Origin of the sequence: Kitasatospora sp. NPDC056531, assembly GCF_042794375.1 — a bacterium.
Taxonomy (GTDB): Bacteria; Actinomycetota; Actinomycetes; order Streptomycetales; family Streptomycetaceae; genus Kitasatospora.
Window position 1 is genome coordinate 65,597 of record NZ_JBHTTU010000013.1, and the last position, 55,306, is coordinate 120,902.

Annotated in this window: 56 protein-coding genes (1 of these 56 only partly in view); 34 read left to right on the forward strand and 22 right to left on the reverse strand. The window is 72.1% G+C overall.

Annotated elements, in window-relative coordinates:
- Positions 1–181: 181 nt before the first annotated feature.
- The 3 genes from ACFQ87_RS15165 to ACFQ87_RS15175 form a co-directional block, all read right to left on the reverse strand.
- Positions 182–583: a DUF6086 family protein gene (locus ACFQ87_RS15165; protein ID WP_380611197.1), complete on the reverse strand. Its 402-nt coding sequence runs from the start codon at positions 581–583 to the stop codon at positions 182–184.
- A gap of 55 nt (positions 584–638) precedes the next feature.
- The gene (locus ACFQ87_RS15170; RefSeq protein WP_380611198.1) at positions 639–1,643 is read right to left on the reverse strand and encodes a phosphotransferase; all 1,005 of its coding nucleotides are present in this window, start codon (positions 1,641–1,643) and stop codon (positions 639–641) included.
- A gap of 570 nt (positions 1,644–2,213) precedes the next feature.
- Positions 2,214–2,687 (reverse strand): DIP1984 family protein, encoded by a 474-nt coding sequence (locus tag ACFQ87_RS15175; protein ID WP_380611199.1) that lies wholly within the window; start codon positions 2,685–2,687, stop codon positions 2,214–2,216.
- Positions 2,688–3,053: 366 nt separating this feature from the next.
- On the opposite strand from ACFQ87_RS15175, the gene ACFQ87_RS15180 reads away from it, so the two are divergent.
- Positions 3,054–3,281, forward strand: a complete 228-nt coding sequence (locus ACFQ87_RS15180) for a hypothetical protein (protein WP_380611200.1) — start codon at positions 3,054–3,056, stop codon at positions 3,279–3,281.
- 67 nt (positions 3,282–3,348) lie between these two features.
- Here the strand turns inward: ACFQ87_RS15180 and ACFQ87_RS15185 are convergent, their stop codons facing one another.
- Complete coding sequence (locus ACFQ87_RS15185) at positions 3,349–3,543, reverse strand: DUF397 domain-containing protein (protein ID WP_380611201.1); 195 nt, start codon at positions 3,541–3,543, stop codon at positions 3,349–3,351.
- Positions 3,544–3,545: 2 nt separating this feature from the next.
- The gene (locus tag ACFQ87_RS15190) at positions 3,546–4,415 is read right to left on the reverse strand and encodes a helix-turn-helix domain-containing protein (RefSeq protein WP_380611202.1); all 870 of its coding nucleotides are present in this window, start codon (positions 4,413–4,415) and stop codon (positions 3,546–3,548) included.
- A 146-nt stretch (positions 4,416–4,561) separates the two neighbouring features.
- Between ACFQ87_RS15190 and ACFQ87_RS15195 the strand changes: the two genes are divergently transcribed.
- The 3 genes from ACFQ87_RS15195 (at position 4,562) to ACFQ87_RS15205 (ending at position 5,776) form a co-directional block, all read left to right on the forward strand.
- Positions 4,562–4,936, forward strand: a complete 375-nt coding sequence (locus tag ACFQ87_RS15195; RefSeq protein WP_380611203.1) for an ATP-binding protein — start codon at positions 4,562–4,564, stop codon at positions 4,934–4,936.
- A complete protein-coding gene (locus ACFQ87_RS15200; RefSeq protein ID WP_380611204.1) occupies positions 4,933–5,178 on the forward strand; it encodes a hypothetical protein in 246 nt (81 codons plus the stop codon). Before ACFQ87_RS15195 ends, ACFQ87_RS15200 begins: the two co-directional genes overlap by 4 nt.
- A gap of 103 nt (positions 5,179–5,281) precedes the next feature.
- Entirely contained in the window at positions 5,282–5,776 is a 495-nt protein-coding gene (locus ACFQ87_RS15205) for a hypothetical protein (RefSeq protein ID WP_380611205.1), read from the forward strand.
- Here the strand turns inward: ACFQ87_RS15205 and ACFQ87_RS15210 are convergent.
- Entirely contained in the window at positions 5,722–6,381 is a 660-nt protein-coding gene (locus ACFQ87_RS15210) for an NIPSNAP family protein (RefSeq protein WP_380611206.1), read from the reverse strand. The two genes, ACFQ87_RS15205 and ACFQ87_RS15210, sit on opposite strands and share 55 nt — an antisense overlap.
- Positions 6,378–6,854, reverse strand: a complete 477-nt coding sequence (locus ACFQ87_RS15215) for a hypothetical protein (RefSeq protein WP_380611207.1) — start codon at positions 6,852–6,854, stop codon at positions 6,378–6,380. The genes ACFQ87_RS15210 and ACFQ87_RS15215 overlap by 4 nt, the downstream gene beginning before the upstream one ends.
- 56 nt (positions 6,855–6,910) lie before the next feature.
- Between ACFQ87_RS15215 and ACFQ87_RS15220 the strand changes: the two genes are divergently transcribed.
- Positions 6,911–7,828 carry a helix-turn-helix transcriptional regulator gene (locus ACFQ87_RS15220; RefSeq protein WP_380611208.1) on the forward strand — a complete coding sequence of 306 codons (918 nt, stop codon included), beginning with the start codon at positions 6,911–6,913 and terminating at the stop codon, positions 7,826–7,828.
- 3 nt (positions 7,829–7,831) lie between these two features.
- Here the strand turns inward: ACFQ87_RS15220 and ACFQ87_RS15225 are convergent, their stop codons facing one another.
- Positions 7,832–8,029 carry a DUF397 domain-containing protein gene (locus tag ACFQ87_RS15225; protein ID WP_380611209.1) on the reverse strand — a complete coding sequence of 66 codons (198 nt, stop codon included), beginning with the start codon at positions 8,027–8,029 and terminating at the stop codon, positions 7,832–7,834.
- 198 nt (positions 8,030–8,227) lie between these two features.
- Between ACFQ87_RS15225 and ACFQ87_RS15230 the strand changes: the two genes are divergently transcribed.
- The 3 genes from ACFQ87_RS15230 to ACFQ87_RS15240 all read left to right on the forward strand — a co-directional run bounded on the left by ACFQ87_RS15230 (position 8,228) and on the right by ACFQ87_RS15240 (position 14,707).
- Positions 8,228–9,571, forward strand: coding sequence for a TIR-like protein FxsC (locus ACFQ87_RS15230; RefSeq protein ID WP_380611210.1), 1,344 nt, complete (start codon positions 8,228–8,230; stop codon positions 9,569–9,571).
- Between the two features lie 132 nt (positions 9,572–9,703).
- Positions 9,704–13,711, forward strand: coding sequence for an FxSxx-COOH system tetratricopeptide repeat protein (fxsT, locus tag ACFQ87_RS15235; protein WP_380611211.1), 4,008 nt, complete (start codon positions 9,704–9,706; stop codon positions 13,709–13,711).
- Positions 13,712–13,741: 30 nt separating this feature from the next.
- The gene (locus ACFQ87_RS15240) at positions 13,742–14,707 is read left to right on the forward strand and encodes a 2-hydroxyacid dehydrogenase (protein WP_380611212.1); all 966 of its coding nucleotides are present in this window, start codon (positions 13,742–13,744) and stop codon (positions 14,705–14,707) included.
- Positions 14,708–14,722: 15 nt separating this feature from the next.
- Here the strand turns inward: ACFQ87_RS15240 and ACFQ87_RS15245 are convergent, their stop codons facing one another.
- From ACFQ87_RS15245 to ACFQ87_RS15255, 3 genes are all read right to left on the reverse strand, one after another.
- On the reverse strand, positions 14,723–15,577 hold the full coding sequence (locus ACFQ87_RS15245; RefSeq protein WP_380611267.1) for an alpha/beta fold hydrolase: 855 nt from the start codon (positions 15,575–15,577) through the stop codon (positions 14,723–14,725).
- Between the two features lie 22 nt (positions 15,578–15,599).
- Entirely contained in the window at positions 15,600–16,508 is a 909-nt protein-coding gene (locus ACFQ87_RS15250; protein ID WP_380611214.1) for a DUF4231 domain-containing protein, read from the reverse strand.
- A gap of 207 nt (positions 16,509–16,715) precedes the next feature.
- Positions 16,716–17,480 (reverse strand): sugar isomerase domain-containing protein, encoded by a 765-nt coding sequence (locus ACFQ87_RS15255; protein ID WP_380611215.1) that lies wholly within the window; start codon positions 17,478–17,480, stop codon positions 16,716–16,718.
- A gap of 221 nt (positions 17,481–17,701) precedes the next feature.
- Between ACFQ87_RS15255 and ACFQ87_RS15260 the strand changes: the two genes are divergently transcribed.
- Positions 17,702–18,394 (forward strand): metal-dependent transcriptional regulator, encoded by a 693-nt coding sequence (locus ACFQ87_RS15260; RefSeq protein ID WP_380611216.1) that lies wholly within the window; start codon positions 17,702–17,704, stop codon positions 18,392–18,394.
- A 436-nt stretch (positions 18,395–18,830) separates the two neighbouring features.
- Here ACFQ87_RS15260 and ACFQ87_RS15265 read toward each other — a convergent pair whose 3' ends face one another.
- A complete protein-coding gene (locus ACFQ87_RS15265; RefSeq protein WP_380611217.1) occupies positions 18,831–19,535 on the reverse strand; it encodes a bifunctional DNA primase/polymerase in 705 nt (234 codons plus the stop codon).
- Positions 19,536–19,841: 306 nt separating this feature from the next.
- Here ACFQ87_RS15265 and ACFQ87_RS15270 point away from each other — a divergent pair, with 306 nt between their 5' ends.
- Together ACFQ87_RS15270 and ACFQ87_RS15275 are read left to right on the forward strand one after the other, a co-directional pair.
- Positions 19,842–21,218 carry a transcriptional regulator gene (locus ACFQ87_RS15270; RefSeq protein WP_380611218.1) on the forward strand — a complete coding sequence of 459 codons (1,377 nt, stop codon included), beginning with the start codon at positions 19,842–19,844 and terminating at the stop codon, positions 21,216–21,218.
- 204 nt (positions 21,219–21,422) lie between these two features.
- On the forward strand, positions 21,423–22,625 hold the full coding sequence (locus ACFQ87_RS15275; protein ID WP_380611219.1) for a hypothetical protein: 1,203 nt from the start codon (positions 21,423–21,425) through the stop codon (positions 22,623–22,625).
- Between the two features lie 141 nt (positions 22,626–22,766).
- Here the strand turns inward: ACFQ87_RS15275 and ACFQ87_RS15280 are convergent, their stop codons facing one another.
- A complete protein-coding gene (locus ACFQ87_RS15280) occupies positions 22,767–24,068 on the reverse strand; it encodes an ABC transporter substrate-binding protein (RefSeq protein ID WP_380611221.1) in 1,302 nt (433 codons plus the stop codon).
- A gap of 173 nt (positions 24,069–24,241) precedes the next feature.
- Between ACFQ87_RS15280 and ACFQ87_RS15285 the strand changes: the two genes are divergently transcribed.
- Both ACFQ87_RS15285 and purU read left to right on the forward strand, forming a co-directional pair.
- Entirely contained in the window at positions 24,242–24,757 is a 516-nt protein-coding gene (locus ACFQ87_RS15285; protein WP_380611222.1) for a hypothetical protein, read from the forward strand.
- A 113-nt stretch (positions 24,758–24,870) separates the two neighbouring features.
- A complete protein-coding gene (gene purU, locus ACFQ87_RS15290) occupies positions 24,871–25,737 on the forward strand; it encodes a formyltetrahydrofolate deformylase (RefSeq protein ID WP_380611223.1) in 867 nt (288 codons plus the stop codon).
- Positions 25,738–25,760: 23 nt separating this feature from the next.
- Here the strand turns inward: purU and ACFQ87_RS15295 are convergent, their stop codons facing one another.
- Together ACFQ87_RS15295 and ACFQ87_RS15300 are read right to left on the reverse strand one after the other, a co-directional pair.
- Positions 25,761–26,984, reverse strand: coding sequence for a zf-HC2 domain-containing protein (locus tag ACFQ87_RS15295; RefSeq protein WP_380611224.1), 1,224 nt, complete (start codon positions 26,982–26,984; stop codon positions 25,761–25,763).
- Complete coding sequence (locus ACFQ87_RS15300; RefSeq protein ID WP_380611225.1) at positions 26,981–27,550, reverse strand: sigma-70 family RNA polymerase sigma factor; 570 nt, start codon at positions 27,548–27,550, stop codon at positions 26,981–26,983. The genes ACFQ87_RS15295 and ACFQ87_RS15300 overlap by 4 nt, the downstream gene beginning before the upstream one ends.
- A 611-nt stretch (positions 27,551–28,161) precedes the next feature.
- On the opposite strand from ACFQ87_RS15300, the gene ACFQ87_RS15305 reads away from it, so the two are divergent.
- A complete protein-coding gene (locus tag ACFQ87_RS15305) occupies positions 28,162–28,626 on the forward strand; it encodes an ATP-binding protein (protein WP_380611226.1) in 465 nt (154 codons plus the stop codon).
- 391 nt (positions 28,627–29,017) lie between these two features.
- Here the strand turns inward: ACFQ87_RS15305 and ACFQ87_RS15310 are convergent, their stop codons facing one another.
- On the reverse strand, positions 29,018–30,019 hold the full coding sequence (locus ACFQ87_RS15310; RefSeq protein ID WP_380611227.1) for a GlxA family transcriptional regulator: 1,002 nt from the start codon (positions 30,017–30,019) through the stop codon (positions 29,018–29,020).
- Positions 30,020–30,142: 123 nt separating this feature from the next.
- Here ACFQ87_RS15310 and ACFQ87_RS15315 point away from each other — a divergent pair, with 123 nt between their 5' ends.
- The 4 genes from ACFQ87_RS15315 to ACFQ87_RS15330 all read left to right on the forward strand — a co-directional run bounded on the left by ACFQ87_RS15315 (position 30,143) and on the right by ACFQ87_RS15330 (position 33,727).
- Positions 30,143–31,474: an MFS transporter gene (locus ACFQ87_RS15315; protein WP_380611228.1), complete on the forward strand. Its 1,332-nt coding sequence runs from the start codon at positions 30,143–30,145 to the stop codon at positions 31,472–31,474.
- A gap of 60 nt (positions 31,475–31,534) precedes the next feature.
- Positions 31,535–32,062 (forward strand): GNAT family N-acetyltransferase, encoded by a 528-nt coding sequence (locus ACFQ87_RS15320; RefSeq protein ID WP_380611229.1) that lies wholly within the window; start codon positions 31,535–31,537, stop codon positions 32,060–32,062.
- A 148-nt stretch (positions 32,063–32,210) separates the two neighbouring features.
- Positions 32,211–32,555, forward strand: coding sequence for a DUF4229 domain-containing protein (locus ACFQ87_RS15325; RefSeq protein ID WP_380611230.1), 345 nt, complete (start codon positions 32,211–32,213; stop codon positions 32,553–32,555).
- A 167-nt stretch (positions 32,556–32,722) separates the two neighbouring features.
- A complete protein-coding gene (locus tag ACFQ87_RS15330; protein ID WP_380611231.1) occupies positions 32,723–33,727 on the forward strand; it encodes a LacI family DNA-binding transcriptional regulator in 1,005 nt (334 codons plus the stop codon).
- A gap of 146 nt (positions 33,728–33,873) precedes the next feature.
- Here the strand turns inward: ACFQ87_RS15330 and ACFQ87_RS15335 are convergent, their stop codons facing one another.
- Positions 33,874–35,082 carry an MFS transporter gene (locus ACFQ87_RS15335; RefSeq protein ID WP_380611233.1) on the reverse strand — a complete coding sequence of 403 codons (1,209 nt, stop codon included), beginning with the start codon at positions 35,080–35,082 and terminating at the stop codon, positions 33,874–33,876.
- A gap of 448 nt (positions 35,083–35,530) precedes the next feature.
- Here ACFQ87_RS15335 and ACFQ87_RS15340 point away from each other — a divergent pair, with 448 nt between their 5' ends.
- Complete coding sequence (locus ACFQ87_RS15340; protein WP_380611235.1) at positions 35,531–36,880, forward strand: dicarboxylate/amino acid:cation symporter; 1,350 nt, start codon at positions 35,531–35,533, stop codon at positions 36,878–36,880.
- Between the two features lie 216 nt (positions 36,881–37,096).
- Here ACFQ87_RS15340 and ACFQ87_RS15345 read toward each other — a convergent pair whose 3' ends face one another.
- Positions 37,097–37,300 (reverse strand): cold-shock protein, encoded by a 204-nt coding sequence (locus ACFQ87_RS15345; protein ID WP_188301247.1) that lies wholly within the window; start codon positions 37,298–37,300, stop codon positions 37,097–37,099.
- 375 nt (positions 37,301–37,675) lie between these two features.
- On the opposite strand from ACFQ87_RS15345, the gene ACFQ87_RS15350 reads away from it, so the two are divergent.
- The 7 genes from ACFQ87_RS15350 to ACFQ87_RS15380 all read left to right on the forward strand — a co-directional run bounded on the left by ACFQ87_RS15350 (position 37,676) and on the right by ACFQ87_RS15380 (position 45,512).
- A complete protein-coding gene (locus tag ACFQ87_RS15350; RefSeq protein ID WP_380611236.1) occupies positions 37,676–38,578 on the forward strand; it encodes a menaquinone biosynthetic enzyme MqnA/MqnD family protein in 903 nt (300 codons plus the stop codon).
- Between the two features lie 213 nt (positions 38,579–38,791).
- The gene (locus tag ACFQ87_RS15355; RefSeq protein ID WP_380611237.1) at positions 38,792–40,492 is read left to right on the forward strand and encodes a serine/threonine-protein kinase; all 1,701 of its coding nucleotides are present in this window, start codon (positions 38,792–38,794) and stop codon (positions 40,490–40,492) included.
- A gap of 73 nt (positions 40,493–40,565) precedes the next feature.
- Positions 40,566–41,786: a cyclic dehypoxanthinyl futalosine synthase gene (gene mqnC / locus ACFQ87_RS15360; RefSeq protein ID WP_380611238.1), complete on the forward strand. Its 1,221-nt coding sequence runs from the start codon at positions 40,566–40,568 to the stop codon at positions 41,784–41,786.
- A gap of 10 nt (positions 41,787–41,796) precedes the next feature.
- The gene (locus ACFQ87_RS15365) at positions 41,797–42,468 is read left to right on the forward strand and encodes a hypothetical protein (RefSeq protein WP_380611239.1); all 672 of its coding nucleotides are present in this window, start codon (positions 41,797–41,799) and stop codon (positions 42,466–42,468) included.
- A 272-nt stretch (positions 42,469–42,740) separates the two neighbouring features.
- Positions 42,741–43,328, forward strand: a complete 588-nt coding sequence (locus tag ACFQ87_RS15370) for a hypothetical protein (protein ID WP_380611240.1) — start codon at positions 42,741–42,743, stop codon at positions 43,326–43,328.
- A gap of 67 nt (positions 43,329–43,395) precedes the next feature.
- Positions 43,396–44,091 (forward strand): demethylmenaquinone methyltransferase, encoded by a 696-nt coding sequence (locus tag ACFQ87_RS15375; protein ID WP_380611241.1) that lies wholly within the window; start codon positions 43,396–43,398, stop codon positions 44,089–44,091.
- Between the two features lie 131 nt (positions 44,092–44,222).
- A complete protein-coding gene (locus ACFQ87_RS15380) occupies positions 44,223–45,512 on the forward strand; it encodes a geranylgeranyl reductase family protein (protein ID WP_380611269.1) in 1,290 nt (429 codons plus the stop codon).
- Here ACFQ87_RS15380 and ACFQ87_RS15385 read toward each other — a convergent pair.
- The 3 genes from ACFQ87_RS15385 to ACFQ87_RS15395 form a co-directional block, all read right to left on the reverse strand.
- Positions 45,509–45,976, reverse strand: coding sequence for a MazG-like family protein (locus tag ACFQ87_RS15385; protein ID WP_380611242.1), 468 nt, complete (start codon positions 45,974–45,976; stop codon positions 45,509–45,511). The genes ACFQ87_RS15380 and ACFQ87_RS15385 overlap by 4 nt on opposite strands.
- 73 nt (positions 45,977–46,049) lie before the next feature.
- Positions 46,050–46,763, reverse strand: a complete 714-nt coding sequence (locus ACFQ87_RS15390; RefSeq protein ID WP_380611243.1) for a peptidylprolyl isomerase — start codon at positions 46,761–46,763, stop codon at positions 46,050–46,052.
- 84 nt (positions 46,764–46,847) lie between these two features.
- A complete protein-coding gene (locus ACFQ87_RS15395; protein WP_380611244.1) occupies positions 46,848–47,498 on the reverse strand; it encodes a TetR/AcrR family transcriptional regulator in 651 nt (216 codons plus the stop codon).
- 94 nt (positions 47,499–47,592) lie between these two features.
- Between ACFQ87_RS15395 and ACFQ87_RS15400 the strand changes: the two genes are divergently transcribed.
- Both ACFQ87_RS15400 and ACFQ87_RS15405 read left to right on the forward strand, forming a co-directional pair.
- Entirely contained in the window at positions 47,593–48,258 is a 666-nt protein-coding gene (locus tag ACFQ87_RS15400; protein ID WP_380611245.1) for a CatB-related O-acetyltransferase, read from the forward strand.
- A 193-nt stretch (positions 48,259–48,451) separates the two neighbouring features.
- Positions 48,452–49,327 carry a DMT family transporter gene (locus ACFQ87_RS15405; RefSeq protein WP_380611246.1) on the forward strand — a complete coding sequence of 292 codons (876 nt, stop codon included), beginning with the start codon at positions 48,452–48,454 and terminating at the stop codon, positions 49,325–49,327.
- A gap of 12 nt (positions 49,328–49,339) precedes the next feature.
- Here ACFQ87_RS15405 and ACFQ87_RS15410 read toward each other — a convergent pair whose 3' ends face one another.
- Complete coding sequence (locus ACFQ87_RS15410) at positions 49,340–49,915, reverse strand: hypothetical protein (protein ID WP_380611247.1); 576 nt, start codon at positions 49,913–49,915, stop codon at positions 49,340–49,342.
- Between the two features lie 200 nt (positions 49,916–50,115).
- On the opposite strand from ACFQ87_RS15410, the gene ACFQ87_RS15415 reads away from it, so the two are divergent.
- The 6 genes from ACFQ87_RS15415 to ACFQ87_RS15440 all read left to right on the forward strand — a co-directional run.
- On the forward strand, positions 50,116–51,195 hold the full coding sequence (locus ACFQ87_RS15415) for a sensor histidine kinase (RefSeq protein ID WP_380611248.1): 1,080 nt from the start codon (positions 50,116–50,118) through the stop codon (positions 51,193–51,195).
- Between the two features lie 108 nt (positions 51,196–51,303).
- Positions 51,304–51,930, forward strand: a complete 627-nt coding sequence (locus tag ACFQ87_RS15420) for a response regulator (RefSeq protein ID WP_380611270.1) — start codon at positions 51,304–51,306, stop codon at positions 51,928–51,930.
- Positions 51,931–52,776: 846 nt separating this feature from the next.
- Positions 52,777–53,136: an NADH-quinone oxidoreductase subunit A gene (locus ACFQ87_RS15425; protein ID WP_030060100.1), complete on the forward strand. Its 360-nt coding sequence runs from the start codon at positions 52,777–52,779 to the stop codon at positions 53,134–53,136.
- Positions 53,137–53,247: 111 nt separating this feature from the next.
- The gene (locus tag ACFQ87_RS15430) at positions 53,248–53,802 is read left to right on the forward strand and encodes an NADH-quinone oxidoreductase subunit B family protein (RefSeq protein ID WP_031079294.1); all 555 of its coding nucleotides are present in this window, start codon (positions 53,248–53,250) and stop codon (positions 53,800–53,802) included.
- Positions 53,799–54,512, forward strand: a complete 714-nt coding sequence (locus ACFQ87_RS15435) for an NADH-quinone oxidoreductase subunit C (RefSeq protein WP_380611249.1) — start codon at positions 53,799–53,801, stop codon at positions 54,510–54,512. The genes ACFQ87_RS15430 and ACFQ87_RS15435 overlap by 4 nt, the downstream gene beginning before the upstream one ends.
- Positions 54,512–55,306, forward strand: the 5' portion of a protein-coding gene (locus ACFQ87_RS15440; protein ID WP_380611250.1) for an NADH-quinone oxidoreductase subunit D. Its footprint extends 570 nt past the window's final position; only the first 795 of its 1,365 coding nucleotides appear in the window; its start codon is at positions 54,512–54,514; the stop codon falls past the right edge of the window. The genes ACFQ87_RS15435 and ACFQ87_RS15440 overlap by 1 nt, the downstream gene beginning before the upstream one ends.

Genomic DNA, 55,306 nt, shown 5'->3' on the forward strand with positions numbered 1-55,306 from the left:
CAAGAGTGGAGGGGGGGGGGACAGGCCGGGCCCCCCCCCCCCCCCCCCCCCCCCCCCCGGTGGTTTTTTGGTGGACCCTCCCTTTCCTCCTCCCCCCCCCCTTTTTCCCCCCCTTTTTTCTTTTCGCCCCCCCAGAAGCGACGACGTTCCTTCGAGCCCTTGGACGCCGCTTCCTCTCCGGTCAGCGCGCCATGAAGGCGGCCAGTTCATCGGCCTTCTCGCGCAGGCGGCTCGCCCGAACACGCTCGGCGTCCCGGATCCCGTCGCCGAGGACGGTCCGTGGCGCTTCCCAGCACACCTCGACTCCTGCGCGCTCCGCGAGGACCGACATGGTGATGACGAATCCTTCGGTGAGGGTCCGCATGACGGCGTGGTGGGTTGATCGGTGCCGGGTCAGCAGGGCGTTGACGAAGATTTCGAGGGCCGCCGCGTCGACCTGGCACTCGTCCGCTTCCATGGGGCCGATGCCAGACGGAACGCCGAGCTCCTCCTCGAAGACTGCCACCTGTCGCAGGAACAGCCGGGACGCGCCGTTGGACGGGTTCCATAGTGTCTTGCCGCCCAAGTCGTAGTACTGACTCACTCGGTGTCTCCCCCCTCGGCCTCGGTTCGAGCCTAGGTGATCGATTCCAAGGGGTTCAGCGGTCGTCTGCGGGCAGGAAGGCAAGCGCCTGTTGGAGGTTGTACTCGGCGATCCCCATCATGGCGTCGCGGTCTGGGAAGTCGCCGTCGAGGAGCCGAAGCGGTCCGGCGACGAGCGAGAGGCGCATCGCCAGCGTGTAGAAGTCCAGGCGCTGCTCGTCGAGGCCACCGCTGTTCAACCACCGGTAGTGCTCGCCGAAACGGATTCGCAGGAACGCGTGCTCCCACTCGACGTCGAAGAACATCAGGCCCTCAATGTCGATGAGGACCGGATCCCCGTGCTGGTCCACCAGAACGTGGTCCGGTCCGAGTTCCCCGTGGACGAGCCCGTACTCAGTGCGTGGGCGCACTGTGGCAGCCAGCCGGCGAACCACGTCTTCCAAGCGGTCGGCGGCACGTGCCATCCGCGCGTCGCGCGAGGAGGCTTCGGCGAGGTCTTCGAGTGCGCGGTCGAGGACGACCTGCTCACACGAGCGGCCTCGGGAGATGCCGCCGTCGTCGATCAGGGCGACCTTGCCGAAGCTCGGCCGCGTGTGCCGCCGCATCACGCCGAGTGCCTCGGCGAGCTGTGCCAGGGCCGCTTCCACGCTGTGCGGGTCCCGGCGGAGCAGGGTTTCCAGATTCTCGCCGGGTACGTCCTCGACCACAGCGATGTCTGCCGGGTAGTGGCTCCTGCTCCGATCGGTCAGATGGATCCGGGGCGTGCGGATCCCGAGGGCGTCCAGGTGCCTGTTGGCGGCCTCGAACAGATCGATGCCAGAGGCGGGCGAGAACGGGTCCGAATGCTTCTCGGCGTCATCGCCCTGCGCGCCGGGCCAGTAGTTCTCGGCGTGGTCCCAGATGTAGACGATCGCGGTGGAGTCACCGTCGAAGGTGAGGCGGTATACGCCCTTCTTGCTGCCGCCTCGGAGCCGTGACACTCCGATGAGGTGATGTTCGGCTCCCAGAGCCGCGCGCACCACTCCCGCCAGATGATCACGTGTGACAACCTTGCGTGCCACGTCCGCAACCTGCCTCACCCACGTATCGACTGCGCAGCCTCTCGGCCGGAGGAGGGCGAGGAACTGCCCCTCTGACGCACCACCGCATAGTTGATCGATTTTAGGTGATGCCTGCGCGCATAGGAGGAGGGAGTCCAACGTCGGTTGTCCTGTGCCACCAGACCTTGACCGTGTGCCACTGAACTTTGACCACGGCACGGTTTGTGTCACTGAAGATTGACCGCCCAGGTCTGCGCCCTGGAGGACCGTCTGGCGGAAGGGTGCCACGACGGCTCCAGACGGCGCTTCTTGAGTGGCTCTGGGGTGGAGTAGATGCGAGGGCCGTGCTGGTCGCACGGCCCTCGCACCGGGTGTGGGGCGCCCCGTTCCCGCCCTCGTCGTCCGGATCTGCACATGGTAGTGAGCTGTGCGGTGTGACCTGTCACCTGTACGCGGTGCTGAGCTGCACTGTTGGTGAGGAATCGAACCCCTGCGTTGCTCTTCACGCACCAAGGGCCGGATAAACCGCCGACCCGCGGTGTGTGCACGCCTCCGTGACGACTACCTGCTTCCCACACCCAGCTTGTGGGGTCAGTCCTCGATCAGGTCAATCTCCCAGTTGGCGCGCTGGATCAGGGTGTCCACCTCGCGGATCTCCTTGGCCAGGACGTCCGCCTGGGCGTGGAGCTCGGCGACCGGCAGGGCGGAGAGGATCCTGAGTTCGGACCGCAACTGCCGTACGGCTCCGCGCTGGTCGCGCCCGGACGCGGCGTCGGCAGCCGCGGTAGTCACCGAGTGGCGCAGCCGCAGGACGTCCCGGCGGGCGAGGGCGTCGGTAAGGGTGCCGCCGCCCTCGATGAGCGCGGTGGAGTTGGTCCGGTTGATCTGACGGATCAGCCGCTCCAGCTCGTCCAGCACCTCTCCGGCCTGGGCCAGGACTTCCGCCGCGTTCTCGGCCGGTTCCTCGCCCTCCTGGTAGCGGGCGCTGCCGACGACGCGCGCTCGCAACTGCTCCACCCGCCGCACCGCAGCCGCGCGCTGGGCGAGCGCTTCAGCCAGTTTCACCGCGTCATCACCTTTACGTCTTACTGATCGTCCGGTAAGTATGCACGTCGGTGCCTGACAGCGCGGTTCGCGGGGTGGGGCCGGCCGGACTGACCCGGCGGGCGCCGGGTGGGTTCATGGAACGACCATCACGGGTCCGGTGAGACCAGCCAGATCCAATGAGACCGGGAAGTCCTGACCTGGGCGGTCAATCTTTGATGACACAAACCGCTCTCCGTCAACCTTCGGTGGCAATCGGTCAAGGTCCGGTGGCACGGGACATCGGTGTCGCTTCCGGGAGGAACGTCGAGGGCGCACCTTCCGGAATGATCCCGTGATGGTCATCGAGTAGGCCGACCTTGCAGCGTCGGTCGGGAAGGTGCGCCCGTGCTCGCGGTAGCCAATGCCGACGGTTCGACGCGAGACGGCTCCCTGCTGGACGAGATCGTCCGCGAGGGCGCCCGACGCACCGCTCGCCCCCTCCAGGTCGGACCGACTCTGCACGTCGACACGACCCGCCCGGTCGACATGCAGGCCGTCATCGCCTGGATCCAGAAACCCGAGCACCGCAGTCACACTGACCACGGCCTGGGAAGCTCAGTGCACAGGTCTTGACGATTACTCCCTCTGAGGAAATGGGGCCGGGCCTGCGCGGGGAGCGCAGGCCGGCCGGAGCGGGGCGTCAGGCGGTGAAGTGGTCGAATTCGCCGGCCTTGGCGCCGTTGATCCAGGCGTTGAGCTTGGTGCGGGTGGTGGTGACGATGTGGGTGGGGTCGTCGGACTCGCGGATGTAGACCAGCTCACCATCGGAAGCGATTTCGAGGCAGTTGGTGTTGGTGCCGCTGAAGCTCGACTTCTGCCAGTTGAGCTGTTCCATGCTTACCTTCCTTGTACTGCGTACCGAATGTGCTGAAGCAAGCCCCATGAGTCGCGAGATGCAGGCGAGGGTTCGGATGCACTCGCCGACAGGGGTGGGAGCGCCAAGCCCTTGAGTCGTTCGAACTGCCGCCGGAACGAGGCTACTGCTTCGGGCTCGCCGAGGAACGGTGAGCCCTGGGGTTGTTCCATCACGACGGTGTCCAGCTTGGAGTGCCGGCCGTGAAGCAGCATGAACGGGGTGTCGGAGTCGGCGAAGACGGTGCAGTCGAACGGCAGGATCTGGATGGTGATGTGAGGCAGCCTGCCGACCTCGATCAGGTGGTTCAACTGGTCGCGCATGATGGTCGGTCCGCCGTACATCGTTCGTAGTGCTGCCTCGTGGATCACAGCATGGAATGGCGTTTCGTTCTCGGCATCCAGGATTCGTTGCCGCGACTGCCGGAACTCGACGGTCTTTTCTGAGTAGTCGAGGATGACCTCGCTGTAGGCCTTGGTCTGGAGCAAGCCAGGGATCAGTAGCGTCTCGTAGGTGTCCAGACTGGTGGCGCTGTGCTCGAACTCGGCGAGATCGAGGGCTGATGTTGGAACGTGGTGTCGGTAGTCAGTCCACCAGCCCTTGCCGTTGCCCTGGCTCATGGCGAGCAGACCTGCTCGGTACTCGGGATCGTTGGCGTGGCAGGCGTCGAGCCAGAGGGCCAAGCGCTCAGGATTGATACCAAGCCTGCCCGACTCGGTGTGGCTGACAGCAGGTCCTTTCATGCCGATCCGCTCGCCGAGTTCCGGCAAGGACAGGCCTGCACTGTTGCGGAGGCGCCGCAGTTCATCGCCAAGTCGGTGCTGGCGCTCACTGATTACGGTCCTGAATCCCACGCACATGCCCTTCTCGTGCAGCAGTTCGGCCGATTGAGCGGCCGCCTACCGACAGTGTAGGTCCAAGTGCGGAGAGTGTTGCAGGATTGTAGTGTTCTGACCTACAGTCAAATCACCAACCTCTTTGCACCGCTGGGAGAATCCCCATGTGTGACCCCAAGCTCAACTCCCCCTCCCTCACCGTCTCCCGCGAGGCGTTGCGCGACGCCATGGAGCGCGCCGGGTACCGCGACCCCGTGATCGCGGATGCCGAACTCGCGCTCGTGGAGCTGATCGTGAACGCATGGCGGCACGGGCTGACCGCCTCGCCCGTCGTCGTGGTCGAGATCGTCGCCGGTACCACGCGTGTCACCGTCGCCGACCGCAGCTCGACGCTGCCCCAGCAGCAGAAGCCGGACTCGCTCGCCGAGTCCGGCCGGGGGCTCCAGTTGGTCGAGGGGCTCACCCACCGCTGGGGCGCGGAGCCGCAGAAGCTGGGCAAGCGGGTCTGGTTCGAGCTGGAGTTGGGCGGCGCGGCGTGAACGCCCTCCACCCCATCCACCCTGCCGATCCGGCGATCCACTACCTCACCGGCCCGCAGATCACCGAGCTGATTGTGGAACTGCGGACCGAGGGGCGCGAGTTCGGGATCTTGTGGCCGTCCGCCAAGCCTGGCGAGACCATCCTCAACGGCCGGGTCCTCGTCAACCTCGGCAACGTTCCTGCCAGTACCGTGATCAACCTGCTCGCGCTGCTCCGCGGGTTCAAGCGCCACCGGAGCTGATCGCGACACTCAGGGATAGGTGCCAACTGTGGCACGCGGGCCCCGTCCGTGGAACGGGGCCCGCGCCGTCCTCGATGTCCGTCCCTGTCCTTACGATCACGGCATGTCTGGCGCCTTCACCGTCCTGTGGACCCAAGAGACGTGCCGTGACCTGCGCAAAGCGGGCCGCGAGGGTGAGCGGCCGACGGTCGCCTACAGCGGGGTGCACCAGTCGCTGCCCGCCTGGTCGGGCGCCCGCGCCGGGGACGAGGTGTACGCGCTGCACGTCAACCGTGGGGAGGTGTTCGTGGTGAGCCGGATGCGGGTGGTCGATCTCGAACGGGGTGACTGCTGCCGTTCCGGCCACGACGAGTGGTGGATGCTCGGCGTCGGAGGCTGTGGCGCCACGGAGGTGCACGTGGACGGGACGCCCGTGCGCTTCGACCTCCCGATACCCGGCGAGCTCCTCGAACGGCTTACCTGGCGCAATCGCCGGAACCAGACCCGTGGCCTGAAGTATGTGGTGGACGGCCGCCTCGAACGCGCGGTCAGCCTCCAGGGCTTCTATCGGCTGACCCCTGAATCGGCCGACGAGCTCGCGGAGCTCGTCGGCCGTTGAGAGTTCAGATGCGCAGGAAGTCGGTCCGGCCGACTTCCTGCGCAATGCAGGCCTACCCCCGTTACGGGTTCCAGCCGGAGGTGCTGGTGCGACCAGGGCGGCGGCTCGGCCGGGCCGAACCACACGCGGACGTCCTCGCCGGTGCGGACGGGGAGTTGGGGAAAGTCGTTCTCAGCGTGTTCGGTGCGGTGCAGGGCATGGCTGGGCCCCAAATGGCGGGCGGCGTAGGTGTCGAAGGCGGCCGTGTCGGCGGGATGGCAGACGGTGGCGAGCACCTCGCGGGTGCCCGGCGCCGGCGCGAAGCCGGGGCCGCGCAGGAGCAGGACGTCGTCGCTGTCGACCATGGTGGCGTTGGCCGCGTCGCGGTGTTCCCGCCAGACCGGCCCGCCGTAGAAGGCCTCCAGTGCGCGGCGGCGCTCGGCCATGGAGGGGAAGGTGCGCAGCCAGACGAAGCGGTCCGGGTCGTCCAGGTCGCGGAACCGGCCGCCGACGGTGATGCCCACCGCCTGCTGGCCGGTTACGAACTCGCGCTCGAACAGCTCGATCAGCGTCTCGCGGGCGCCGGGGTGCAGGGTGTATTGGCGCAGTTCGACGACGAGGCTCATGCGCTGAGCCCGTCGAAGGCCGGGCCGGTGCGGGTGAGGTCCATCGTCCAGTTGAGTTCCCAGCTGCGACCCCCGTCGGCCGAGAACTCCTGCTCCCAGCGGGCGCTGTCCGGACCGAGGCGGTACCAGGTGAAGTGCACCCGGATCGGGCGGCCGTCGTAGCTGTCCTCGCCGTGGAAGTCGCCACGGTCACCGGTGAAACCGCCGATCACCGGAGGGTCGAGCCGTCCCGTCCGACTGTCGGACCAGTAGATCGACCACTGCTCGGTCGCGCGGTCGAACAGCCGCAGGGTCGCGCCCCGGCGGCCGAGGGTGGGGAAGACGATCTCGTCGATGTTGCCCGCACCCCCGAACAGCGGCCGGATCACCGAGTGGCCGGGGAACTCCTCCCAGCTGCCGCCGCCGGCGAGCGGTGCGGTGAGGCGGCGGTTGGCCACGTCCCAGGAGCCGTGCAGGAAGTCGAAGTCGTTCATGGGGCGGAGGCTAAGACCGCTCCACTGACATCTGCTGTCAGTAGATACTGGGCGGCATGCGCGCGAGCCGACTGGTCAACCTGCTCCTGCTGCTCCAGAACCGTGGCCGGATGACCGCCCAGCAGCTGGCCGAGGAGCTGGAGGTCTCCGTCCGCACGGTCTACCGGGACGCCGAGGCGCTCGCCGCCGCCGGCATCCCGCTGTACGGCGAGGCCGGGCACGCGGGGGGCTACCGGCTGGTCGACGGCTACCGCACGCGCCTCACCGGGCTGACGGTCGACGAGGCTCAGGCCGCGTTCCTCGCCGCGCTCCCGGGCACCGCCGCCGAACTCGGCCTGGGCGAGGCGCTCGCCACCGCCCAGCTCAAGCTGAGGGCCGCTCTCCCGGCCGAACTGCGCGAGCACGCCGGACGGATTCAGGAGCGCTTCCTGCTCGACGCCCCCGGCTGGTACGGCGAGGCGGACGACACTCCGCACCTGGCGGCCGTCGCCGCAGCGGTGTGGGCGCGCCGGGCGGTGGTCCTGCGCTATCGGCGCTGGCGGGCGCCGGAGGAGATCGAGCGGCGGGTCGAGCCGTACGGGCTGGTGCTCAAGGCCGGTCGCTGGTACCTGGTCGCCGCCGGGACGTCCGGGACGCGCACCTACCGGGTCGACCAGGTGATCGAACTGGGTGAGCTGGAGGAGGAGTTCGTCGTTCCGGACAACTTCGACCTGGCCGCGTACTGGAGGGCGTACCTGGAGGACTTTCGCGCCCGGCTGCACACGGGGGAGGCGCTGGTACGGCTCACCCCGGAGGGCGCCCGCCGCCTCGGGGTCGCTCCCGCAAAGGAGGCCCGGGTGCCCATCGAGTCGATCGAGCACGCCCACGGGGAGTTCCTGCGCCTCGGCGCCGACGTCGAGGTGCTGGCACCGGCCGAGCTCCGGGACCGCATCGCCGCCACCGTCAGGGCACTGGCCGCCCGCTACGACCAGTGAGGATCAGAGGCCGACGAAGTGGTCGAACTCGCCGTCCTTGGCGCCCAGGATCCAGGCGTTGAGCTTGGTACGGGTGGTGGTGACGACGAGGTCGGGGTTGTCCGACTCGCGGATGTAGACGAGCTCGCCCTCGGAGGCGATTTCGAGGCAGTTGGTCTTCTCCCCACTGAAGCTCGACCTCTGCCAGTTGAGCTGGTCCATGGATGCCTCTCCCCGATCGTTCAGCGTGGCCGAAACGAGGGTACTGCTCAACAGTGAGCCCAGCGGCATCGTTTCGGTCATGTCAATTCGTGCGAGGCGTTGTGCTATTCCATTGGGGTGCCAGTCGTTCCTACACTGAAGCCCCGCCGCACGGGGGCTGCGGGAACCAGGTTGCCGACGGGCCCGGGGGAGGCACGTGTGACTGACCGGGGCTGGGACGAGGACGACGCCCGGCCGTACTTCTTCCTCTCCTACGCGCACACCCCCAAGTCCGGTGCGCGCGGTGCCGGTGATCCGAACCACTGGGTCCGGCAGCTGTACCGGGACCTCTGCGAGGCGGTGCTGCAACTCACCACCGTCCCGGCCGGGGTGCCGGTCGGGTTCATGGACGAGTCCATGCACCAGGGCGAGTTGTGGGCGGACCGGCTGTCGGAGGAGTTGGCGACCTGCCGGGTGTTCGTACCGCTGTACTCGCCCCGGTACTTCAACAGCGTGCCGTGCGGGCAGGAGTGGCACGCCTTCACCCGTCGCCCGGTCTATCCGGCGACCATCGACGCCGAGCGCACCAGCGGCATAGTCCCGGTGCTGTGGGCGCCGATGAGCCGCTACCGGCTGCCCGAGGTGGCCAGTGAACTGCAGTTCAACCACGCGAGTTTCGGGCCCGACTACGCCACCGAGGGCCTGTACGCGCTGATGAAGCTGACCTACTTCCGCTCCGCCTACGAGCTGGCCGTGCACCGGCTGGCGGCGCGGATCGTACAGGTGGCGGAGGAGACGGTGATCCCGGTCGGGCGGCGACTGGAGTTCAACGGGCTCCCCAGTGCCTTCAACGTGACCGCCCCGACCAAGCAGCTGAGGATCTCGGTACTCACCTACCACCAGGGCGAGTTGCCGCCCGACCGCAACCCCGACTTCTACGGTGTCCGCCGCTCCGACTGGCACCCCTACCGTCCGGCCGGCTCGCCGATCGCGCAGCACGCGGTGCGCCTGGCCAGGCAGTTGGGGTTCCAGCCGACCGTCCACGAGTTCGACGACGAGGTCGCGTCCATCATCGAGGGCAACGCCGAGGCCCCCGGACTGCTGCTGCTGGACCGGTGGGCGCTGCGCGACCCGCGCCGACGTGAGCTGGTCCGCCGCTTCGACAGCTCCGACGCCACCTGGGTGAGCGTGCTGGAGCCGTGGAACACCGACGACCGGGAGTGTCTCGAACGCGACGGCGAGTTCAGCGGGTTGAGCGACCAGACGCTGCGCAAGACCCGGCGCGCGGGCCGTCCGAGTTTTCTCGGGGTGACCGGCCCGACCGGGCTGAACACCCTGGAGGACTTCGACGACGCGCTGCCCCGGGCGGCGATGAAGGCCAAGTACGCCTTCGAGGGCCGCACCAGGGCCGAACCGGAGGAGCCGCCGGCGCCCCGGCCGAGCCTGCGGGAGGCCTTCCGTCAAGGGCCGGGCCGCTTCGAGGAGGGCGGGCACCAGGTGGACCCCTTCGGCTCGAACCCGCACGACCACGACCGCGACCACGACGACCGTGACGAACCGTGATGACGGCGATGACCCCGATGACGGGATGGCGCCCTTGGGAGGATGAGGAAAACCCATGAGTGAGCGAAGCGAGCGAATCATTGACAGGTGCGCGTCTCGCGAAGCGACCGCCGAGCGCAGCGAGGTGGCCGCATGAGCGAGAACCGCACCAGGAACCTCCGCCTCGGCGGCCTCACCGCCGCCGAACTCGCCGCCCAGCGCGAGGCCGAGCGGCAGGGCACGGCGCAGGACCGCAATGGCCGGATCATCACCTTCTACTCCTACAAGGGCGGCACCGGCCGCACCATGGCCCTCGCCAACACCGCCTGGATCCTGGCGGCCAACGGCTTCCGCGTGCTCACCGTGGACTGGGACCTGGAGGCGCCCGGCCTGGCCAAGTTCTTCCACCCCTTCCTCGACCCGGCCTCCCTGGCCGGCACCACCGGGATGATGGACCTGATCGCCGAGTACCGCGAGGAGGCGCTGCGACCGGTCGAGCACGCCGACGGCTGGCACCTGGACTTCGCCCGGGTGCACCCGCACGCGCTCTCGCTCTCCTGGCCGCACTTCCCGTCCGGCGGCAGCCTGGACTTCCTCTCCGCCGGCCAGTTCAACCGGGACTACTCCGAGGCCGTCACCCACCTCGACTGGGACATCTTCTACGACCGCTTCGACGGCGGGCAGTTCTTCGACGCCCTCAAGGCCGACATGGCCAAGCGCTACGACTACGTGCTGATCGACTCCCGCACCGGCCTGTCCGACATCGCCGAGATCTGCACCGTGCAGATGCCCGACGACCTGGTGGTCTGCTTCACCCTCAGCGACCAGTCCATCGACGGCGCCTCCCGGATCGCCCAGCACATCCACGACCGCTACCGCGAGCGCGGCATCCGCATCCTGCCCGTCCCGATGCGCATCGACGAGGGCGAGAAGGAGAAGGCGGACGCCGGCCGCGCCCTCGCCCGGGTCCGCTTCGACGGCCTGCCGTCCGGCCTGGGCGGCGACGAACTCGCCCAGTACTGGGGCTCGGTGGAGATCCCGTACCGGCCGTTCTACGCCTACGAGGAGATCCTCGCCACCTTCGGCGACCAGACCGGCACCCCCACCTCGATGCTGGCCGCCTGCGAGCGGCTCACCTCCATGATCACCGAGGGTCGGGTCACCGGCCTGCCGTCGATGGACGAGGAGGTGCGGCTGCGGTACGTGGACGCCTTCACCCGCCGCCGGCCGTCCGTCCCCGCCGACCTCTACCTGTCCTACGTGCCCGAGGACCGGATGTGGGCGGACTGGATCGAGTCGATCCTGACCAGGGCCGGCTTCCGGGTGCTGCCGCGCGACCTCAGCGCCGGCACCGACCCGCGGGAGGAGACCGAGCGCGGCATCGACTCCGCCTACCGTACGGTCGCCGTGCTCTCGCCCGCCTACCAGCGCTCCCCGCAGGCGCGGGCGCTGTGGGAGTCGGTGGTCAGCTCCGACCCCTCCGGCACCCGGCGCCAGCTGCTGCCCGTCCGGGTCGGCGACGTCCGGCTCACCGCGCCGTTCAGCAACCGCAACCCGGTGGACTTGGTCGGCCGCGACGAGACCCAGTCGATCCAGAGCCTGCTGCGGGCGCTCGGCCGAGGCGACGTCGCGCTCGACGACGCCCCCAGCGGCGGGCCGCGCTTCCCCGGCAGCAAGCCCTCGGTGTGGGACGTCCCCCCGCGCAACCCCTCCTTCACCGGCCGCGCCGCCGTCCTGGAGCAGCTGCGCAACCAGCTGCGCGGCGGCATGGCGGCCGTACTGCCCACCCCGCAGACCCTGTACGGGCTCGGTGGCGTGGGCAAGACCCAGGTGGCGCTGGAGTACGCCCACCGCTTCATGTCCGACTACGACCTGGTGTGGTGGATCGACGCCGAGCAGACCGAGCTGGTCGCCCCGGCGCTGGCCGAACTCGCCCGCCGGCTGGGCCTGCGGGTCGGCGACTCGGTCACCGAGGCCGCCGAGGCCGCCCGGGAGGCGCTGCGCCGCGGCGTGCCCACCTCGCGCTGGCTGCTGATCTTCGACAACGCCGACGAGCCCGCCGAGATCCGGCGGTTCTTCCCCGGCGGCTCCGGCCACATCCTGGTCACCTCCCGCAACCAGGCCTGGACCGGGCACGCCGAGGCGCTGGAGGTCGACGTCTTCACCCGCGGCGAGAGCGTCGAGCACCTGTGCCGGCGCGCCCGCAGCCTCTCCCGCCCGGACGCCGACCGGGTCGCCGAGGCCGTCGGCGACCTGCCGCTGGCCGTCGAGGTGGCCGCCGCCTGGCTGGACACCACCGGCACCCCGGTGGAGACCTACGTCGCCCAGCTGCACGCCGAGGCGGCCCGGGCGCTCGCCGTCGGCCGCCCGGCCGACTACCCGACCCCGGTCGCCGCGACCTGGAACGTCTCGATCGGACGGCTGCGGGAGCAGTCCCCGGCAGCGGTGCGGCTGCTGCAGCTGTGCGCCTTCTTCGCACCCGAGCCGATCTCGATGAACCTCTTCTACAGCGACCAGATGATCCGGGCGCTGGTGAGGTTCGACGCCGACCTCAGCGACAAGTTCATGCTGGGCAAGGTGATCCAGGCGATCGGCCGGTACGCGCTGGCCAAGGTCGACGCGGGCAGCAACAGCTTCCAGGTGCACCGGCTCGTCCAGGCGGTGATCCGGGCCGGGATGAGCGACGACGAGCAGGAGATCGCCGTCCACGAGGTGCACCGCATCCTCACCGGCGCCCGGCCCGTCCTCGGCGACACCGACGACCCGGCCAACTGGCCCGCCTTCGACGAGATCTGGCCGCACCTGTCGCCGTCCAAGGCGCACAACTGCGACGAGGCGGACACCCGCCAGCTGCTCATCGACCGGGTCCGCTACCTGTGGAAGCGCGGGGAGCTGGACCGCGCCCGCGACCTCGGCCACGCGCTGGACGCGGAGTGGACCAGCAAGCTCGGCGAGGACGACCGGCAGACCCTGCTGCTGCGCTTCCAGCTCGCCAACGTGCTGCGCTCCCAGGGCAATTACGCCGAGGCGCTGGCCCTGGACGAAGCCACCCTGGAGCGCCAGCGGGCGCTGCTCGGCGAGCACCACCCGTACACCCTGATGACGGCCGGCTCGCTCGGCGCCGACCGCCGGGCGCTCGGCCGCTTCCAGGCCGCACTGGACCTGGACCAGGAGATCCTGGAGCAGTTCCGGGAGTTGTTCGGGGACGACAACCCGCGCACGCTCTCCATGGCGAACAACCTGGCGATCGACTACCGGCTGGTCGGCAACAGCGAGGCCGCCCGCGAACTCGACCAGGAGACCCTGGACCGGCGCACCGCCGTGCTCGGCCCCAGGCACCCCTACACCCTGTCCACCAAGTCCAACCTGGCCCGCGACCTGCGCGAACTCGGTGACTACCGCGGCTCGGTGGACCTGCTCCAGGAGGTCACCTCAGACCTCGGCGACGTGCTCGACCCGGACCTGCCCGAGAACCTGCGCAACGCCAAGTCGCTGGCGGTCTCGCTGCGCCGGATCGGCCAGCTCGCCGAGGCCCGGCGGATCACCAAGGAGACCTACGAGCGCTACCTGGAGCGCTACGGCGCCGACGCCCCCGACGCGCTGGCCTGCGCACTCAACCTGGCCGCCGACCACAGCGCCTCCGGCGACAAGGAGGCCGCCCGCGACCTCTGCGCCACCGTGTTCGAGGGCCACCGGCGGCTGTTCGGCGACGAGCACCCGTTCACCCTGGCCTGCGCCAACAACCTGGGCATCTACCTGCGCGGCAGTGGCGACGTCCTGGGCGCCATCGAGCGCGGCCGGCTCACCGTCGAGGGGCTGACCCGCTCGGTCGGGGCGGAGCACCCGTACACCCTCAACGCGGTGATCAACCTGGCCAACGCCTACGGCGACGACGGGCGGATAGAGCTCGCCGAGGAGCTCGGCCGGGCCGCCTACCAGGGCCTGTGCGAGCGCTACTCGCCGCAGCACCCGGACGCGGTGGCCTGCGAGGCCAACCTGGCGATCACCCTGCGGGCGGCCGGCCGGCACACCCAGGCCGCCGAGCTGCGCGCCCGGGCGATCGCCGAGTTGATCCGGCAGTTCGGCGAGGAGCACCCCAACACGATGTCGGCGCGCGGCTGGAAGCGGATCAACCGCGACCTGGAGCCGCAGCCGGTGTGACCGGGAGGGGGCGGGGTACGCTGCCGAACCATGAGTGACACCCCGCCCCCGGTTCTGGTCACCCGGCGCCTCGCGCCCGGCGTCATCGAACGGCTCACCGCCCGGTACGCCGTCACCTGCCGCGACACCGACACGGAGATGGACCGGGCCGAGCTGCTCGACGCCGTCCGCGGCCGCCGGGCCGTGCTCACCACCCTGAACAACCGGGTGGACGCGGAGTTCCTGGAGGCGGCGGGCCCGCAGCTGGAGATCATCGCCAATCACGCGGTGGGCTTCCACAACATCGACCTGGCCGCCTGCGCCGAGCGCGGCGTGCACGTCACCAACACCCCCGGGGTGCTCACCAACGCCACCGCCGAGACGACCTGGGCGCTGCTGCTGGCCGCCACCCGTCGGCTCGGCGAGGGCGAGCGCCTGCTGCGCTCGGGCACGCCCTGGACCTGGGGGCCGAACTTCCTGCTCGGTCTGGAGCTGGCCGGCACCCCGCTGGGCGTGCTCGGCATGGGCCGGATCGGGCAGGCGGTGGCCCGCCGGGCCCGCGCCTTCGACATGCCGGTGAGCTACCACAACCGCCGCGAACTGCCGCCGGAGCAGACCGAGGGCGCCGAGTGGAAGCCGCTGGAGGAGCTGCTCGCCACCTCCACCGTGCTGGTGGTCACCTGCCCGTGCACCGAGGAGACCCGGCACCTGCTGGACGCCCGCCGGCTGGCGATGCTGCCGCACGGCGCGGTGGTGGTCAGCATGACCGCCGGCGTGGTGGACGAGGAGGCCCTCGCCGCCGCGCTGGAGTCCGGGGCGCTGTTCGCCGCCGCCGTCGACAACTTCGAGCACGAGCCGGACGTCCCGGCCGCCCTGCTCGCCCAGGAGCGCGCGGTGCTGGTCCCGCACCTGGGCAGTGCCACCGTCCGGACCCGGCAGGCGATGGGCGGCCTCGCGGTGGACAACATCGTGGCCGTACTGGGCGGGGGCGAACCGCTGACCCCGGTGAAGGCCTAGGGACCGCCCGGGGCGCTAGCCGGCCGCCCAGGCCAGGGCGGTGGTCATCACCCGGAACGCCCCGAAGTGCGCGGCGCCGGGCTCCAGGAACAGTTCGGCGCCCGGGATGTGGTCGGCCAGCCAGCGGGAGTGGTCGACCGGCGAGAACTGGTCGTCGGCGCCGTGCCACAGCCAGGTCGGCACCCGGATCGAGCCGACCTCGAACCCCCAGCCGGCGGTGAAGGCCAGCATGTCGTCGAGCCAGCCGTCCGCGCCGTGCCGGAACGCCTCCCGGTAGTTGCTCTGCAGCATCTGCCGCAGCCCGCTGTCCGCCACCACCTCCCGGTCGGCGGGCGAGAGCTCGGTGCGCAGCCCGTTCAGCAGCCGGACCGGGTCGTCCTTGATCTGCCGGGAGCGGAACTCCATCGCGTCGGCGATCCGGCTGTGCCCGCGATCGGCCTCCCGGTAGGCGCGGACGTTGGACGGGGTCATCCCGGCGTACCAGTCCAGGCCGGCCGCGTCGCGCGGCGCGAGGCCCACCAGCACCGCGACCCGGCTCACCCGCTCCGGGAGCAGCGCCGCGCAGGCCAGCGCGTGCGGGCCGCCGCCGGAGCGGCCGAGCACCGCGAAGCCGCCCAGCCCCAACTCGTCGGCGATGGTGCGGACATCGGCCGCCGCGTGGGCCACCCGGCGGCCGAGCAGCCGGGTGGAGTCGCCGTAGCCGGGCCGGTCGTAGGAGATCAGCCGCACCCCCAGCCGGTACAGCACGGTGCTGCGCGGGTGCGGGCCGACCCGGCTGCCGGGCATGCCGTGGAGCAGGAACACCGGACGGCCGCGCGGGTCGCCGAGGGACTCGACGGCGAGGGCGCGGCCGTCCGCCGTTTTGACCATCCGTAACGCCACGCGTTCCTCCTCAGTGCTCCCGATCGGTGGTGGTGCGCACCTCCCGGCGGGCCTGCCAGGTGGTGTGCTCGCGGGACACCGCGTCCTCGGCGTCCCGGGCCAGCCGGGCCCAGATCTCCTCGGCGTCCACCGACTCAAGGTCCAGTTGGGCGAGTTGGCGCCGGATCAGCTCCAGCTCGTCGGCCGCCAGCCCGTACGCGGCGGCCAGGGGGCGGTACTGGCGCAGCTGCGCCCAGGCGGTGACCGAGGCGGCCACCGCGGAGACCGTGCCCAGTGCGTCGTAGGTGTACGCGCCGAGCGCCCGCAGCACCGCCAGCACCAGGCCCAGTGCCGGCAGCAGCACGCCCAGCACGCCGGCCCAGTGCCCGGCCCGGGCGCAGTAGCGGGCCTTGGTGCGGTACCAGTCGTGCTGCACCCGGATCCGCTCGTTCAGGTACACCTCGCGGCGCACCGCCAGCGGCTGGTCGCGCAGGTCGCGCATGGCCTCTGTGATCCCGGCGTGCTCCACCCCCGGACCCGGCACGGCGACCGGGCTGTCCCGGAAGGCACCGAGCACCCGGTCGAGCTGGAAGCGGTACAGGCCTTCGGCGTCCGGCAGGCTGCGCGGCGGCGGCTGGTAGGCGTCGGCCCGGACGGCGAACTTCCAGGCCAGCGTCTTCACCGACTCGGCGGCGGCCCGGCCCTCGTACCAGAGGCCCTGCGGGTTCTGCCGGCTGATCACCACGGCCAGTGCCACCGCGCCCAGGTAGGCCGCGGCCGCCGGCCAGGCCCAGGGCTCGCCGTCGGCCGAGCCGGTCGCCGCGGCGACCAGCAGCAGGAGCAGCTCCCAGGCGGAGAGCAGCACCGCGCGGCGCTGGCCCCGCAGGGAGGCCGTGTCGGCGGCCCAGAAGAACTCGGGCAGCAGCTCGCGCTCGCGCACCCACCCGGTCCGTCCCGCACCAGACGCCATGTTCGGCCCCCACCCGTCGCTCCGGTCGCACCGCTCTCCTGCCCCGGGCGGCTGTCCGGTACGCCTCACGGGCCCCGGGGCCGCCCGCATTGGCCGGGAAGCCCCGGTGGTTTGTCCGGTACGCCCCGTGTTCGGGTCGGTACCCAGCGTGGGTCGGGATCGGCTCCCCTGCCTGCGTCAGTAGGTGTAGAGGATGCGCTCGGCGTTCTCGGCCATCTGCTTGGCGTTCCACTCGGTGCCGCCCGGGACGTTGCCGGAGCGGAACAGCGGCGGGGCGGGGGCGTCCCCGGCGGCGGCCCGGTCGGCCAGCCGGCCGACCGCGGAGGCGACCACGGCCTGCATCAGCGCGCTGGTCACGATGGTGGAGACCGGGCCGAAGGAGGTCTCGGCGCCCGGGTGGGTCAGCTCGCCGTCGCCGACCGCGACCTTGCTGTCCAGCACCACGTCGCAGTGGTCCTTCAGGTAGCTGCCGGAGGGGTGCGCGGAGGGCACCTCGCCCGGATAGGCCAGCGAGGTCACCCCGATCACCTTCAGGCCGCGGTCCCGGGCGTAGCGGGCCAGCTCGACCGGCATCACCTGGCGGCCGGACAGCGAGATCAGGAACAGCAGGTCCCCGGTGGTCGCCGGGGTGAGGTCCAGGGTGGCGGTGGCCAGCCCGGGGACCCGCTCCAGGGCGGAGGCCAGCGGCGCGGGCATCGTCGTCACCCCGGCCATCCCGGGCACGTTCAGCAGGTTCATCGGGACCAGCCCGCCGGCCCGGTAGACCACGTCCTGGGCCGGCAGCGAGGAGTGCCCGGCGCCGAAGGCGAACACCCGGCGGCCCTCGGAGATCGCCTCCGCCAGCAGGGCGGCGGCCGCCTCGATGGCGTCGGCCTCCTCCTCGCGGACCCGCTGCAGGTGGTCGATCGCGGCGTCGAAGTACCTGCCGACCAGGTCGTCCATCGATTGCCTCCGCTCTCTGCCGGTGAGGGCGCCGGCCGGGTGGGGCGGTCGGGGTGGTCCAGACCGCCAGTGGAGAAAGCTACGGCGAGCACGGTCGCGCCCCGGCGGCACGGCTGTCAACAGGAACGAAAACCGGTACCGGAAACCCCTGCGCGGGCCCGGTTGTCGGTGCGGTACGTCAGAATTGGCGGTGAGGACACCGAAGAACGGAGCCAGCGGCGATGTCTGGGCTGATCGACACCACTGAGATGTACCTTCGCACCATCCTGGAACTGGAGGAAGAGGGCATCGTCCCGATGCGCGCCCGGATCGCCGAGCGACTGGAGCAGAGCGGTCCCACGGTCAGCCAGACGGTCGGCCGGATGGAGCGCGACGGCCTGCTCCAGGTCGCGGGGGACCGTCACCTCGAACTCACCGAGGAGGGCCGCCGACTGGCGGTGCGCGTCATGCGCAAGCACCGCATCGCCGAGTGCCTGCTGGTCGACGTGATCGGCCTGGAGTGGGAGCAGGTGCACGAGGAGGCCTGCCGCTGGGAGCACGTGATGAGCGAGACGGTCGAGCGCAAGGTGCTCGCCATGCTCGGCCACCCGACCCAGTCCCCGTACGGCAACCCGATCCCGGGCCTGGACGAGCTGGGCGACGCCAAGGCCGAGGGCGAGGGCTTCGACGCCGCGCTCGTCCCGCTGGACACCGTCAAGCCGGGCGACGCGGGGGCCAGCGTAGTGGTCCGCCGGATCGGCGAGCCGATCCAGACCGACAGCGAGCTGATGAGCACCCTGCGCCGGGCCGGCGTCCGGCCGGGCTCCACGGTCAAGGTGAGCACCGGTGTGGCCGGTGTGCTGGTCGGCACCGGGGACACGGCGGCGGAGCTGGGCAAGGACATCGCCCAGCACGTGTTCGTCGCCCAGGTCTGATCCGTCCGTCCGGAACGACCGGCACGGACGGCAACGGCCGGCAGGTGACGACGATGGCCGGTACGAACGATCAGGGCCCGCTGCTCCCCGTGCAGCGGGCCCTTCCCGTCCTCCCCGGCTCCCTCCCTGTCCCCTCCGCTCCCTCCCGTCCCTCCCGGTTCCCCTCCACCGCCTCGCCCGGCTTCCCCGTCCGAGCGACCCTTCCGGCGTCCCCTCACACCGCAATTCCTCCCCTCGGTCGATCATGGCAATCCTTGAGCGCTGTCACTCGTACGAGGGGCTTCTCCGCTTGACCAGCGGGTAGACCCGGGTCTTATCCGCACATGCGTGTGACGGGCCCCGCCTCCGGTGGGAGACAAGGCCCGTCACTCGTGCGCGTGGTGTCGCGCGGTGCACGCCCTCACCCGATCGGGCGCGGGGCGGCAGGATCCGGGGATCAGACGCCGGCCGGCTGGGCGGCCTGGGCGTGCTGCGCGGGCGCCTCGCGGCCGCACGCGTAGGCGACCGGACTGATCAGCTCGGCGACGTCCGGCAGCCAGCGGTTGAGCGCGGAGGGGGAGCGGGCCCACTGGGCGTAGCCGGTGGAGCCGATCCGGGACGGCGGGGCGACCGTCCAGTCCCCCTCGCCGCGGGCGACCAGGTCCAGCCGTCCGGGCGGCCAGCCCAGCTTGCGGAGCATCTCCGGCAGCTTGGCCGCGACCCCGGGCAGCACCAGGAAGTGCAGCCGCCGCCCCACCCGGCCGGGCGAGGCGGGCAACACCACGACCGGGCCGAGCTGGAGGTCCATCCGCTCCATCCGGGCCAGCGCCAGGCACCCGGCGGTCTCCGGGACGTCCAGGACGTCGAAGGACCGGCCGGTGGGCAGCAGGATCGAGGCCTTGGGCCGTTCGGTCCACCAGCGGCGCACCGCGCCCGGCCCGGCGCTCGCCTTGCGGGCCCAGTCCGCGTCCAGCGGGTGGGCGCCCGGCAGCGCGCAGCGCGGGTCGCCGCAGGAGCAGCGGGCGGGTCCGTCGCCGTCGATCAGCCAGGCGCCCGGCGCCACCTCCCAGTGGCGGTTCTCGGCGTAGCCGACGGCTTCGATCAGCAGCTGGGGCAGGCCGGCGTTCTTGTCCTGGCCGGGGGCGTCGGGGATGTCTTCCACGCGCTGCTCAACTACCGTGTGTGAGGCTGGTTACGGCCCGGCGTATCCCGGTCGGGCGTATCCCGGCAATGTCACCCGAACCGGTGACTCAAGCGAGTTGGGGCGGGCGGAGGCAGGCGCAGCGGGGGCGCACGGAAGCATTTCCCAGGGCGCGCGGGGGGTGCGGTTCGTCACCGTGGGTATCCCGCTGGCGTTGCTGATCGCTAACCTGGTGTCAGATTCCTTGGACGGTCGGACAGTCGGCAACAGATCAGCAGAATCGTCGCCCGCCGGCCGGGACCGGGGGGTGTGGGGAGGCGAAGCCCAATGGCCGCGAGACCACTCGTCGCACGACAGCCCAACGAGCGTCTGCAGCAACTGATCCAGGAGGCCAGCTGCTCCAACGCCGGCCTGGCGCGCAGGGTCAACCTGTGCGGCGCGGAGCACGGACTGGACCTGCGCTACGACAAGACCTCCGTGGCCCGCTGGTTGCGCGGGCAGCAGCCGCGCGGGCAGGCGCCGGCCGTGATCGCCGAGGCCCTGGGCCGCAAGCTCGGCCGCAGCGTGTCGGTCGAGGAGATCGGCATGGCCGACGGCAAGAACCTCAGCTCCGGCATCGGGCTGCAGTTCGCGCCGACCCTGAACGCGGCCCTGGAGCAGGTGTGCGAGCTGTGGCGCAGTGACGTCGGCCGGCGGGACTTCCTGACCGGGGCGACGGTCGCCGCCTCGGCCCTGGTGGAGCCCAGCCGGGACTGGCTGATCACCCCGCCCGACCCGGTGGTGGCGCGCAGCGGCGGCCCCCGGGTCGGCCCGACCGACGTGGCCGCGATCAAGGCCACCACCGCGATGCTGGTCGACCTGGACCACCGCTTCGGCAGCGGGCACGTCCGCCCCGTGGTCGTGCACTACCTCAACTCGGTGGTCTCCGGCCTGCTCGGCGGTGCCTACCGGGAGGAGACCGGCCGCCAGCTCTTCGCCGCGGTGGCCCGGCTGACCGAGCTGGCCGGCTACATGGCGGTGGACACCGGGCAGCCCGGGCTGGCCCAGCGCTACTACATCCAGGCCCTGCGACTGGCCCAGGCCGCCGACGACCGGGGCTACGGCGGCTACGTGCTGGCCGCCTCGATGAGCCACCTGGCGGCCACCCTCGGCAACCCGCGGGAGATCGCCCAGCTGGCCCGCGCCGCCCAGGAGGGCGCCCGGACGGTCGCCACCCCGACGGCGATGGCGATGTTCTACGCCGCCGAGGCCCGCGGCCACGCCCTGCTCGGCGACGCCCGCTCCTGCGAGGCGGTGTCGGCCAAGGCGCTGGAGATGATGGAGAAGCGCCGCGCGGAGGACGACCCGGACTGGATCGCCCACTTCGACGACGCCTACCTCGCCGACGAACTCGCCCACTGCCACCGGGACCTGGAGCAGGCCGGCCAGGCCGAGCACTACGCCCGCCGGGCGCTAGACCTGCACCCGCCGACCCGGGTCCGCCGCCGCGCGGTGGACCTGGTGCTCCTCGCCACCGCCCAGCTCCAGCAGCGCGACCTGGAGCGCGCCTGCGAGACGGGCACCCAGGCGGTGCGGCTGCTCAGCGGGCTGCGCTCCAACCGGGGCGTGGAGTACCTGGACGAGTTCCGGCGCCGGCTGGAGCCCTACCGGGAGCAGCGGGTGGTGCGCGAGTTCCACGCCCGGGCGGACGCGGAGGCGGCCTAGGGCCTGTCCTGGGGCCCGTCGGGCGGTGGGACGGGTCCTGGGATCGTCTGTGCAGGGAGCGAGTGGGATTGTCCCGCCCACGTGGTCACCCGGTGAGGCGAACCGGTAGCGTGGGCGCGACGTCCAAGGAACTGTGATGCTCCCAAGAACCGACGAGATGTGGTCCGCCGTCAACGCGCGGTCCGGCCCAGGTGAGGAATCGCGTTGAGCCAGCGCCGGTCGTACCCCAACTCGGGTGACTTCAACCTGGACGATCTGTTCCGCCCGGAGCCCGGCCAGCCCCAGGGCCAGCCGGGCCATCCGCAGGGCCCCACGGCCGTGCCGCCGGTCGGGCAGCCGTCCGGGCAGCCGGAGTACCTCGGCGAGGGCGCCCACGCCATGCCGACCCAGGCCGTGCCGGCCCAGCAGCCCCCGTGGGGCGCCGCGCCGCAGCCGGGTTACGCCCCCCAGTCGGGTTACGGCAGCCCGCAGCCCGAGGCCCCGGAGACCCAGCACCTGCCGCCGTACCCGGCGGGCGACCCGCAGGGCGGCTACCCGGCGCAGCAGCCCGGTTACGGCGTCCCGCCGCAGGCCGCGCCCGGTTACCAGGGCTACGCGCCGCAGCCGCAGCAGCCGGTGTATCCCGCGCAGGGCTACGGCCAGGAGGCCTACGGCCAGGACAACTACGGCCAGGACAACTACGGCCAGGACAACTACGGCCAGGACAACTACGGGCCGGACCCGGACGCCACCCGGGGCGGCGGATCCGCCCGCGGCGGCCGCCCGTCCGGCAAGCTGATCATCGGCGGTGTGGTGGCGGGCTGCGCGGCGGCCGGCGTGCTGGTCGCCGTGCTGATGAGCGGCGGCGGGGACGACACCAAGGGCGCCCAGAAGACCACCCCGGTCGCCGCCACCGGCAGCAGCACCGCGCCCGGCACGGCGAGCGCGAGCGGCTCCGGCGCGGCGGTCGACCCGGACGTCAAGGCCCAGGCGCAGCCGCTGTCGGACCTGCTGGGCACGGCGAGCGACAGCCGCAGCTCGGTGGTCTCCGCAGTCGCCTCGGTGCAGAAGTGCGACAAGCTCCCGGAGTCGCAGCAGGCCCTGGCCGCCGCGGCCGGCAAGCGGCGCGAGCTGCAGACCAAGCTCGGCCAGCTGAAGACCGACAAGCTTCCCGGCGGCCAGCAGCTGGTCGACCAGCTCAACGCCGCCTGGACGGCCTCGGCCCAGGCCGACGACGAGTACGCGGCCTGGGCGACGGACGCCCAGTCCTCCTGCGACCCGAAGAAGCCGGACACCGGCAACCAGCACTACAAGAACGCCGTCCAGGCCAGCGGCACGGCGACCACCGCGAAGAAGCAGGCCTCGACCCTGTGGAACACGATCGCCACCCAGACCGGGCTGCCCAGCCGGGGCGACGGCGACCTGTAGCGGCGGCCCGCCCCGGGCCGGAGGGCGTCGGCGCCGGAGCGCCCGGAGGCGAGCGGGCGAGTCACGCCCCGAGCCACGCCTCCCCCCGGAGGCGAGCGGGCGAGTAGACAGCCGGGCCCGCCCGTTCGACGGGTTCGCGGGTCAGGCCGGGGGGCGGCCCCCGGTGAGCACCCAGCGGACGTCGACGAAGCCCGGCTGCTGCAGGGTCATCCGGCCGCTCTTGACCACCTGGTAGGTGACCCAGGTGTTCACCAGCCGCGGCGACTCGGTGCTGGGCAGCATGTTGGTGGTGCCCCAGTTCAGCGGCGGGGTGAGGCCCACGTCGATGCCCTCGCCGCCGTCCAGCAGCGCGGCGATCGACTTCGCGGTGACCGGCTTGCCGGCCGCCGACAGCTTCTCGGACACCGACCGGAACACCTCGTAGGCGACCCAGGTGGTCTGCACGCCGGGGTCGGAGACGTCGATGGTCCGCCCGCCGGTGGTGTCGGAGCGCACCACCCCGCGCAGCCCGTCCCAGATCTTGGCCGACTCCGGCGGGTACCAGCTGGTGACGAACGCGCCGGACAGCGGGCCGGAGTCGCCGCCGGTGGAGTCGACCACCGACTGCTGGACGCTGCCGATCACCGAGGCGATCCGGGTGTACTTCGGATTCTGCCGCCGGTAGGAGTCCAGCAGGTTGCCGGTCGGCTCGGCGGCCAGGGCGCTGGTGATGCAGTTGCCCGGGTCGTCCTTGCCGATCGCCTTGCGGACCCACTGGGTGTAGTCCGAGGACTGCTCGGGCGTCTTGACGTCCAGCAGCTTGATCCCGGCTGGCTTGAGCGCGTTGCCCAGGTAGCCGAGCAGGTTGTCGCCGGCCGGGGTGTCCGGGCGGACCAGTGAGACGGTCTTGCAGCCGGCCTCGACCAGCTGGCGGCCGCTGCCGGCGATCAGCGCGGGCATCCCGCCGTCCACCGGGTAGGACAGTGGGCTGGAGAACTCGGGCTGGGAGAGGCCGTACCCGCCGATCAGCGGGATGCCGGCGCGCTCCAGCACCGGCATGAAGGCGTCGCCCCACTGGCTGTAGGAGCCGAGCACGGCGACCGCCTTGGCGTCCACCGCCTGCTGGGCGCAGGCCTTGGCGCCGTCCGCCCGGTTGTGCTCGTTGCAGGTGATCACGTGCAGCCGGTGGCCGTTTAACCCGCCCTTGATGTTGATGTCCTGGCCGATCGCCTCGGCGAGCGCGGTCATGCCGGGGCGGTCCGCCGAGCCGGTGTCGGACGGGGCCCAGGTCATCACGGTCAGCTCGTCGGCGCTGCTGGAGGCGTCGGCCGATCCGCCGCACGCGGAGGCCGAGAAGAGGGTGGGGAGCAGCACCGCGGCGGTCGCCGCGGCGGCGATCGGGCGCCGACGGCGGCGTCGGGCGATCGGGGGACGGGCCCGGAAGGAGTCCCTTCGGCTGGTCATCGGTCTTCCCTCTCTGGGCGCCATCCGGCGCACCGGAACCAGCCAAGCCCCGGAGCCACAAGCCGAGAGGGCCGAAATGCGAACGTTCGGCAAACGGAAGGTGAAATCCGAAGGGGTACGCGTGTAGATCGCGAGTGGAGCACGAACAGAGGGGGAACGTACGATCGTTCACCATGTCCGCCAGCACAGATTCTTCGCACAGGTCTGCCCGAAACCCTTCTCGTCCGGGCCACCGCTCCAGCACGATGGGCGGCATGCCCCTCAACGACCTGCCCTGGTGGCGCTGGCGAGCGCGACTGCGCTCGGCGCTGCACATGCTGTCCGACCCCGGCTTCCAGCAGGAGACCTGGCTGGCCGGCCGCGAGGGGTACGGGGACGTGACCGACGCCGTCTACCGGCTGGTCGAGGACACCTGGCTGGACCGCTGGTCGGCCGAGAAGTACGTGGGCACGATGTTCCGCGACTCCACCGAGGCCGCCCTGGTCGACGTCGCGGTGCTGCGCGCGGTGCAGATGCTGCACGAGGTCGGCGCGGACGCCCCGGCCTCCGCCTACCTCGGCCACCCCGGCTGGGCGGAGGCCGTCCGGGCCGCCCGGGAGGCGCACGTCGCGCTGGCCGTCGGTGACGGGGACGACCCGGACGCGGCGCCCAAGTCGCTGGACGTGCTGCGCATCCTCACCCAGGTCTGAGGCCGTCCGTCGGGCAGTGCCGTCCCGCAGTACGGGCAGCGGGGCGGCGACTGTCCAGGATGTGACACGCTGGACCGTCCACCCACGTACGACATCAGGACGGGATACCCCCAGTGGAACAGCAGCCGGCCAGCGCCCAGTACGTCCTCACGCTGTCCTGCCCCGACAAGCAGGGCATCGTCCACGCTGTCTCCAGCTACCTCTTCATGACCGGCTGCAACATCGTCGACAGCCAGCAGTTCGGGGACGCGGACAGCGGCCTGTTCTTCATGCGGGTGCACTTCTCCGCCCCCGAGCCGGTCACCGCCGACAAGCTGCGGGCCAGCTTCGCCGCGATCGGCGCCTCCTTCGCGATGGACTGGCAGATCCACCCGACCGAGCAGCGGATGCGGATCATCCTGATGGTCAGCAAGTTCGGGCACTGCCTGAACGACCTGCTGTACCGCACCCGGATCGGCGCGCTGCCGGTGGAGATCGCCGCGGTGGTCTCCAACCACACCGACCTGCGGGACCTGACCGAGAGCTACGGCATCCCGTTCCACCACATCCCGGTCACCAGGGACACCAAGGCGGAGGCCGAGCGGCAGCTGCTGGACCTGGTCGCCAAGGAGGAGGTCGAACTGGTCGTGCTGGCCCGCTACATGCAGGTGCTCTCCGACCAGCTGTGCACCGAGCTGTCCGGCCGGGTGATCAACATCCACCACTCCTTCCTGCCGAGCTTCAAGGGCGCCAAGCCGTACCACCAGGCGCACGCCCGCGGCGTGAAGCTGATCGGCGCCACCGCGCACTACGTCACCGCCGACCTCGACGAGGGCCCGATCATCGAGCAGGAGGTGGCCCGGGTCACCCACGACGTCAGCCCGGACCAGCTGGTCGCGCTCGGCCGGGACGTCGAGTGCCAGGCGCTGGCCCGCGCGGTCAAGTGGCACAGCGAGCACCGGGTGCTGCTGGACGGCGCCCGTACGGTCGTCTTCGCGTAGTCCCGGCTGCGGCCGTATCCCGGCTACGGGCGCGAGAGCAGCGGCAGCGCGTGCAGCACCTCGCGCACCGCGGCCCGGTCGCCGTGCTCGCCCACCGGCAGCCGGTCCGGATCGCGGTGCGCGGCGGCCAACTGGCACAGCTCCAGCCCGTCCAGCACCATCGAGGCCACCGGCTCCCCGCCGGGCGGCCCCGCCTCCGGACCGTCCAGCGGCACCAGCCACTCGCCGGCCGCCGGACCGTCCACCACCAGCCGCAGCCGTCGGCCGCCCACGGCGCCGTCGGTCGTCGGGCTCCCGGCCGGCGCACCCGACGCACCCGACGCACCCGGCGCCCCGGCGTGCTCGGGGCGCGCCGCGCGCAGCCCGGCCAGCGCCCGGGGGAGCAGCCGGACCACCAGCTCCACCATCTGCCGCAGGTGCTGCGGGGCCGGCGGGTCGTACGGGTAGGCGACCGCGCGGGCCACGTCCTCGCCGTGCACGTAGCACTCCAGGGCGCGGTCCACGAAGGCGTCGCGCAGCGGCAGTACCGCGAAGCCGAGGTCGACCGGGGCGCCGCCCTGCGGGGCGAGCGCGGCACTGCGGACCAGGTCGTGGGTCTGCCGCCGCCACCTGGAGCGAACCGACTGCGGCGGCAGGCCGGACTGGTCGGCGACCAGCCGCGCGCTGCGCGCGGTGAGCGCGGCGTACGGGCCGCCCTGTGGCGGGACCAGCGGCGCCGGGACGGCCGTCTCCTGCGGCGGCACCCGCCGCTCGGCGGACGGGACGGGTGCGGGCGCACCCGCGGTGGCCGGCACCGGGTCGGGCAGGCCGAGCGCGAGCGCCAGCACGCCGTCCACGGCGGTCAGCCGGCCCAGCACCTCGGCCGGGCGCAGCCGCTCGGTGCCGCCGTGCCACGGCAGTTCGGCCACCTCCTGCCACTCCTGCGGGCCGAGGTCGCGCAGCAGCGCGTCGAGCTTGGCGGTCTCCGCGGTGTACGGCATGCCCCAGGCGGGGACTGGCAGTTCGGCCGGGCGGCGGGCCAGGCACCAGTCCAGCACCTGCTGGCGCAGCGAGCCGGGCTGGTCCAGCGGCTCGTCCAGGGCGAGCCAGCCGGCCGCGTCGCGCAGCCGGGCCGCCTCCCGGGCGCACTCCGGGCAGTCGCGCAGGTGCTGCTCCAACTCGGCGGCCTCGCGCGGCGGGCAGGCAGCGAGGGCCCAGGCGCCGAGCAGCGAACGCAGGGCGTCGTGCTGCTCCTCGGAGATCTTCACCTGTTCCCGTCCTCGTCCTGGCGGGCGCGCTCGTCGGCCAGTTCGGTGGCCAGCAGTTCCAGGCCGAGCCGCATCCGCTGCTTGGCGGCCTGCTCGCTGATGCCGAGCATCCGGGCCGTCTCCCGGTAGGTGCGGCCGTCGTAGTACGTCACCGCGATGGTCTCACGCAGGGGTTGCGGCAGGGAGTCGACCACGTACTGCACGCGCGCGGCGGTGGCCACGGCGCGGATCTCCTCCTCGGTCGCGCCGGAGCCGCCGCCCCTGGTCCACTCGGCGGCGCGCCGCGCCCGCAGCCGCTCGACCGCGTGGCGGTGGGTGAGCGCGCCGAGCCAGGAACGCAGCGAGCCCTGGGCGGGGTCGAAGTCCTCGGGGTGTTCCCAGACGTGGGCGAACATCTCCCGGGTGAGCTGGGCGGCGGCCGCCTCGTCGGCGAGTATCCGCCCGGCCAGGCCGTGCACCATCGGCGCGAGCTGGTCGTAGAGTTCGCCGAGCGCGGTCTCCTCGCCGCGGGCGAGGCGCCGCTGCAACTGCTCGTCCCAGCGCGGAGTCCGGTCCGGGGTGGCCATCGGGAACCACCTTCCTGCCCGGTTCGCTGGTGTTACCCAACGGTATCCCGTGGCCGGTCCGCGGCGGGAGGGAATCCGGCAAGTACGGGCCCCGCCCGGCGGATCGGCGTCCTCGTGGACGGGTGCGGGCGGCGCGGGCGTCCGGTGGATCGTCACATGGTTGGACGGTCCGCTCGTGGGACGGTCCGTCGACGGCGCTGTTCGAGATCAGCTGGACATATGTCGCACGGGTGGTTCGCGAGTGGCGGGCGGGGTGCGAGGGGTGTCCGGCGGTAGGTTCCCGCCTGTAGGACCGGCAGGTCGGCCCGGGTCGGACGAGTGCCGGTGCGAGGCTCGCGAGAGTGAACGGGACAGTATGCACTGCCCTGTCCCCCGATCGCCGGAATATGCCCGAAGCGCTTGCTGTGGTCCGCCCGCCCACCCATCCTGAGGCGTATTCGTGTCGCGGCCGTTGCGCGACCGACGAGTTGGCGCGGACGAGTCGGCGCCGGGCGGACGGGTCGGCGAGCGCCCGGCTGAGCCTCGGGTGGCACCGGGCGACGTGCGAGGGCCGCCGGCCGATCCGGCCCGATCGGGACGATGGCCGAACTGCGAGTGCGGGTGGTGGAGCGGTGCAGGTTCTTCAGGTACAGCTTGCGGTGCAGGCGGACCCCGCCGAGGTCGGCCGGGCCCGTCGGTGGGTGCGCTCGCGGCTGCTGAACCACGGCGTGGACCCGGACGAGCCGATCGCCGAGACGGTGGTGCTGGTGGTCTCGGAGCTGGTGACCAACGCCGTGGTGCACACCGGCTGCCCAGCCGTGCTGAGACTCTGTCTGCCGCTGGCCGACGGCGCGGCGCAGGCCGGTCCGCTGCGAGTGGAGGTGGCCGACGCGAGTCAGGCCGCCCCGGCCCCGCGGCACGCCGGGGCGGACGAGGACGCCACCAACGGGCGGGGCCTGGAACTGGTCGAGCTGCTCTGCGAGCGCTGGGGCTGGTACCCCGACGGCTCGGGCAAGCGGGTCTGGTGCGAGATCGGCGCGGACGCCCGCCCGGTCGATCCGATGGCGGGCGCGGACTGGGCGGCTTTGGCGCAATAGCGGCTTTCGGTGCGGTCCTCGGTCGGTGCCGATCACCGGCCGAAAGGTGACGCAACCATTCCGAATTTCGGACTACCCATTGACGTGACGTATCCGACTGATCACGCTTGGGTGCGGCTCTCCGTTGCGAGGGGACGCCGAGGGGATGTCCGTCCGCCGCCACGGTGCTGCTGTCCAGGGGGATCGCGTCAGCAGGGGGGACTGTGGAGCGCCGGTCACGGGCCTTTCCTCGGCGAGTGCGGAGGCCGCGGCGCGGGTTCAGGGCCCGCGCGTCGCGATCGGATGGCGGCCTGCCACGCTGCGCTGGGGGTGCGCGCGGTCGGCCGCCGTCCGTGGCGCCCTCCGGGAGCGGCGAATTCAGGCCAACCGCCAGTCTTCTCCCAGCCGTCACTCAGGAAGCGCGCCGCACCTCCGGTCCGCCCTCGGCCGGGGTGGTCCGGAAGGTGCGCCGGTAGGCGCTCGGGGCCACGTCCAGGCGGCCGCGCAGCTGCAACCGCAGCGAGGCGGCGGTGCCGAATCCGGACTCCCGGGCCACCTGGTCGATCGTCAGGTCGGTGCGCTCCAGCAGCTGGCGGGCCCGCTCGGTGCGCTGGGTGGTGATCCACTGGCCGGGGCTGGCGCCGGTCTCCTCGCGGAAGCGCCGGGTGAAGGTCCGTACGCTCATGCCCGCCCGGTCGGCGAGTTGGCGCAGCGGCAGCGGCTCGTCCAGGTGCTCCAGCGCCCAGGCGCGGACGGCGGTGGTGCTGAACCCGCCGGTCTCCACCGGGCTCGGGGCCTCCACGTACTGCTTCTGGCCGCCGTCGCGCCACGGCGGGACCAGGCAGGCCCGGGCCACCGCGTTGGCCACCGCGCTGCCGTGGTCGCGGCGCACCACGTGCAGGCACAGGTCCACCCCGGCGGCCACCCCGCCGGAGGTGAGGATGTCGCCGTCGTCGGTGTAGAGCACGTCCGGGTCGAGCCTCACCTGCGGGTACATCCGGGCGAAGCGGTCGGTGTAGCTCCAGTGGGTGGTCGCCGGACGGCCGTCCAGCAGACCGGCGGCGGCCAGCAGGAACGAGCCGGTGCAGATCGACATCAGCCGGGTGCCGGGCCGGATCCGGCGCAGCGCGGCGGCCACTTCGGGGGTGAGGGCGGCGTCGACGCCGTCCGGACCGGCGTCGCCGGAGGCCGGGATCACCACCGTGTCGGCCCGCTCCAGCAGTTCGGGGCCGTGGTCGACCGCGATCCGGAAGTCGGTGCTGGTGCCGACCGGCCCGCCGTCCACCGTGCAGGTGGCGACCTGGTAGCACGGCCGCCCCTCGCCGTCCCTGGCGCTGCCGAAGATCCGGGCGGGGATGCCGAGTTCGAAGGCGATCACGCCCTCCAGGGCCAGTACCGCGACCAGGTGCGCCATGCCGTTTCCTTCCGCCGGTCGATGGGTCCGGGTCAGGGTACGCCGGACCCGTGGCCCGATTCTTGCGAAAGCTGTCATTCAGGCCACTCGTCCGGGAACCGGAGGCTCGGGAGACTCTTCCACGTGACCGAACGCAGCGCCCTCGCCCCCACTCCCGCCGCCGCATCCGATCCCGACCGGCCCACCCCCGCCCAGCGCCCCCGGGTGCACTACGCCTGGGTGGTGGCCGGCGTCGCCCTGCTCGTCCTGCTCGGCTCGGCGGGCTTCCGCTCCACGCCCAGCCTGATGATGGACGCCCTGCACAACGAGTTCGGGTGGTCGCTCGGGACGATCTCCAGCGCCACCTCCGTCAACCTCACCCTCTACGGCCTCACCGCCCCCTTCGCCGCCGCCCTGATGGACCGTTTCGGCGTGCGCCTGGTGGTGGTCTGCGCCCTGCTGACCATCTCGGTCGGCGCCGGACTCACCATGCTGATGCGCCAGCCCTGGCAACTGGTGCTCTGCTGGGGCGTGCTGGTCGGCCTCGGCAGCGGCTCGATGGCCGGAGCCTTCGCCACCACCATCACCGGCCGCTGGTTCCAGGCCCGCCAGGGCCTGGTCACCGGGGTGCTCACCGCCGCCGGTGCCGCGGGCAACCTGGTCTTCCTGCCGGTCGGCGCCTGGCTGGTCGAGCACCACGGCTGGCGCGCGGCCGTGGTCGTGGTCTCGCTCGCCGCCTGCGCCGTCGCCGTGCCCGTCCTGCTGCTGATGCGCGAGCGGCCCGCCGACATCGGCCTGCTCCCGTACGGGGCGACCGAGGCCCCGCCCGCCCCCGTCAACGACGGCCGCGCGCTGGCCCGTTCGCTGCGGGTGCTGCGCGACGCCGCCCGGACCCGGCCGTTCTGGCTGCTGGCCGGCTCCTTCGCGATCTGCGGCGCCACCACCGCGGGACTGGTCGGCACCCACTTCATCCCGGCCGCGCACGACCACGGCATGCCGGTGACCACCGCCGCGAGCCTGCTCGCCCTGATCGGCCTGTTCGACGTGGCCGGCACCGTGTTCAGCGGCTGGCTCACCGACCGGGTCGACTCCCGGCTGCTGCTCACCGTCTACTACGGGCTGCGCGGCCTGTCCCTGCTCCTGCTGCCGCAGTTGCTCGCCGGCTCGCTCCAGCCGCCGATCCTCGCCTTCGTGGTCTTCTACGGCCTGGACTGGGTGGCCACCGTGCCGCCGACCGTCGCGCTGTGCCGCCGGCACTTCGGCGAGGACGCCCCGATCGTCTTCGGCTGGGTGCTCGCCGCCCACCAGATCGGCGCGGCCGTCGTCGCCGGGCTGGCCGGCCTGGCCCGCGACGCGCTCGGGAACTACGACCTCACCTGGTACGGCGCCGGCGCGCTGTGCGCGATCGCGGTCGGACTCTGCCTGGCGCTGCGCACCGGACGGCCGACGGACCGGGCGGTGCCGGCCCTGTCGTAAGGGCCTGTTCGCGGAAGCCCGTTCGCGGGTGTGTTCGAGTGGAGGTCTAGGCTCCGCATCATGGCGCTCACCTTCACCCTGGACCCGAAGCTCGACCCTGACCTGCGCACCGCCGTGGTGCGGCTGTGGGCGGACGTGAGCAACGCCGGCGGCGCGGTCGGCTTCGTGGCGCCGGTCACCGAGGATGAGGTCTGGGACACCGCCGAACGCCAGTTCGCCGGGGTCGCCCCGGAGGGCCCCGACCGGCTGCTGGTCGCGCACGAGAGCGCGACCGGGCGGCTGGTCGGGGTGCTGTTCTTCGAGTCGATGCGCTTCGAGCCGATGGAGCACTGGCGGATGCTCAAGCGGGTCATGGTGCACCCCGACTTCCAGGGCCTCGGCTACGGTGCCCAGCTGCTCGCCGAGGCCGAGCGGGTCGCCCGGGAGTGGGGCCTGCAGTCGCTGCGGCTGACCGCGCGCGGCGGCCAGGGACTGGAGGGCTTCTACGGCCGCAGCGGCTACCGCGAGGTCGGCCGGGTGCCGGCTGCGATCCGGGTCGCCCCCGGCGACGACCGCGACGACATCACCATGTGGCTCGACCTGCGCTGACCCGGCGCCGGGCAGGGCGCGACGGCCGGGGACGGCGGACCCGCCCTCCTTTCCCGCCTTCGGGCAGGAGGGGCCCAGCCCGTGCCGGCCGTCAGGCATGCTTGACTGGAAGACCCGCCCCGGCCCGAACCCAGAAGGATGTGTCCCAGTGAGCAGCAACGGCCCGCAGAAGTCGCACGCCACGCTCCGCTACACCTCCATGCGGGTCAGCATCTTCCTGGGCTGCCTGCTGGTGGCCCTGCTGCTCGGGCACTTCCAGATCATCCCGGTCAGCGGGCAGGCCGGGATGGTCTTCCTGTTCCTGCTGGCCGCGGTGGCCTCCGCGCCGCTGAGCTACGTGCTGCTGAGCAAGCAGCGCGACGAGATGTCCTCCCAGATCACCACCAAGGTCGCCGGGATGCGCAGCCGTACCGCCGAGCGGATCGCCGTGCAGAACGCCGAGGAGGACGCCGCGGACGACGCCGCCCGCGCGGCCGCCGCCGGTAAGAACTGACCCCGGCCCTGAGACCGCCGTCCGCCGTGCCCGCCGATCCCAGCGCCGCCGCTGACCGGTCCGCTGACGCCGATCGGCCCGTCGAGGTGGATCGGCCCGTCGGGATGGATCGGCCCGCTGGCGCCGATCGGCCCGTCGGGAGTGGGAGCGGGACCTGGCCGGCCCCCGTGCGCCGGCCCACCGGGCGGGACGTGGCCCGGCTCGCCGGGGTCTCGCAGGCCACCGTCTCGCTGGTCTTCTCCGGTGCGGAGGCCGGCCGCCGGGTCTCCGAGGCCACCCGGGAGCGGGTCCGGGAGGCCGCCCGCAGCCTCGGCTACCGCCCCCAGGCGGCCGGTCGGCAGCTCCGGCTGGGCCGCAGCGGGATGATCATGCTGGCCGTGCCCAATCTGCAGGGACCGTTCTTCGGTCGGGTACTGGAGGGTGTCCACCACGAGGCCGGCCGGCACGGCCTGGCGGTCGTGGTCAGCTCCGGTTGGGGCAGCGCCACCCTCGCCGAGGCCGCCACCGCCGGCCGCTTCGACGGCCTGCTGATCTGCTCCCCGGACGACAGCCAGCTCGGCGAGCTGCCCGCCGACACCCCCGCCGTCTTCCTGGACGCCGACCCCGGCACCGACCGGGCGCGCCCGACCGTCGAGCTCGACGTGGCCGGCGGGATGCGCGCGGCGGTGGAGCACCTGGCCGCCCTCGGCCACCGCCGGATCGGCCACCTGCGCTCCACCCACGCCGCGTACACCTTCCGGGTCCGGCAGGCTGCCTTCGAGCAGGCGGTCCGCGAACTGGGGCTGGACGTCGTGGAGTTGGGCGTGAGCCTGAACGAGGGGTATGCCGCCGCGCGGAGCGTGGCCGGTGGGCTGCTGGAGCGGGCGGACCGTCCGCGCGCGGTGATTTGCGACGACGACGTGGTCGCCTCCGGGGTCTACCAGGCCGCCGCCGAGCGGGGGTTGCGGGTGCCGGACGACCTGTCCGTGGTCGGCATGGACAACGTCGCGGTCTCCGGACTGCTCGCCCCGCCGCTGACCACCGTCGACCTGCCCGGCGAGGAGCTGGGCCGGGTGGGCGCGGCCGCGCTGGCCGGACTGCTGCGCGGGGAGCGGGTGGAGCCGGTCGCGCCGCTGGCCACCTCGCTGGTGCTGCGTTCCTCGACCGCCCGGGCGCCCGCCGCGTCCTCCTGAGCCGAGGTCGTGCTCCTCGGCTGCGGCGTGCTGTCCGCCGTCACCGCCCGGGGCCGTCGGGGCCGCCACAGCTGATCGCGGTGAGTGGGTGGGAAGACTGCGCCCGCCGGCCAGACCCCGGCGGGCGCAGTCGTGTGTGGGGTGGGTCAGCCCACCGGGACGGGCTGCGGGGGTGCGGCGACCGGGGTGGTGCGGAACCAGCCTCGGGCGCCGAAGAGCAGCAGGCCGCCGAGGGCGATGCCGCCGGCCGCGCAGAGGGCCACGGAGCGGAGGGAGTCTTCGGCGAGGTGGCCGGAGACGGCGTAGCCGAGTGAGTTGCCGGTGGCGAAGAGGGTCACCAGCCAGGCGAAGGCCTCGGTGACGGTGCCGGTCGGTGCCAGTTCGGCGACCAGGACGAAGGCGGCCGCGAGCAGCGGGGCGAGCACGATCCCGGAGAGGAAGGCCAGGGCGGCCATCGGGTACGGGCCGGGCAGTGCCACCAGCGGGAGGTAGGAGGCGGCCATCGCGAGGGCCATCATCCAGGTGCGGGTCGCGGTGGTCCGGCGCCAGTCGATCACGCCGTAGGCGAGCGCGCCGAGCAGGCCGCCGAGGGCGGCCAGTGCCAGCAGGGTGCCGCCGCCGCCCGGCAGTTCGCCGGTGTGCTGTTCGGCGTAGGCGATGAAGAGCACGTTCTGCGCGCCGACCGCCCAGCCGGCGCCGGCCAGACCGATCAGCAGCAGTACCAGGCCGGGGGAGCGGAGCGGTCCGAGCAGTCCGGCGGACTGCTCGCGGGCGGGGGCGCGCCAGGCGCGGGCCGGTGCGGCGGTGGCGACGATCAGCGCGCCAGCCAGTCCGAGTCCGGCGGCGACCCAGAGTGCGGCGACCGGGCTGAACAGGCCGGCGATGCCGGCGACGGCCAGCGGTCCGGCCACGTAGAGGATCTGCTGGGAGGCGGAGTCGAAGGCGTACGCGGTGTCGAGCTGTTCCTCCTCGACCACGTCCGGCCAGAGCGAGCGCAGGCAGGGCTCCAGCGGGGGCATGGCGAGGCCGGCTACGGCGGCGCCGAGGGGCGCGGCGACCGGGGAGCCGGGGTCGAGGGCGAGCAGTGCGTACCCGCCGCCGGCCACCACGGCGGAGGCGAGCAGGACGCGGGGCTGTCCGGTGCGGTCCACGATCCGCCCGAGCACCGGACCGCCGACGGCGGCGGAGATCGCGTAGGCGGCGGTGGCCAGTCCGATCCGGCTGTACGGGACTCCGGCGTCGCGCAGGGCGAGGGCGATCACCAGGGCGGTCATTCCGGCGGGCATGCGGCCGAGCAGGGTGCCGAGCAGGAGTCGGGTGACGTGCGGGGCTCGAAGCAGGGCGAGGTAGCCCATCGGTGTTCTTCTCCGGTCAGGGCAGGGGAGGGCGGGGGCAGGTCAAAGTTATACGTATAACCTGTGTTCGGTCAATCCGGCCGGAGGGTGCGCCTGATGGGGTGTCAGCCTCGTTCGTATCCGGATCTCATCCTTGCGGTGCGTCGAGGTTCGGCCCGATCTCAAACAACTACTTTGAACATCTCAAACCTTTACTGCTAACGTGTCGGCCGTGACCACCTCAGACGCACTGCGGATGCACGGCCCGGGCCCGCTGCCCGGCGCCGCCCGCCCGTGCGCTCTGACCGGTGCTGTGGACAGCCCGCGCCGTTGTCGCGCCATGAGCTGTATTCCGGCGGCACGCCCCTGAACGGGGTCCGTGACCTCCTCACGTCCGGCCCCGTGCCGTGCCGCCTCCTCCGCCCCACACCCCACCGTCAGCAACGCCCTCCCCCGGAGTCGCACCCCCATGTCCACAGCGCCCGAGGCGACCTCGTCGCCGTCCGTGCTCGCCCGCATCCGCAAGACACCGTTCTGGGTGCAGATCGTCGCCGGCCTCGTGCTCGGCGTCGGCCTCGGCTACCTGGCCCGTGCCGCCGACATCTCCTGGCTGGCCACCACCCTGGAGACGATCGGCAAGATCTTCGTCCAGCTGCTCAAGCTGGCCGTCCCGCCGCTGGTGTTCACCGCGATCGTGGTGAGCGTCGCCAACCTGCGGGGCGTCACCAACGCGGCCCGGCTGGCCACCCGCACGCTGCTCTGGTTCATGATCACCTCGCTGATCGCGGTCGCCATCGGCCTGGGCCTGGGCCTGCTGACCAACCCCGGCCAGGGCACCAACCTGAAGACCGAGGGCCTCAAGGCGCTCGACTCCAAGGGCACCTGGATCGACTTCCTGACCGGGATCTTCCCGACCAACATCGTCGACGCCTTCGCCAAGGTGAACGTGCTGCAGATCGTCTTCATGGCGGTCGTGGTCGGCGCCGCGATCATCAAGCTCGGCGCCAAGGCGGAGCCGGTCCTCAAGCTCAGCGAGTCCGTGCTGGAGCTGACCCAGACGGCCCTGTGGTGGGTCATCCGGCTCTCGCCGCTCGGCACCCTCGGCCTGATCGGCAAGTCCGTCGCCAAGTACGGCTGGGACCTGCTCAAGCCCTTCGCCACACTGACCCTGGACATCTACGTCGGCTGCGCGCTGGTGCTGTTCGTCGTCTACTCGCTGCTGCTGCGCTTCGCCGCCGGCCTCAACCCGCTGCACTTCTTCAAGGGTGCCTGGCCCGCGATCCAGCTGGCCTTCGTCTCGCGCTCCTCGGTCGGCACCCTGCCGGTCACCCGCCGCGTCACCGAGCGCCTCGGCGTCCCCAGCGAGTACGCCTCCTTCGCCGTCCCGTTCGGCGCCACCACCAAGATGGACGGCTGCGCCGCGGTCTACCCGGCGGTCGCCGCGATCTTCGTCGCCCAGGTCTACAACATCGAGCTCGGCATCAAGGACTACGTCCTGATCGCCTTCGTCTCGGTGGTCGGCTCGGCCGCGACCGCGGGCCTCACCGGTGCGATCGTCATGCTGACGCTGACCCTGTCCACCCTGGGCCTGCCGCTGGAGGGCGTCGGCCTGCTGCTCGCCATCGACCCGATCCTGGACATGATGCGCACCGCGACGAACGTCGCCGGTCAGGCGCTGGTGCCGGTGCTGGTCGCGGCACGGGAGAAGATCCTGGACACCGACGCGTACAACAACCCCTCCGGTGACCTGTACGGGGAGGACGCGCCGCCGGCCGCCTCCCTGACGCAGGCCGGCGCGAAGGCTCCGGTCGCGGCCTGACCGCAGTCGTACGAAAAGGGCCTGCCCCGCACCGGAAGGTGTGGGGCAGGCCCTTCGCCGTGCTCTCCCGGCAGGGGAGGGGCGCGGGGAAAAGGCAGGGGGCCCGCCGCGATGGGCAGGCCCCCTTGGGTGTTGCTCTTGTGCTCATGGTGACGGCTGTCGGGAGCCGCCGACGGACCCGTAGGGGTCCCGAGCGATCAGAACATCAGAGGATGCTCAGACAGCGGTGACGTTCTCCGCCTGCGGACCCTTCGGGCCCTGGGTGACGTCGAAGGTGACCGTCTGGTTCTCCTCCAGCGAACGGAAGCCGTTCGCGTTGATGGCGGAGTAGTGGACGAAGACGTCGGGGCCGCCGCCATCCTGGGCGATGAAACCGAAGCCCTTCTCAGCGTTGAACCACTTGACGGTTCCCTGAGCCATGCCGTTCTCCTTGCGATGCGTGTCGGGGGCCACACCGTGTGGCACCCGGTCCGCTGCGCTGATCGCCCTGCCTCCGGACGAGTCCGAAGTTTTTCGATATTGCTGAAAAACTACAAAAAGCCTGCGGTTACATGCTCCGCAGGCTTCAAGTACTGCAAGGGGAATCAAACTGCAACTGAGGGCAACGCTAGCATGCGGTCGCTGTGACGACCAGGGGTCGCTTGCGGTGTGGACGGGGCGTGTCGTGAGGGCTGCGAGCGGGCGTGCGAAGGCCTGTTGAGGGCGCGCGTGCGCGTGTCGGGTGGCCGGTGCGAGCCGTCGTGAACAGCGGGCATACGCTGCGGGGAAGCGCACGAACAGCAAGGGAGCGGCGCAGTGGCAGCGGACGCGCAAACGCGGGAGCCCCAGGAGAACACGCCGGTCAGGCCGCGGGTCGGCCATATTCAGTTCCTGAACTGCGTTCCCCTCTACTGGGGTCTCGCCAGGACCGGCAATCTGCTCGATCTCGACCTCACCAAGGACACCCCGGAGAAGCTGAGCGACCAGCTCGTCGGGGGATCCCTGGACATCGGGCCGATCACCTGCGTGGAGTACCTGCGCAACGCCGCTGACCTGCTGGTCCTGCCCGACATCGCGGTCGGCAGCGACGGCCCGGTGATGTCCTGCCTGATCGTGAGCAAGGTGCCGCTCGCCGACCTCGACGGCCGCCGGGTCGCCCTCGGCTCCACCAGCCGCACCTCCGTCCGGCTGGCCCGCCTGCTCCTGGAGGAGCGCGAGGGCGTCCGCCCGGACTACTTCAGCTGCCCGCCCGACCTCAGCGCGATGCTGGCCGAGGCCGACGCCGCCGTCCTGATCGGCGACCCGGCACTGCGCGCCTACCTCGGGCAGGCCGCCGACCTCGGGCTGACCGTCCACGACCTGGGCGCGATGTGGAAGGAGTGGACCGGCCTGCCGTTCGTCTTCGCGGTCTGGGCGGTGCGCCGGGAGTTCGCCGAGCGCTGCCCCGAGCTGACCGCGGCCGTCCACCGGGCCTTCCTGGAGTCCCGCGACCTGTCGCTGGTGGAGGCCGCCAAGGTCGCCGAGCAGGCCGCCCGCTGGGAGGCCTTCGGGCCGGACGTGCTGGAGCGGTACTTCAGCGAGGCGCTGGACTTCTCGCTCGGCGAGCGGCAGTTGGCCGGGGTCGCCGAGTTCGCCCGGCGGGTCGCGCACGACAGCGGCTTCACGCCGGACGTGGCGGTGGAGCTGCTGGAGCCGGTGGCGCTGCCGGTCGGGGAGTAGCTCCCCGGGCCCCGGAGACGGACCCCCGGACAGGGCCCGCGGACAGGGGGCCCGGGAGGCGGGCCGCACACCCGGGGGTCGGCCCGGCCCGGTACGGTCTGCTCCCGAGGCGCGTCCGGCGGGTGGCCCCGCGGGAGGCGCCCCGGAAGCGGCGTACGCGGCCGGGCACCCGCCCGGGGCCGTGCGTGCGAGTGCGAGGGGAGCGTGCGGGGCATGCGGGCACTGGGGTCGGACGACCCGCGCCAGGTGGGCGCCTACCGGCTGCTGCGGCGGCTCGGCTCGGGCGGGATGGGCCGGGTCTACCTCGGTCGGACGGCTGGCGGGCGGACCGTGGCCGTCAAGGTGGTGCGCTCGGAGCTGGCGGACGACGCCGAGTTCCGCGCCCGGTTCCGGCAGGAGGTGGCCGCCGCCCGGCGGGTCGGCGGCAGCTGGACGGCGCCCGTGCTGGACGCCGACACCGAGGGCGAGCAGCCCTGGGTCGCCACCGGCTACGTGGCGGGCCCCGCGCTCACCGTCGCCGTCCAGGAGTACGGGCCGCTGCCCGAGCCGGCCGTCCGTGCGCTCGGGGTCGGGCTCGCCGAGGCGCTCGTCCACGTGCACGGGCTCGGCCTGGTGCACCGCGACGTCAAGCCGTCCAACGTACTGCTGACCCTGGACGGGCCGCGGCTGATCGACTTCGGGATCGCCCGGGCGCTGGACGCGACCAGCGGGTTCACCCGATCGGGTTATGTGGTCGGCTCGCCGGGCTTCATGTCGCCGGAGCAGGCGAACGGGCGGCCGGTCGGACCGGCCGGGGACGTCTTCTCGCTGGGCGCCGTCCTGGCCTTCGCCGCCACCGGCGTGCACCCCTTCGGCGAGGGGGTCAGCGCTGCCGTCCTGCTCTACCGGGTGCTGCACGAGGAGCCGGACGTCGCCGGACTGGCCGAGCCGCTGCGGGCGATCGTCCTCGACTGCCTGGCCAAGGACCCGGCCGCCCGGCCCACCCCGCAGCAGCTGGCCGCCCGACTGGACCCGGACGGCGTGGGCACCGCCCGGCTCTGGGGCTTCCTGCCGCCGGCGCTGGCGGCGGGGGTGGGGCGCGGCGCGGTGCAGCTGCTGGACCTGGAGGACGAGCAGGGAGAACCGACGGAAGCGGCTGCGGCCGTGGCCGCAGCGGAGGCGGCCGAGGACGGGGCCGGGGACGGGGCCGAGGTGGTGCCGACTCCGACCTTGCCCCCGTGTTCCTACCCGCCGGGGGGTTTCGGGCCGTTCATGACGCCCGCCAAGCCGTGGTGGAGGCGGCGGGCCGGGCTCGCGACAGTGGCGGTGCTGACGGCCGCGGTGCTCGCGGGCGTGGGGTACGGGCTGTACGAGGGGCTGCACCGCGACGACCCGGTGGTGCCGGCCGTGGGGCCGCTGCCGGTTCCGTCCGTCGATCCGAGCGACGCGATCGCCTCGCCGGGGGCCTTCGTGCCGGGCGGGACGGACACCCCGTCGGCGTCCCCGTCGACGGCGCCGTCCGCCTCCGCGTCGTCCCCGGCGCCCGCGACGGGCGGGCCGAACGCGGTGCCGGCCGCCTTCCTGGGCACCTGGAGCGGGGACATGGTCACCGACAAGGGCCTGCCCGGCGGCACCACCACGCTCACCGTCCGCCCGGCCGCGATCGGCCAGGAGAGCACCAGCAGCCGCAACGCCCTCTCCGGGCTGATCTCGATCAGCTGCGAGGGCGCCTGGACGCTCAGGTCGGTCTCCAGCACCAAGCTGGTGTTCCAGTCCCGGCTGGTGCACGCCTCGATCCCCGGCGCCTGCACCGGCGGCGCCAACGCGGAGACGCTCACCCTGCAGGCCGACGGGACGATCAGGTTCAGCTCCGCCGATCCGGCGGCCGGGAACCCGGTCGGGACGATGCGCAAGGTGAACGGGGCGGCGGGCTGAGGGTGCCCGAAACGCCTGGCGTAGGCTGGTTCGGCCGTACCCGAGTAGCACTTGAGAGAGAGAAGGCCGCCAGGTGACCGAGCTCGCAGCGACCACCCTCGATGCGTCCAGCACCGACCTGCAGGCCGTGCTCGACCGGGCCGCCGCCGGCGGCCGGATCACTCCGGAGGAGGCGCTGGAGCTGTACCGCTCGGCGCCGCTGCACGCGCTCGGCTCCGCCGCCGACGCGGTGCGCCGCCGCCGCTACGCCGGTACCGAGCACATCGCGACGTACATCATCGAGCGCAACATCAACTACACCAACGTCTGCGTGACGGCGTGCAAGTTCTGCGCCTTCTACGTGCCGCCGAAGAGCGACAAGGGCTGGTCCCGCGAGCTCGACGAGATCCTGCGCCGCTGCGCCGAGACGGTCGAGCTGGGCGGCACCCAGATCATGTTCCAGGGCGGCCACCACCCGGACTACGGCGTGGAGTACTACGAGCGCGCGTTCTCGGCGATCAAGGCGGAGTTCCCGCAGCTGGTGATCCACTCGCTGGGTGCCTCCGAGGTCGAGCACATGTCCCGGATCTCGGGCGTCTCCGTCGAGGAGGCGATCACCCGGATCCACAAGGCCGGCCTGGACTCCTTCGCGGGCGCCGGCGCCGAGCTGCTGCCGGAACGGCCGCGCAAGGCGATCGCCCCGCTGAAGGAGTCGGGCGAGCGCTGGCTGGAGATCATGGAGATCGCCCACGGCCTCGGCGTGGAGTCCACCTCCACCATGCTGATGGGCACCGGCGAGACCAACGCCGAGCGGATCGAGCACCTGCGGATGATCCGCGAGGTGCAGGACCGTACCGGCGGGTTCCGGGCGTTCATCCCGTACACCTACCAGCCGCAGAACAACCACCTGAAGGGCTCGACCCAGGCCACCGTCTTCGAGTACCTGCGGATGATCGCGATCGCCCGCCTGTTCCTCGACAACGTCGCCCACATCCAGGGCTCCTGGCTCACCACCGGCAAGGAGGCGGGCCAGCTGTCGCTGCACTACGGCGCGGACGACCTCGGCTCGGTCATGCTGGAGGAGAACGTCGTCTCGGCGGCCGGTGCCAAGCACCGCTCCAACCTCACCGAGCTGATCCACCTGATCCGGGCCGCCGACCGCGTCCCGGCGCAGCGCTCGACCACGTACGAGCACCTGCGGGTGCTGGACGACCCGGCGAACGACCCGGTCGACCCGCGGGTCGCCTCGCACATCGCCTCCACGGCGATCGAGGGCGGCACCGCGCACCCCGAGCTGAAGATCCTGGACAACTGAGCCCGCACCGGTGCTGACCCTCCACCGGGCCGCCCTCGTGCTGCCTGACCCGGCCGATCCCACCGCCCCGTCCTTCGCCGACGGGGCGGTGGTGGTGCGCGGCGAGCGGGTCGAGGCCGTCGGGCCGTACCCGGAACTGGCGGCCGCGCACCCGGCGGCGCGGGTGCGGGACTGGGGCCCGGCGGTGCTCACGCCCGGGCTGCGCAACCCTTACGGGCAGCGGGCGCTGGAGCGGGACTACCACCCGGATCCGCGGGAGGGGATCGGCTCCGAGCCGCTCACGGACGAACTGGTGGGTTGCGCCGACGAGACCCGGTTCGGGGCGAGTGCCCGGCGGGGGCTGCAGCGGATGCTCGGCTTCGGGGTGACGGCGGTGGCCGGGCCCTTCGAGCGGGCCTCGGTGCGGACGGCGGTGGCGCGTTCGGGGCTGGTGGTGCTGCCGGGGCTGGTGGCGCTGCCGGGGTCGGCGGAGCCCGGGGTGGGGCCGGAGGAGTCCGGGGCGGGGCCGCTGGACCCGCTGGCGGTGCTGCCGTTGGCGCGGGCCGTGCACGGGCGGCTGGCGGCCGGCGACCGGGCCGACTTCGCGGTGTTCGCGGTCGACGACGAGGGGAGCTCCGGGCCGCTGCCGGGTGGCGCCCTGGCGACCGTGCTGGGCGGGCGGTTGGTGTACCGGCGGCGCTGAGGCCGCTGAGGCCGCTGAGGCCGCTGTGGCCGCGGGTCGGTGTGACGTACTCGCCAGTAGGCGGATTGCCTTGCCGCGCAGGGGACTTCCTTCGTGTGCAGTCGAACTCCGGTGCTCACCCTGGGGGGTGATTCCCCCTTCGCCGTGACCTGAAGGCCCGCCAGCGGATACGATCCCGGACAGCTCACTCCGTACCCTCACCACACCACCGCCCGTGCCCGCGGGCGGCGGGGCCGTGTCCCAGGCCCCGGAGGCAAGCCAGGACAGGAACCATGCGAACCGCGACCATCCCCCCGCCGCGCACCCCGCGGTTGGGCCGTGGTTGGTACCTCGCCGCCGTGCTCAGCGCAGTGCTGGCCGTCGGCATGTGCCTGCTCGGTTGGCGCCAGGCCGAACAGGCCGACCGGATCGGGGCCCACCCGGTGAGAGTCGAGGGCGTCGTCACCCAGCTGCCGACCGGCGGCGGCACGTACAGCGCCGTCAGCTACAAGGTGAGCGGCCAGCCGCACACCGCGGCCGCGCTGCCGCTGGCCGACGGCACCAGGCTGGGCGACGCGGTCTGCCTGGAGCACGCGGCCGACGACCCGGGCGCGGTGCGGATCTGCGGCGACACCTACCCGCAGCCGGTGGGCGTGGGGCTGGCTCGGTTCAGCGTGCCGGTGGCCGTGGTGCTCTTCATGATCTGCGTGCTGCGCATCCGGCGGCACCGGCGGGCCGTCGCGGTCCGCGCCGGGCAGGGCCGGCTCGCCGCCAACTTCGCGCTGGCCGCCGAGGCGCTGGCCGACGGGATGCCCGCGATCACCCACGGCAAGCGCTCCCGCCGCCGACGGCGTGCGGGCGGGCGGCGCGGGTCGCAATGACGCCGGTGGACGGCGTCCGGTGTGCCCCGTTGACCGGCGCGTCCGCTCCAGGGTGAACAATGGGCTCGTGACCCGAGCCTCTCTGGACAAGCAGCCGCACGAAGTCGCCGCCATGTTCGACGACGTCGCGGCCAAGTACGACCTCACCAACGACGTGCTCTCCCTCGGCCAGGCCCGCGCCTGGCGCCGGGCGGTGGCCGAGGCGGTGGCCGCCGGACCGGGGGACCTCGTGCTCGACCTCGGGGCCGGCACCGGCACCTCCTCGCTGCCCTTCGTCGAGGCCGGGGCCAAGGTCGTCCCGTGTGACTTCTCGGTCGGCATGCTCGCCGAGGGCAAGCGCCGCCACCCCGAGCTGCCGCTCACGGCCGGCGACGCCACCCGACTGCCGTTCGCGGATGACACCTTCGACGCGGTGACGATCTCCTTCGCGCTGCGCAACGTCCACGACACCGAGGCGGCGCTGCGCGAGATGCAGCGGGTCACCAAGCCCGGCGGCAAGGTGGTGATCTGTGAGTTCTCCACGCCGACCTGGACGCCGTTCCGCACCGTCTACACCGAGTACCTGATGCGCGCGCTGCCGCCGGTCGCGACCGCCGTCAGCAGCAACCCGGACGCGTACGTCTACCTCGCCGAGTCCATCCGGGTCTGGCCGGACCAGCCCGCGCTGGCCGCCAAGCTGCAGCAGAGCGGCTGGTCGAAGGTGGCCTGGCGCAACCTCACGGGCGGGGTCGTGGCGCTGCACCGGGGCTACAAGGTCGTCTAGCGCTGCGGCAGGGCGCGGGGGTCTCCGGTGGTGTGAGCGGAACTAGACTGCCGGAGACAAAAGCCGCCGTCCCCGCCGTCCCCCCGCCGCAGCACCAGGAGTGTGTCCACGTGTCCGAGACCGCAGCCGATCTGACGAAGCCGGACAGCACGGTCGAGAGCACCGCCGACGTCATCGTGGTCGGCGCGGGCCCGGCCGGCTCCACCACCGCGTACTACCTGGCCCAGGCCGGGCTGGACGTGCTGCTGCTGGAGAAGACCGCCTTCCCTCGTGAGAAGGTCTGCGGCGACGGCCTGACCCCGCGCGCCACCAAGCAGCTGGTGGACATGGGCATCGATGTCTCCACCGAGAACGGCTGGCTGCACAACAAGGGCCTGCGGATCATCGGCGGCGGCGTCCGGCTTGAGCTGGACTGGCCCGAGCTGTCCTCGTTCCCGGACTACGGCCTGGTCCGCAAGCGCGCCGACTTCGACGAGCTGCTGGCCCGTCAGGCCGAGAAGGCGGGCGCCCGGCTCTACGAGCGCTGCAACGTCAGCGGGCCGGTCCTGGACGACCGCACCGGCCGGATCGTCGGCGTCACCGCCAAGCTCGGCGAGGAGAAGCGGCCGGTCACCTTCCGCGCCCCGCTGGTGGTCGCCGCCGACGGCAACTCCACCCGGCTCTCGCTGGCCATGGGCCTGCACCGGCGTGAGGACCGCCCGATGGGTGTCGCCTACCGCACCTACTTCAACTCACCCCGCCACGACGACGACTACCTGGAGTCCTGGCTGGAGCTGTGGGACACCCGCGGCGGCCAGCGCAAGCTGCTGCCCGGCTACGGCTGGGTGTTCGGCATGGGCGACGGCACCTCCAACGTCGGCCTCGGCATCCTCAACTCCTCCTCCGCGTTCGGCGAGCTGGACTGGCGCGAGGTGCTCAAGGCCTGGTGCGCGAGCATGCCGGAGGAGTGGGGCTACACCCCCGAGAACATGACCGACCCGATCCGCGGTGCCGCCCTGCCGATGGCCTTCAACCGGCAGCCGCACTACACCCGCGGCCTGCTGCTGGTCGGCGACGCGGGCGGCATGGTCAACCCGTTCAACGGCGAGGGCATCGCCTACGCGATGGAATCCGGCCAGATCGCCGCCGGGGTCATCACCCAAGCCCTGGCCCGGGTCACCGTCGGCGGCCGCGAGCGCGCCCTGCAGGCCTACCCGCGCATCCTCAAGGACGTGTACGGCGGCTACTACACGCTGGGCCGCGCCTTCGTGAAGCTCATCGGCAACCCCAAGGTGATGCAGCTGGCCGCCCAGCACGGCCTGCCGCGGCCGCTGCTGATGCGCTTCACCCTCAAGCTGCTCGCCAACCTCACCGACCCGCAGGGCGGCGACGCGATGGACCGCGTGATCAACGGCCTGACCCGGGTCGCGCCCAACGCCTAACGCGCGTCCGGCTCGGCTGTCTCGGCTGTCTCGGCTGCATCCGTGGCAGTCTCCGGTGCCTCCGGTGCCTCCGTGGCAGTCTTCGTCGCCTCCGTCGTCTCGGCGGCCTTCGCCGGCTCCGCCGCCTCCGCCGCCTCCGGGACGGAGCGGGAGGCGGCGGAGCGCTGTTCGACGTAGGCGAGGCGCTCGGCGAACACCCGGGCCGCGTCCGGGGTGAGCGTCCGCAGGGCGACCAGGGCGCTGAAGACGACGTCGCAGAGCTCGTGCTGGACGTCCTCCCAGCTGTGGGTGACGCCCTTGCGCGGGTTCTGGCCGGTGGCGCCGATCACCGCCGCGCCGACCTCGCCGACCTCCTCGGAGAGCTTGAGCAGTCGCAGCAGGCGCTCCTCCTGCGGCGACTGTGCGCTCTGCTCGTCGAGCCACGCGACCAAGTGGTCGACGCTCTCCCAGATCCGGCTGTCCATGCGGTGCTGCTCCCCTTGCTCCCCTGCGGTGCGGTCGGTACCGCAACCGTACGGGAGCCGCGCGGTGCCGGTGTCAGCGCTTGCTGATCTTCACGTGGCGGATGTTCACCGGGACGTTCGGGAAGCCGTCGCCCGGGCCGTTCTGGTCGTCCTCGCCGGCGGCGGCGATCTTCTGCAGGACGTCCAGGCCCGAGGTGATCCGGCCGAAGGGCGTGTAGGCGGGGGAGAGCTTGGTGTCCTTCCAGACGAAGAAGAACTGGCTGCCGTTGGTGTTCGGACCGGCGTTGGCCATGGCCACGGTGCCGGCCGGATAGGTGGCGCCGGTCAGGTTCTCGTCCGGGAACGAGTAGCCCGGACCGCCGCTGCCCGTGCCGGTCGGGTCGCCGCACTGCAGGACGTAGATCCGCTGGGTGGTGAGCCGGTGGCAGTGGGTGCGGTCGAAGTAGTCGTGCTCGGCGAGGAAGCGGAACGAGAAGGTGGTGCAGGGCGCCTTGTCGGTCAGTGCCTCGAAGGTGATCGGGCCCTGGTTGGTCCGCAGGGTCGCGCGGTAGGGCTTCGCGGCCTTCTCGGCGTCGAACACCGGGATGCCCTTGAAGTTGTCGGCCGGGACGGCCGGTGTGTAGGTGCAGCCGGCGGCGGCGGCGGTGGCGCCGGTCGCCGGGGCGTCCGCGATGGCGGTGCCGGTGCTCGCCACGAGCGGGAGGACGGTCGCGGCGGCGACCAGCGCCCAGTGCTTGCGCTTCACGTGACGGGCCTTCCGGGGGGTGGTGGACGGCTGGATTGTCATGGAGGAATCATCCACGGCCGGGTGGGGATGCGGTAGGGGGTGGGACGGCCGGGGGCCCTAGGGCTGTGATGGCGTGATGGTCGGTCAGTTTCTTTCCGGGGCGGTCGGGGTGGCCGTGAACAGACCGGCGCGGGCGGCCAGGGCAGCGGCGTCGGCGGCCCGCTCGGCGGTGCCGGCGTCCAGCGGCTCGCCGGAGACGAACAGCCGGTAGTAGAGCGGCGCCGTGGCGGCCAGGACCACCTCGGCGCCGTCCGTTCCGGCGGGCAACTCGCCCCGGGCGGCGGCCCGTTCGGCGACTTCGGCGGCCTGGCGGTGGCGGGCCGCGAAGAAGGCGCGCAGGGCGGCCGCGCCGGTGTCGGAGCGTTGGGCGGCGGAGATCAGCGCGGTGGGCGTGGGGCCGAGCTCCGGGTCGGTGAAGACGCTGAACACCTCCTGGGTGATCCGGCGGAGGTCCTCTCGGAGGTCTCCGGTGTCGGGCAGGGGCCAGGGTTGGTCGGCGGAGGCCGCCAGGGCGTCGGCGACCAGGCCGTCCACCCCGCCCCAGCGCCGGTAGAGGGTGGCCTTGTGGACGCCGGAGCGGGTGGCGACCGCCTCGACGGTGAGGTTGTCGTACCCCTTCTCGGTGACCTCGGCGAGGGTGGCGGCGACCACCTCCGCCCGTACCCGGGCGCTGCGGCCGCCCGGGCGCGGGGTCGGGGTGTGGGGCTCAGGCGTGGGGTGGGTGGCTCCGGTCAAAGTCGACTCCAGTCGCGTTAAGGCTTGCCGTGGAGTGGTGATCCTGCCATGCTCATCGTAATGCGACCCAAGTCGCATTACGAGAGGAGCTCGCGTGCCCGACACCGTCATCCCCGACTCCACCGCCCTCCACCCGCTCGTCGGCCACGACCGGGTCGTCCTGCTACGTCCGCTCGTCGCCGACCCGCGGATCGAGGTCGGTGAGTACACCTACTTCGACGACCCCGACGGAGCCACTCGCTTCGAGGAACGCAACGTCCTTTACGCGTACGGCCCCGAGCGGCTGGTGATCGGCAAGTACTGCGCGATCGCCACCGGCACCCGTTTCCTGATGGCCGGCGCCGCCCATCCGACCGTCGGTGTCTCCACCTTCCCCTTCACGATGTTCGGCGGCAGTTGGACCGAGCGGACCCTCGACATCGTCACGGGCCTGCCCAGCCGGGGCGACACGGTGGTCGGCAATGACGTCTGGCTCGGCTTCGGGGCCACCGTGCTGCCCGGGGTCCGGATCGGCGATGGCGCGATCATCGCGGCCGGTGCGGTGGTCACCGCCGACGTCGAGCCCTACACCATCGTCGGCGGCAACCCCGCCCGCCCGATCCGTCGTCGCTTCGACGACGCCGACATCGAGCGCCTGCTCCGCGCCGCCTGGTGGGACTGGCCGGTCGAGCTCGTCACCGAGCACGTCCGCGTCATCATGTCCGGGACGCCGGCCGATATCGAGGCGATCGCCGCGGCGAACGGCCTGCTCGACGGCTGACGGAGCGGGCCAGGCCGACCATCCGGTGTCCGGAACGGCATTGATCACCTGCCATCCGGTGCGCGAAGATGGCGCCCCCTCGTTCCAAGCCGCGCCCCGTCCACCGCCGGGTCCTCCACCCGGCTCCTGGGTCCGTCCGACGCCGTACGGTCCTCGCGCCCGTCGGTTCCGTTCGTCCGGAGGGATCCTCGTCATGCCTGCCTCCCTGTCCAAGGACTCGTCCTCGCCGGCCCTTCGTGATCTTTCGGTGCTGTTCGTCGCGGTGGTGTGGGGGGCGAGCTTCCTCGCCGTCCAGCGGGTGGCCGAGCCGGGGACGGTCGTGGCGATGCTCGTGCTGCGGTTCGGGCTGGTGCTGCCGCTGCTCGGGGTGGTCGCCTGGCGCTCCCTGCGGAGGCTGAGCCGCGCCGAGTGGCTCGGCGGCGCCGCACTGGGGCTGGTGCTCGGCGGGATCTTCCTGCTGGAGACCTATGGCGCCGTGCACACCTCCGCGACCAACGCCGGGCTGATCATCAGCCTCGCGATGGTGCTCACCCCGCTCGGCGAGAGCGCCCTCGGCCGGACCGCACCGCCGCGGGCCTTCCTTGCGGCCGCCGGGCTGGCCGTCCTCGGCGTCGCCCTGCTCACCGGTGACGGCGGGCTGCGCCCTCCGACGCTCGGTGACCTGCTGATGCTGGGCGCCGCCCTGGTCCGCTCGGCGTACGTCCTCGCGATGGCCCGCACCCGGGCCGTCCGCGACACCGACATGCTCGCCTTCATCTGGGTCCAACTCGCCGTGGCCACCGGAGTGTTCGCCGTCGTCGCGTTGTCGGTCGGGCCCGCGCCGTGGACCGTTGCGCGCTCGTACGGGGTTGGCCAGTGGGTTTGGCTGCTGCACCTGTCCTTGTTCTGCACGCTGTTCGCCTTCTTCGTTCAGATGTGGGCTGTCCGGGCCACCTCGCCGTCCCGGGTGAGCCTGCTGCTCGGCACCGAGCCGCTGTGGGCCGCCGTCTTCGGCATCACCGTGGCCGGGAACCGGATGGGTCCGCTCGCCCTGCTCGGCGGAGCCGGGTCCGGAGCCGGCCCCGTGTGACCCGCCGCATCGTCACCGGCGCCACCGCAGAGTCCGGCGGGCGTAGTCGATGGTGACCGCGCTGAGCAGCGGGCCCCAGGCGACCAGGGGCAGGTATGCGAGCGTCATCACGACGGCGGCGAAGCCGCGCGGCGAATCCGGCTCAGCCAGGTTGTGGGCCCAGCGGCCGAACAACCCCTCCATGCCGAGGAAGGTGAGTATCACCGAGCCCAGCAGGGCCGGGACGATCGCGGCGAGCGGCTGGACCCGGCGGCCGCCTATCAGCGGGATCCACCGGGGCGCCACCAGCCCCCAGGGGCGGACCAGGCCCAGGGTCAGGAAGGCCAGCGTCTCGGCCAGGGCGCTCAGCACCACGCAGTAGACGGTGCCCCAACCCGGCTGGTGCTCGCCGTACGCCGCGGCCGTCGCGCCGGTGAAGCCGACCGGGACGCCGAAGCCGAAGGCGGTCCGCCACAGCCCCGAGGGGACGGCGGTGAGGGCGGCGGCCTTGGCGGCGAGCTGGGCCCAGCGCGGGGCGGGCGGAACGTCCGGGGAAGTCGCCTCGGCCCGGTGGGCGGTGTCGCGGGCGTTGATCACGAGCTTCGACATGGTGGACTCCCTTCGGATCCGGCCTCCGTGGCCGGTGCGATGACTCAAGACTGGAGGCCGGCCAGGGGTTCGAGGCAGATGCCGATCGGGCTGTTCCTCCTGCTCAACCGGCCTTTGAGATATGCCGATCGGCACAGGCGCGCCGACCCGGCGGCGTCGTAATGTGACGGCAGTCGAAGAGTCGAGGAGAGGTGGTGACGATGACTCAGATTCTGTCCGGGGTTGTCCTGGTCCTGGCGCTGCCGGCTTGGGTGGCGCGGGGGCGGTACGGGGCGGCGGCCGTGACCACGGCGCTCGGGGCGGCGTCGGTCGTGGTCACGGCCGCCGTCTGGTTCCTCGGCCGCTGGGTGGAGGCGGATCGCTGGGCCGGGCTGTTGGGCCTGGTCGAACTGGCCGTCCTGCTGCTGTCGGTGGTCATCAGCCTGCGCGCCGAGGACGGCCCGCGGTGCGCGGCGGCGGCCTGGACGGCGTGCGGGGCGGTCGCCCTCTGGCTGTCCCGGTTCACGTTCGTCGAAGGGCCTGGGGACATGCTCACGGTCTTCGGGTTCGGCTCGACGCTCTCCCTGCCGGCCGTTCTGATCGGGCTCTACCTGCGGGGCTTGGACGAGGGGCGCAACAAGGCGGTGGTCGAGGCCAGGCGCGCGCAGCGGATCGAACTGGCCCACGACCTGCACGACTTCGTGGCGCACGATGTCAGCGGAATGGTCGCCCAGGCCCAGGCGGGGGCGTACCTGGCCGGGATCGATCCGGATCGGGCGGCCGAGATGTTCCAGCGAATAGAGCAGGCCGGGCAGCGGGCGCTGGCCTCGCTGGACCGGACGGTACAGCTGCTTCGCAGGGAGGACGGCGGCGGCCGGGCTCCGCAGCCCGGCCTTGCCGAACTCGTTGAGGTAGCGGAGCAGTTCACCGCGACGGGTGGCGCTGAAGTCCGGTTGGAGCTGCCGGAGGGGCCGGTGCCGCGCGAGGTGGAGGGCACCGTCCACCGAATCGTGGTCGAGTCCCTGACCAATGTCCGGCGGCATGCTCCGGCCGCACAGGCGGTCGAGGTCCGGGCCCGTCGCAGCGGCGGACGGCTGGAGCTGACGGTGACCAACGACGGTCGCGCACCGGGCCCGGCGGGGCTGCCGCGTCGGGGCGGTGGCAGCGGGCTGCCGGGGTTGGCGGCCCGGGTGGAGGCCCTCGGTGGTTCGCTGGAAGCCGGCCCGCACGAGCGGGAGGCCTGGCGGGTGACGGCGGTGCTTCCGCTGGAGGAATCCGGCGCAGGGCCGGCGCGATCGTAGAAGCCGACGTGGGTCGGTAACGGGGAGGTGTAGGACGTGGGCAGTGGCACAGGGCCGATTCGGATCCTGATCGCGGACGACCAGGCGGACATCCGCAGTGCGTTCCGGATGATCCTGGACGTGCAGCCGGACATGGTGGTGGTGGCGGAGGCGGCGGACGGCGCCGCAGCGGTGGAGGAGGCAAGGAGACTGCGGCCGGACGTGGTGCTCGCGGACATCCGGATGCCGAAGCTCGACGGTCTGGAAGTCACGCGGCAGTTGGCCGACCAGTGCAAGGTGATCGTGGTGACCACCTTCGACCTGGACGAGTACGTGCACACGGCACTGCGGCACGGAGCGGCCGGGTTCCTGCTGAAGCGCTCGGGGCCGGTGTTACTGATCGAGGCGGTCCGGGCGGCGATGGTCGGGGACGCGTTGATCAGTCCGCAGGTCACTGTCCGGCTCCTGAAGCACATGGCACTTCCGGAGGCGGAGTCGAAGCCCGGGCCGGGCGCCAAGGCGGCTGTGACGACGCAGCAGCCGGTGGCCGGGCCGGCGGAGGAACTGACCACGAGGGAAAGGGAGATCGCCGAGCTGGTGGCGGACGGCGCGACCAACGCCGAGATCGGCGCAGGGCTGTTCATCTCACCAGGGACGGTGAAGAACCATCTCGCGAACATCCAGCGCAAGATCGGAGCCCGTAACCGGGTGGGCATCGCGGCCTGGATCTGGGAGCAGTCGGCCGGCAGCCGGTAGCTGGGCCACGGCCCACAGGACGAGGAGGGACAGCCCCAGGGCAGGGGCCGCACGAGAGCCGCCTCCGGCCCGACCCGCCACGGGCGCGCGCAGGGATGGGCGGTGTGTGCCGGCATGAGCGGCGAGCGCAAGCACGAGCGGCACGCGGGCGACGCCCGGCGCCTGCGTGCTCGGCGCTCGGCGCCCGGTGCCTGCGTGCTTGGTGTCAGCGCCCTGGTGCCAACGTGTCTGCGTGCTCGGCGCTAGGCGCCCGCCCCCCCCGGCCCCCGCCCCCCGGCCCCCGGCCCCCGGCCCCCGCCCCCCGCCCCCCGGCCCCCGGCCCCTGGCGCCCGGCGCGCCCGGACGACGGGTGGTGGTGGCGGAGACGGAGGCGGAGGGCCGGCGGGCCGGTGGGCGAACCCACCCGACGCCGACCTCGCGCGCTTGTGAACGAAGGGTCAAGCGGACGTTCAAGCCTCCGCCACCCCTGCGAGTGAGCCGCTATAACACGTCAACATGGCGCCCCGAAATTTGCTTTACGCGGCGCATAGTTGATATAGGAACGTGCCGCTGACCAGCCACTTCAAAGGTGAATGCGACTGATTGTGACCATTTGACTCCTTTGCGTCGACAACTCTGGGCATGTTCACATTCGCCACCATTCACATGGTGTCGTAGATCACAAAGATGACGGTGAACTGCGTGTCGCAGATCACAAGCCGACGGGCATAGGATGCGCTCACTCCAAGGCTTTGTGAACTGCCTCACATGAGGTGGATCTCGGGAACTGGAGCGCGGGTTCACCTCAGCGTGACCCGCCGGTTCCGATTTGCAGTCAAGGACGACTGGACGGAGGGAGCGGGGGCTATGAATGCCTACGCGCCGATCCTCGTACTAGGTGCCATCGCGGCGGCGTTCGCGGTCGGCTCCGTCGTGATGGCCTCACTCACCGGCCCCAAGCGCTACAACCGGGCCAAGTTGGAGGCGTACGAGTGCGGCATCGAGCCGACCCCGCAGCCCGTGGGCGGCGGTCGGTTCCCGATCAAGTACTACCTGACGGCGATGCTCTTCATCGTCTTCGACATCGAGATCGTCTTCCTCTACCCCTGGGCGGTGACCTTCGACGCCCTGGGGATCTTCGGGCTGGTCGAGATGCTCCTGTTCATCGCCACCGTCTTCGTCGCGTACGCCTACGTGTGGCGCCGCGGCGGCCTGGAGTGGGACTGAGCGCGGGGCGGTCGCCCCACCCGTCGACCGGCGCGCGACCGCTTGTGAACGAGCGGACAAGCCGGAACCGGCCGACCTTCCAGACGACTTGAGGGCATTGAGAGGGATCTGATGGGAATCGAGGAGAAGCTGCCGAGCGGCTTTCTGCTCACCACCGTGGAGACGGCCGCCGGCTGGGTGCGCAAGGCGTCACTCTTCCCGGCCACCTTCGGTCTGGCCTGCTGCGCGATCGAGATGATGACCACCGGCGCCGGCCGCTACGACCTGGCCCGGTTCGGCATGGAGGTCTTCCGGGGCTCCCCCCGGCAGGCCGATCTGATGATCGTCGCGGGCCGGGTGAGCCAGAAGATGGCCCCGGTGCTGCGCCAGGTGTACGACCAGATGGCCAACCCCAAGTGGGTCATCTCGATGGGCGTCTGCGCCTCCTCCGGCGGGATGTTCAACAACTACGCGATCGTCCAGGGCGTCGACCACATCGTCCCGGTGGACATCTACCTGCCCGGCTGCCCACCCCGCCCGGAGATGCTGATGGACGCCATCCTGAAGCTGCACGACAAGATCCAGCACGAGCCGCTGGGCGTGAACCGGCGCCGCGCCGAGGAACTCGGCGAGGCCCTCGCCCTCAAGGCCACCCCGATCAGCGAGATGCGGGGGCAGCTGCGATGAACGAGCAGGTACCCGAGACCCGCCGCGAGCAGCCGGTCCGCGAACTCCCGGTCGAGGTGGTCGGCCGCCGCCAGGGCATGTTCGGCGCCCAGGGCAGCGGCGACACGTCCGGCTTCGGCGGCCTGGCCGCCCCCGTCGTGCTGCCCGGCCCGAGCGAACGCCCGTACGGCGGCTGGTTCGACGAGGTCGCCGACGAGCTGGAGGGCGCCCTGGAGGAACAGGGCCTCGACCCGGTCGAGGTGATCGGGAAGACCGTGGTCGACCGCGGCGAGCTCACCTTCCACATCGAGCGCGACCACCTGCTGAGGACCGTCCGCATCCTGCGCGACGACCCGGCGCTGCGCTTCGAACTGTGCCTGGGCGTCAGCGGCGTGCACTACCCCGGCGACAAGGGCCGCGAGCTGCACGCGGTCTACCACCTGCGCTCGATCACCCACGGCCGGCTGATCCGGCTGGAGGTCACCGCGCCGGACGCCGACCCCCGGATCCCCTCCGTGGTGAGCGTCTACCCGACCAACGACTGGCACGAGCGCGAGGCCTACGACTTCTTCGGCCTGGTCTTCGACGGCCACCCGGCGCTCACCCGGATCATGATGCCGGACGACTGGCTGGGCCACCCGCAGCGCAAGGACTACCCGCTCGGCGGCATCCCCGTCGAGTACAAGGGCGCCCAGATCCCGGCACCCGACCAGCGGAGGTCGTACAGCTGATGAACACTCAGCACTACGAAGAGGCCCACGACGAGACCCTCGGCGAGACCGAGGAAGCGCAGGCCCGCGAGACCACCGAAGGCCGGGTCTTCACCGTCACCGGCGGCGACTGGGGCGAGGTGGTCGAGGCGGTCGGCCGGGCCGACGACGAACGCATCATCGTCAACATGGGCCCCCAGCACCCGTCCACCCACGGCGTGCTGCGGCTGATCCTGGAGATCGACGGCGAGACGGTGAAGGAGGCCCGCTGCGGCATCGGCTACCTCCACACCGGCATCGAGAAGAACATGGAGTTCCGCAGCTGGGTCCAGGGCACCACCTTCGTGACCCGCATGGACTACCTGACCCCGCTGTTCAACGAGACCGCCTACTGCCTGGCGGTCGAGAAGCTGCTCGGCATCACCGACGACATCCCGGAGCGGGCCGACGTCATCCGGGTGATGATGATGGAACTCAACCGGATCGCCTCGCACCTGGTCTGCCTGGCCACCGGCGGCATGGAGATCGGCTCCACCACCCTGATGATCTACGGCTTCCGGGACCGCGAACTGATCCTGGACGTCTTCGAGCTGGTCACCGGCCTGCGCATGAACCACGCGTACGTGCGCCCCGGCGGCCTCGCCCAGGACCTGCCGCCCGGTGCCGTCGACCAGATCCGCGAGGCGGTCAAGGTCTTCCGCTCCCGGATGCACGAGTACGACAAACTCGCCACCGGCAACCCGGTGTTCAAGGCCCGCCTGGTCGACGTCGGCTTCCTGGACCTGCCCGGCTGCCTGGCGCTCGGCGCCACCGGC

Bases quoted from the DNA above. Each gene is read 5' to 3' on its own strand.
- ACFQ87_RS15185 (WP_380611201.1), bottom strand. From the start codon at position 3,543: ATGGAACAGCTCAACTGGCAGAAGTCGAGCTTCAGCGGCACCAACACC.
- ACFQ87_RS15195 (WP_380611203.1), top strand. From the start codon at position 4,562: ATGTGTGACCCCAAGCTCAACTCCCCCTCCCTCACCGTCTCCCGCGAG.
- ACFQ87_RS15205 (WP_380611205.1), top strand. From the start codon at position 5,282: ATGTCTGGCGCCTTCACCGTCCTGTGGACCCAAGAGACGTGCCGTGAC.
- ACFQ87_RS15210 (WP_380611206.1), bottom strand. From the start codon at position 6,381: ATGAGCCTCGTCGTCGAACTGCGCCAATACACCCTGCACCCCGGCGCC.
- ACFQ87_RS15215 (WP_380611207.1), bottom strand. From the start codon at position 6,854: ATGAACGACTTCGACTTCCTGCACGGCTCCTGGGACGTGGCCAACCGC.
- ACFQ87_RS15220 (WP_380611208.1), top strand. From the start codon at position 6,911: ATGCGCGCGAGCCGACTGGTCAACCTGCTCCTGCTGCTCCAGAACCGT.
- ACFQ87_RS15225 (WP_380611209.1), bottom strand. From the start codon at position 8,029: ATGGACCAGCTCAACTGGCAGAGGTCGAGCTTCAGTGGGGAGAAGACC.
- fxsT (WP_380611211.1), top strand. From the start codon at position 9,704: ATGAGCGAGAACCGCACCAGGAACCTCCGCCTCGGCGGCCTCACCGCC.
- ACFQ87_RS15240 (WP_380611212.1), top strand. From the start codon at position 13,742: ATGAGTGACACCCCGCCCCCGGTTCTGGTCACCCGGCGCCTCGCGCCC.
- ACFQ87_RS15245 (WP_380611267.1), bottom strand. From the start codon at position 15,577: ATGGTCAAAACGGCGGACGGCCGCGCCCTCGCCGTCGAGTCCCTCGGC.
- ACFQ87_RS15255 (WP_380611215.1), bottom strand. From the start codon at position 17,480: ATGGACGACCTGGTCGGCAGGTACTTCGACGCCGCGATCGACCACCTG.
- ACFQ87_RS15260 (WP_380611216.1), top strand. From the start codon at position 17,702: ATGTCTGGGCTGATCGACACCACTGAGATGTACCTTCGCACCATCCTG.
- ACFQ87_RS15270 (WP_380611218.1), top strand. From the start codon at position 19,842: ATGGCCGCGAGACCACTCGTCGCACGACAGCCCAACGAGCGTCTGCAG.
- ACFQ87_RS15280 (WP_380611221.1), bottom strand. From the start codon at position 24,068: ATGACCAGCCGAAGGGACTCCTTCCGGGCCCGTCCCCCGATCGCCCGA.
- ACFQ87_RS15285 (WP_380611222.1), top strand. From the start codon at position 24,242: ATGTCCGCCAGCACAGATTCTTCGCACAGGTCTGCCCGAAACCCTTCT.
- ACFQ87_RS15300 (WP_380611225.1), bottom strand. From the start codon at position 27,550: ATGGCCACCCCGGACCGGACTCCGCGCTGGGACGAGCAGTTGCAGCGG.
- ACFQ87_RS15310 (WP_380611227.1), bottom strand. From the start codon at position 30,019: ATGGCGCACCTGGTCGCGGTACTGGCCCTGGAGGGCGTGATCGCCTTC.
- ACFQ87_RS15320 (WP_380611229.1), top strand. From the start codon at position 31,535: ATGGCGCTCACCTTCACCCTGGACCCGAAGCTCGACCCTGACCTGCGC.
- ACFQ87_RS15335 (WP_380611233.1), bottom strand. From the start codon at position 35,082: ATGGGCTACCTCGCCCTGCTTCGAGCCCCGCACGTCACCCGACTCCTG.
- ACFQ87_RS15340 (WP_380611235.1), top strand. From the start codon at position 35,531: ATGTCCACAGCGCCCGAGGCGACCTCGTCGCCGTCCGTGCTCGCCCGC.
- ACFQ87_RS15345 (WP_188301247.1), bottom strand. From the start codon at position 37,300: ATGGCTCAGGGAACCGTCAAGTGGTTCAACGCTGAGAAGGGCTTCGGT.
- ACFQ87_RS15355 (WP_380611237.1), top strand. From the start codon at position 38,792: ATGCGGGCACTGGGGTCGGACGACCCGCGCCAGGTGGGCGCCTACCGG.
- ACFQ87_RS15370 (WP_380611240.1), top strand. From the start codon at position 42,741: ATGCGAACCGCGACCATCCCCCCGCCGCGCACCCCGCGGTTGGGCCGT.
- ACFQ87_RS15385 (WP_380611242.1), bottom strand. From the start codon at position 45,976: ATGGACAGCCGGATCTGGGAGAGCGTCGACCACTTGGTCGCGTGGCTC.
- ACFQ87_RS15390 (WP_380611243.1), bottom strand. From the start codon at position 46,763: ATGACAATCCAGCCGTCCACCACCCCCCGGAAGGCCCGTCACGTGAAG.
- ACFQ87_RS15405 (WP_380611246.1), top strand. From the start codon at position 48,452: ATGCCTGCCTCCCTGTCCAAGGACTCGTCCTCGCCGGCCCTTCGTGAT.
- ACFQ87_RS15410 (WP_380611247.1), bottom strand. From the start codon at position 49,915: ATGTCGAAGCTCGTGATCAACGCCCGCGACACCGCCCACCGGGCCGAG.
- ACFQ87_RS15415 (WP_380611248.1), top strand. From the start codon at position 50,116: ATGACTCAGATTCTGTCCGGGGTTGTCCTGGTCCTGGCGCTGCCGGCT.
- ACFQ87_RS15420 (WP_380611270.1), top strand. From the start codon at position 51,304: ATGATCCTGGACGTGCAGCCGGACATGGTGGTGGTGGCGGAGGCGGCG.
- ACFQ87_RS15425 (WP_030060100.1), top strand. From the start codon at position 52,777: ATGAATGCCTACGCGCCGATCCTCGTACTAGGTGCCATCGCGGCGGCG.
- ACFQ87_RS15430 (WP_031079294.1), top strand. From the start codon at position 53,248: ATGGGAATCGAGGAGAAGCTGCCGAGCGGCTTTCTGCTCACCACCGTG.
- ACFQ87_RS15435 (WP_380611249.1), top strand. From the start codon at position 53,799: ATGAACGAGCAGGTACCCGAGACCCGCCGCGAGCAGCCGGTCCGCGAA.